This window comes from Streptococcus parasanguinis (assembly GCF_000963275.1).
Lineage (GTDB): Bacteria > Bacillota > Bacilli > Lactobacillales > Streptococcaceae > Streptococcus > Streptococcus parasanguinis_B.
Genome location: NZ_JYOW01000001.1, coordinates 1,094,925 through 1,152,595, shown reverse-complemented (window position 1 = coordinate 1,152,595; position 57,671 = coordinate 1,094,925). Strand labels below are relative to the sequence as shown.

At 41.5% G+C, this 57,671-nt stretch carries 51 protein-coding genes; 37 read left to right on the top strand and 14 right to left on the bottom strand.

Going from position 1 to position 57,671, the window contains the following annotated elements:
* The first annotated feature begins 105 nt into the window (after positions 1 to 105).
* The 8 genes from TZ97_RS05670 (at position 106) to TZ97_RS05630 (ending at position 6,191) form a co-directional block, all read left to right on the top strand.
* On the top strand, positions 106 to 2,262 hold the full coding sequence (locus tag TZ97_RS05670) for a Tex family protein (protein WP_398578134.1): 2,157 nt from the start codon (positions 106 to 108) through the stop codon (positions 2,260 to 2,262).
* A complete protein-coding gene (locus tag TZ97_RS05665) occupies positions 2,249 to 2,704 on the top strand; it encodes a SprT family protein (RefSeq protein ID WP_024054621.1) in 456 nt (151 codons plus the stop codon). The genes TZ97_RS05670 and TZ97_RS05665 overlap by 14 nt, the downstream gene beginning before the upstream one ends.
* 74 nt (positions 2,705 to 2,778) lie before the next feature.
* On the top strand, positions 2,779 to 3,060 hold the full coding sequence (locus TZ97_RS05660) for a PspC domain-containing protein (RefSeq protein WP_003005023.1): 282 nt from the start codon (positions 2,779 to 2,781) through the stop codon (positions 3,058 to 3,060).
* Positions 3,061 to 3,072: 12 nt separating this feature from the next.
* A complete protein-coding gene (locus TZ97_RS05655) occupies positions 3,073 to 3,447 on the top strand; it encodes a hypothetical protein (protein WP_024054620.1) in 375 nt (124 codons plus the stop codon).
* Positions 3,448 to 3,619: 172 nt separating this feature from the next.
* Entirely contained in the window at positions 3,620 to 4,552 is a 933-nt protein-coding gene (hprK, locus tag TZ97_RS05645) for an HPr(Ser) kinase/phosphatase (RefSeq protein WP_003008114.1), read from the top strand.
* The gene (lgt, locus tag TZ97_RS05640; RefSeq protein WP_045759687.1) at positions 4,549 to 5,331 is read left to right on the top strand and encodes a prolipoprotein diacylglyceryl transferase; all 783 of its coding nucleotides are present in this window, start codon (positions 4,549 to 4,551) and stop codon (positions 5,329 to 5,331) included. Before hprK ends, lgt begins: the two co-directional genes overlap by 4 nt.
* 3 nt (positions 5,332 to 5,334) lie before the next feature.
* Positions 5,335 to 5,718 (top strand): DUF948 domain-containing protein, encoded by a 384-nt coding sequence (locus TZ97_RS05635; protein WP_031573975.1) that lies wholly within the window; start codon positions 5,335 to 5,337, stop codon positions 5,716 to 5,718.
* 14 nt (positions 5,719 to 5,732) lie between these two features.
* Positions 5,733 to 6,191 (top strand): YtxH domain-containing protein, encoded by a 459-nt coding sequence (locus TZ97_RS05630; protein ID WP_023918695.1) that lies wholly within the window; start codon positions 5,733 to 5,735, stop codon positions 6,189 to 6,191.
* Positions 6,192 to 6,679: 488 nt separating this feature from the next.
* Here TZ97_RS05630 and TZ97_RS05625 read toward each other — a convergent pair whose 3' ends face one another.
* Positions 6,680 to 6,973 carry a DUF3270 family protein gene (locus TZ97_RS05625; protein WP_045759686.1) on the bottom strand — a complete coding sequence of 98 codons (294 nt, stop codon included), beginning with the start codon at positions 6,971 to 6,973 and terminating at the stop codon, positions 6,680 to 6,682.
* Positions 6,974 to 7,102: 129 nt separating this feature from the next.
* On the opposite strand from TZ97_RS05625, the gene TZ97_RS05620 reads away from it, so the two are divergent.
* The 3 genes from TZ97_RS05620 to TZ97_RS10235 all read left to right on the top strand — a co-directional run bounded on the left by TZ97_RS05620 (position 7,103) and on the right by TZ97_RS10235 (position 10,838).
* Positions 7,103 to 8,032 carry a peptidase U32 family protein gene (locus TZ97_RS05620; RefSeq protein ID WP_045759685.1) on the top strand — a complete coding sequence of 310 codons (930 nt, stop codon included), beginning with the start codon at positions 7,103 to 7,105 and terminating at the stop codon, positions 8,030 to 8,032.
* 95 nt (positions 8,033 to 8,127) lie between these two features.
* Complete coding sequence (locus TZ97_RS05615) at positions 8,128 to 9,414, top strand: peptidase U32 family protein (RefSeq protein ID WP_003002878.1); 1,287 nt, start codon at positions 8,128 to 8,130, stop codon at positions 9,412 to 9,414.
* A gap of 75 nt (positions 9,415 to 9,489) precedes the next feature.
* Positions 9,490 to 10,838 (top strand): IS3 family transposase gene (locus TZ97_RS10235; protein WP_152620230.1). Its coding sequence is split into 2 segments (ribosomal slippage): positions 9,490 to 9,922 and positions 9,922 to 10,838, totalling 1,350 coding nucleotides; the frame shifts between segments, so codons are not numbered across the junction.
* 23 nt (positions 10,839 to 10,861) lie between these two features.
* Here TZ97_RS10235 and TZ97_RS05600 read toward each other — a convergent pair.
* On the bottom strand, positions 10,862 to 11,200 hold the full coding sequence (locus TZ97_RS05600; RefSeq protein WP_045759683.1) for a hypothetical protein: 339 nt from the start codon (positions 11,198 to 11,200) through the stop codon (positions 10,862 to 10,864).
* A gap of 90 nt (positions 11,201 to 11,290) precedes the next feature.
* Here TZ97_RS05600 and TZ97_RS05595 point away from each other — a divergent pair, with 90 nt between their 5' ends.
* The 3 genes from TZ97_RS05595 (at position 11,291) to TZ97_RS05585 (ending at position 13,552) form a co-directional block, all read left to right on the top strand.
* Positions 11,291 to 11,503 (top strand): YdbC family protein, encoded by a 213-nt coding sequence (locus TZ97_RS05595; RefSeq protein WP_003002541.1) that lies wholly within the window; start codon positions 11,291 to 11,293, stop codon positions 11,501 to 11,503.
* A 162-nt stretch (positions 11,504 to 11,665) separates the two neighbouring features.
* Complete coding sequence (locus tag TZ97_RS05590) at positions 11,666 to 12,808, top strand: 5-methyltetrahydropteroyltriglutamate--homocysteine S-methyltransferase (RefSeq protein ID WP_045759682.1); 1,143 nt, start codon at positions 11,666 to 11,668, stop codon at positions 12,806 to 12,808.
* Positions 12,809 to 12,820: 12 nt separating this feature from the next.
* The gene (locus tag TZ97_RS05585) at positions 12,821 to 13,552 is read left to right on the top strand and encodes a cyclase family protein (protein ID WP_003015569.1); all 732 of its coding nucleotides are present in this window, start codon (positions 12,821 to 12,823) and stop codon (positions 13,550 to 13,552) included.
* A 480-nt stretch (positions 13,553 to 14,032) separates the two neighbouring features.
* Here TZ97_RS05585 and TZ97_RS10915 read toward each other — a convergent pair whose 3' ends face one another.
* Positions 14,033 to 15,763 (bottom strand): LPXTG cell wall anchor domain-containing protein, encoded by a 1,731-nt coding sequence (locus tag TZ97_RS10915; RefSeq protein ID WP_045759681.1) that lies wholly within the window; start codon positions 15,761 to 15,763, stop codon positions 14,033 to 14,035.
* Between the two features lie 306 nt (positions 15,764 to 16,069).
* The gene (gene gorA, locus TZ97_RS05575; protein ID WP_045759680.1) at positions 16,070 to 17,419 is read right to left on the bottom strand and encodes a glutathione-disulfide reductase; all 1,350 of its coding nucleotides are present in this window, start codon (positions 17,417 to 17,419) and stop codon (positions 16,070 to 16,072) included.
* 179 nt (positions 17,420 to 17,598) lie between these two features.
* On the opposite strand from gorA, the gene TZ97_RS05570 reads away from it, so the two are divergent.
* The 4 genes from TZ97_RS05570 to lysS all read left to right on the top strand — a co-directional run bounded on the left by TZ97_RS05570 (position 17,599) and on the right by lysS (position 22,534).
* Positions 17,599 to 18,756, top strand: a complete 1,158-nt coding sequence (locus TZ97_RS05570) for an efflux RND transporter periplasmic adaptor subunit (protein ID WP_045759679.1) — start codon at positions 17,599 to 17,601, stop codon at positions 18,754 to 18,756.
* Positions 18,740 to 19,435, top strand: a complete 696-nt coding sequence (locus TZ97_RS05565) for an ABC transporter ATP-binding protein (protein ID WP_003002759.1) — start codon at positions 18,740 to 18,742, stop codon at positions 19,433 to 19,435. Before TZ97_RS05570 ends, TZ97_RS05565 begins: the two co-directional genes overlap by 17 nt.
* Positions 19,435 to 20,772: an ABC transporter permease gene (locus TZ97_RS05560; protein ID WP_045759678.1), complete on the top strand. Its 1,338-nt coding sequence runs from the start codon at positions 19,435 to 19,437 to the stop codon at positions 20,770 to 20,772. Before TZ97_RS05565 ends, TZ97_RS05560 begins: the two co-directional genes overlap by 1 nt.
* Positions 20,773 to 21,043: 271 nt before the next feature.
* Complete coding sequence (gene lysS, locus TZ97_RS05555; RefSeq protein WP_045759677.1) at positions 21,044 to 22,534, top strand: lysine--tRNA ligase; 1,491 nt, start codon at positions 21,044 to 21,046, stop codon at positions 22,532 to 22,534.
* Between the two features lie 36 nt (positions 22,535 to 22,570).
* On the opposite strand, the gene TZ97_RS05550 is transcribed toward lysS, so the two are convergent.
* The 3 genes from TZ97_RS05550 to TZ97_RS05540 form a co-directional block, all read right to left on the bottom strand.
* Positions 22,571 to 23,194: a histidine phosphatase family protein gene (locus TZ97_RS05550; RefSeq protein WP_045759676.1), complete on the bottom strand. Its 624-nt coding sequence runs from the start codon at positions 23,192 to 23,194 to the stop codon at positions 22,571 to 22,573.
* 22 nt (positions 23,195 to 23,216) lie between these two features.
* Complete coding sequence (locus tag TZ97_RS05545; RefSeq protein ID WP_024055351.1) at positions 23,217 to 23,690, bottom strand: aminoacyl-tRNA deacylase; 474 nt, start codon at positions 23,688 to 23,690, stop codon at positions 23,217 to 23,219.
* 140 nt (positions 23,691 to 23,830) lie between these two features.
* The gene (locus TZ97_RS05540; RefSeq protein WP_045759675.1) at positions 23,831 to 24,706 is read right to left on the bottom strand and encodes a GH25 family lysozyme; all 876 of its coding nucleotides are present in this window, start codon (positions 24,704 to 24,706) and stop codon (positions 23,831 to 23,833) included.
* A 248-nt stretch (positions 24,707 to 24,954) separates the two neighbouring features.
* Here TZ97_RS05540 and ftsW point away from each other — a divergent pair, with 248 nt between their 5' ends.
* The 4 genes from ftsW to tpiA all read left to right on the top strand — a co-directional run bounded on the left by ftsW (position 24,955) and on the right by tpiA (position 31,459).
* Positions 24,955 to 26,196, top strand: a complete 1,242-nt coding sequence (ftsW, locus tag TZ97_RS05535) for a cell division peptidoglycan polymerase FtsW (protein WP_045759674.1) — start codon at positions 24,955 to 24,957, stop codon at positions 26,194 to 26,196.
* A gap of 38 nt (positions 26,197 to 26,234) precedes the next feature.
* Entirely contained in the window at positions 26,235 to 29,060 is a 2,826-nt protein-coding gene (gene ppc, locus TZ97_RS05530) for a phosphoenolpyruvate carboxylase (RefSeq protein ID WP_045760203.1), read from the top strand.
* 280 nt (positions 29,061 to 29,340) lie between these two features.
* Positions 29,341 to 30,537, top strand: a complete 1,197-nt coding sequence (gene tuf, locus TZ97_RS05525) for an elongation factor Tu (protein ID WP_003008055.1) — start codon at positions 29,341 to 29,343, stop codon at positions 30,535 to 30,537.
* 163 nt (positions 30,538 to 30,700) lie between these two features.
* Complete coding sequence (gene tpiA / locus TZ97_RS05520) at positions 30,701 to 31,459, top strand: triose-phosphate isomerase (protein ID WP_003008052.1); 759 nt, start codon at positions 30,701 to 30,703, stop codon at positions 31,457 to 31,459.
* Between the two features lie 298 nt (positions 31,460 to 31,757).
* Here tpiA and TZ97_RS05515 read toward each other — a convergent pair whose 3' ends face one another.
* Genes TZ97_RS05515 through TZ97_RS05500 form a run of 4 tightly spaced genes read right to left on the bottom strand, consistent with a single transcriptional unit; the run spans position 31,758 to position 36,320 of the window.
* Entirely contained in the window at positions 31,758 to 32,993 is a 1,236-nt protein-coding gene (locus tag TZ97_RS05515; protein WP_045759673.1) for an aminoacyltransferase, read from the bottom strand.
* A gap of 5 nt (positions 32,994 to 32,998) precedes the next feature.
* Positions 32,999 to 34,210 carry an aminoacyltransferase gene (locus TZ97_RS05510; protein ID WP_031574026.1) on the bottom strand — a complete coding sequence of 404 codons (1,212 nt, stop codon included), beginning with the start codon at positions 34,208 to 34,210 and terminating at the stop codon, positions 32,999 to 33,001.
* 3 nt (positions 34,211 to 34,213) lie between these two features.
* Entirely contained in the window at positions 34,214 to 35,020 is an 807-nt protein-coding gene (gene yidA, locus TZ97_RS05505; RefSeq protein WP_045759672.1) for a sugar-phosphatase, read from the bottom strand.
* Positions 35,010 to 36,320: an HD domain-containing protein gene (locus TZ97_RS05500; protein WP_013903868.1), complete on the bottom strand. Its 1,311-nt coding sequence runs from the start codon at positions 36,318 to 36,320 to the stop codon at positions 35,010 to 35,012. Before TZ97_RS05500 ends, yidA begins: the two co-directional genes overlap by 11 nt.
* Before the next feature lie 115 nt (positions 36,321 to 36,435).
* On the opposite strand from TZ97_RS05500, the gene TZ97_RS05495 reads away from it, so the two are divergent.
* From TZ97_RS05495 to TZ97_RS05485, 3 genes are all read left to right on the top strand, one after another.
* Complete coding sequence (locus TZ97_RS05495) at positions 36,436 to 36,819, top strand: YwiB family protein (RefSeq protein ID WP_003008038.1); 384 nt, start codon at positions 36,436 to 36,438, stop codon at positions 36,817 to 36,819.
* A 212-nt stretch (positions 36,820 to 37,031) separates the two neighbouring features.
* The gene (locus TZ97_RS05490; RefSeq protein WP_045759671.1) at positions 37,032 to 39,716 is read left to right on the top strand and encodes a cation-translocating P-type ATPase; all 2,685 of its coding nucleotides are present in this window, start codon (positions 37,032 to 37,034) and stop codon (positions 39,714 to 39,716) included.
* A gap of 121 nt (positions 39,717 to 39,837) precedes the next feature.
* Positions 39,838 to 40,506, top strand: a complete 669-nt coding sequence (locus tag TZ97_RS05485; protein ID WP_045759670.1) for an MIP/aquaporin family protein — start codon at positions 39,838 to 39,840, stop codon at positions 40,504 to 40,506.
* 306 nt (positions 40,507 to 40,812) lie between these two features.
* Here TZ97_RS05485 and TZ97_RS05480 read toward each other — a convergent pair whose 3' ends face one another.
* A complete protein-coding gene (locus TZ97_RS05480; protein WP_045759669.1) occupies positions 40,813 to 41,670 on the bottom strand; it encodes a metallophosphoesterase in 858 nt (285 codons plus the stop codon).
* Positions 41,671 to 41,845: 175 nt separating this feature from the next.
* Between TZ97_RS05480 and prfB the strand changes: the two genes are divergently transcribed.
* The 3 genes from prfB to ftsX all read left to right on the top strand — a co-directional run bounded on the left by prfB (position 41,846) and on the right by ftsX (position 44,597).
* Positions 41,846 to 42,941 (top strand): peptide chain release factor 2 gene (gene prfB, locus TZ97_RS05475; RefSeq protein WP_152620215.1). Its coding sequence is split into 2 segments (ribosomal slippage): positions 41,846 to 41,917 and positions 41,919 to 42,941, totalling 1,095 coding nucleotides; the frame shifts between segments, so codons are not numbered across the junction.
* A gap of 44 nt (positions 42,942 to 42,985) precedes the next feature.
* Positions 42,986 to 43,678, top strand: a complete 693-nt coding sequence (gene ftsE / locus TZ97_RS05470) for a cell division ATP-binding protein FtsE (RefSeq protein WP_003008021.1) — start codon at positions 42,986 to 42,988, stop codon at positions 43,676 to 43,678.
* The gene (ftsX, locus tag TZ97_RS05465) at positions 43,671 to 44,597 is read left to right on the top strand and encodes a permease-like cell division protein FtsX (RefSeq protein WP_042759907.1); all 927 of its coding nucleotides are present in this window, start codon (positions 43,671 to 43,673) and stop codon (positions 44,595 to 44,597) included. The genes ftsE and ftsX overlap by 8 nt, the downstream gene beginning before the upstream one ends.
* Before the next feature lie 69 nt (positions 44,598 to 44,666).
* Here the strand turns inward: ftsX and TZ97_RS05460 are convergent, their stop codons facing one another.
* Positions 44,667 to 45,308 carry an MBL fold metallo-hydrolase gene (locus TZ97_RS05460; RefSeq protein ID WP_045759668.1) on the bottom strand — a complete coding sequence of 214 codons (642 nt, stop codon included), beginning with the start codon at positions 45,306 to 45,308 and terminating at the stop codon, positions 44,667 to 44,669.
* 118 nt (positions 45,309 to 45,426) lie between these two features.
* Here TZ97_RS05460 and TZ97_RS05455 point away from each other — a divergent pair, with 118 nt between their 5' ends.
* The 9 genes from TZ97_RS05455 (at position 45,427) to TZ97_RS05415 (ending at position 57,081) form a co-directional block, all read left to right on the top strand.
* Positions 45,427 to 47,880, top strand: a complete 2,454-nt coding sequence (locus TZ97_RS05455; RefSeq protein ID WP_045760201.1) for a bifunctional DnaQ family exonuclease/ATP-dependent helicase — start codon at positions 45,427 to 45,429, stop codon at positions 47,878 to 47,880.
* Between the two features lie 4 nt (positions 47,881 to 47,884).
* Positions 47,885 to 48,865, top strand: coding sequence for a YeiH family protein (locus TZ97_RS05450; protein WP_045759667.1), 981 nt, complete (start codon positions 47,885 to 47,887; stop codon positions 48,863 to 48,865).
* Between the two features lie 33 nt (positions 48,866 to 48,898).
* On the top strand, positions 48,899 to 50,128 hold the full coding sequence (locus tag TZ97_RS05445; protein WP_045759666.1) for an FtsW/RodA/SpoVE family cell cycle protein: 1,230 nt from the start codon (positions 48,899 to 48,901) through the stop codon (positions 50,126 to 50,128).
* A 19-nt stretch (positions 50,129 to 50,147) separates the two neighbouring features.
* Positions 50,148 to 50,699 (top strand): DJ-1 family glyoxalase III, encoded by a 552-nt coding sequence (locus TZ97_RS05440; RefSeq protein ID WP_045759665.1) that lies wholly within the window; start codon positions 50,148 to 50,150, stop codon positions 50,697 to 50,699.
* Positions 50,700 to 50,864: 165 nt separating this feature from the next.
* Positions 50,865 to 51,428, top strand: a complete 564-nt coding sequence (locus TZ97_RS05435; protein ID WP_045759664.1) for an HAD-IA family hydrolase — start codon at positions 50,865 to 50,867, stop codon at positions 51,426 to 51,428.
* Positions 51,429 to 51,440: 12 nt separating this feature from the next.
* The gene (gyrB, locus tag TZ97_RS05430; protein WP_045759663.1) at positions 51,441 to 53,390 is read left to right on the top strand and encodes a DNA topoisomerase (ATP-hydrolyzing) subunit B; all 1,950 of its coding nucleotides are present in this window, start codon (positions 51,441 to 51,443) and stop codon (positions 53,388 to 53,390) included.
* Positions 53,391 to 53,476: 86 nt separating this feature from the next.
* Complete coding sequence (gene ezrA / locus TZ97_RS05425; protein ID WP_045759662.1) at positions 53,477 to 55,201, top strand: septation ring formation regulator EzrA; 1,725 nt, start codon at positions 53,477 to 53,479, stop codon at positions 55,199 to 55,201.
* Positions 55,202 to 55,312: 111 nt separating this feature from the next.
* Entirely contained in the window at positions 55,313 to 55,981 is a 669-nt protein-coding gene (gene serB, locus TZ97_RS05420; protein WP_045759661.1) for a phosphoserine phosphatase SerB, read from the top strand.
* A complete protein-coding gene (locus TZ97_RS05415; RefSeq protein ID WP_045759660.1) occupies positions 55,966 to 57,081 on the top strand; it encodes a glycerate kinase in 1,116 nt (371 codons plus the stop codon). The genes serB and TZ97_RS05415 overlap by 16 nt, the downstream gene beginning before the upstream one ends.
* Positions 57,082 to 57,124: 43 nt before the next feature.
* On the opposite strand, the gene TZ97_RS05410 is transcribed toward TZ97_RS05415, so the two are convergent.
* Entirely contained in the window at positions 57,125 to 57,577 is a 453-nt protein-coding gene (locus TZ97_RS05410; RefSeq protein WP_045759659.1) for a DUF1694 domain-containing protein, read from the bottom strand.
* Positions 57,578 to 57,671 lie beyond the last annotated feature (94 nt).

Genomic DNA, 57,671 nt, shown 5'->3' with positions numbered 1-57,671 from the left:
AAGAGCAAGGGGGAAATGGAGCATAAAAGGAAGGATCCATAGGGTCAAAATTATTCTATGAAAAATCCCTGAAACAGAGACCAGAACAGGCGATCTCACCCCTTGATGGCAGCAAAATATGCTATAATGGAAGTTATGGATAAATATGAAAAAATAGCCCAAGAATTGGGTGTTAGCTTAAAACAAATCGATACCGTATTGAGTCTGACAGCAGAAGGCTCAACCATTCCCTTTATTGCTCGCTATCGAAAAGATCTAACGGGAAATTTAGATGAAGTAGCGATCAAGGCCATTATTGACCGGGACAAATCGTTAACGGCTCTGGCTGAACGAAAAGAAACCGTCCTTGCTAAGATTGAGGAACAAGGCAAACTGACAGAGGCGCTCAAGCAGGCTATTGAAGCTGCTGAAAAATTAGCGGATGTCGAAGAACTCTATCTCCCTTATAAGGAAAAACGGCGGACCAAGGCGACGATTGCTCGAGAAGCAGGACTTTTTCCCTTGGCGCGTCTCATTTTGCAAAATAGTCCAGACTTGGAAGCAGAGGCTCAGAAATTTACCTGTGAGGCCTTCCCAACTGAAACCGCAGCTTTAGCTGGTGCAGTGGATATTTTGGTAGAAGCTATTTCAGAGGATGCCCAATTACGGGCCCTCACCTATCAAGAAATTCATGGGCATTCCCTCATGACGTCAACCTTGAAGGATGAAAGCTTAGATCCTAAGAGAACATTTGAAATCTACTATGATTTTTCTGAGAAGATCAAGAATATGCAAGGCTACCGGACTCTAGCTCTCAATCGTGGGGAAAAATTGGGCGTTCTCAAAGTCGGATTCGAGCACCATTTGGATCGGATCATTCGTATTTTTGAGGCTCGTTTTAAAACCAAAAATGCCTATGTGGATGAGGTTATTCAACAAGCGGTTAAGAAAAAAATCGTACCTGCGATTGAACGTCGGATTCGGACAGAGTTGACGGAGGTGGCAGAAGACGGGGCCATTCAATTGTTCTCTGAGAATCTACGGAATCTATTGCTCATTCCTCCATTAAAAGGGCGCGTGGTCCTTGGATTTGACCCAGCCTTTCGGACCGGTGCTAAACTAGCTGTTGTCGATGAGACAGGAAAGATGCTCGCTACCCAGGTCATCTATCCAGTTGCACCTGCAAAACCAGCTCAGATCGAGCAGGCTAAAAAGGATCTGTCCTCCTTGATCAAGGAGTTTGGCGTAGAGATTATTGCAATTGGAAATGGAACAGCTAGCCGTGAAAGTGAGGCCTTTGTCGCAGAGTTGCTTCATGACCATCCAGGAGTTCGCTATGTTATTGTCAATGAAAGCGGAGCCTCTGTCTACTCAGCTAGTGAATTGGCCCGTCATGAGTTCCCAGAGCTAACCGTTGAAAAACGATCGGCCATCTCCATTGCCCGTCGCTTGCAAGATCCGCTAGCAGAATTGGTGAAAATCGATGCCAAATCCATCGGTGTCGGTCAATACCAACACGATGTCAATCAGAAAAAACTGACAGAAAGCTTGGATTTCGTGGTAGATACTGTCGTCAACCAAGTTGGGGTCAATATCAATACGGCTAGTCCCTCTCTCTTAGCCCATGTAGCAGGACTCAATAAAACCATCTCTGAAAATATTGTGAAATACCGGGAAGAAGAAGGAATGATTCTTTCACGAGCACAGATTAAAAAAGTCCCTCGTCTCGGCGCCAAGGCTTTCGAGCAAGCTGCTGGATTCTTACGCATTCCTGAAAGTAAAAATATCTTGGACAATACCGGGGTTCACCCTGAAAGTTACAAGGAAGTTGAAAAACTTTTTCAACTTCTTGAAATTACCGAACTCGATGCATCCGCTCAGGAAAAATTAAAAGCTGTGAACATAAAGGAGATGTCTACTCAGCTGGATCTGGGACCAGAAACCCTGAAAGATATCATTGCCGATCTCCTAAAACCAGGTCGCGATTTGCGGGATTCCTTTGATGCACCCGTACTCCGTCAGGATGTCTTGGATATTAAAGACCTCCATATAGGCCAAAAATTAGAAGGGGTTGTGCGCAATGTGGTTGACTTTGGAGCCTTTGTCGATATTGGTATTCACGAAGATGGCTTGATTCATATATCCCATATGAGCAAACAGTTTATCAAGCATCCAAGCCAGGTCGTCTCAGTAGGTGATTTGGTAACCGTCTGGGTGAAGAAGATTGATGTGGAACGCGAAAAAGTTAATCTCAGTTTGGTAGCTCCGAATGAATCTGACTGAGTATGTGCGCCAAGTATCCCTAGAAGATTTTGGGAGAGAATTCCGTCATCGAGCAGAGTGGAATTCACGTCTTCAAACCACTGGGGGTCGTTTCTTTCCCAAGGATCGACACCTTGATTTCAACCCGAAAATATACCAAGCTTTTGGGTTAGAGGTCTTTCGCAAAATTGTCCGCCACGAGCTCTGCCATTACCATCTTTACGATCAAGGTAAAGGCTTTCGCCACAAAGATCTAGCCTTTAAGCAACTCCTCCAGCAAGTGGACGGTCTTCGTTTCACACCACCTCTACCAGATAGAACTGGGCGAGTCAAGAGGATCTATCTCTATCAATGTCCCCATTGTGGCCAAGAGTATAGACGAAAGCGAAAAATCGATCTGAAGAAATATGCCTGCGGTCGTTGTCGCAGCCGCCTGCAATTTCTTGAAATGAGACAAGAGTAAGAATCGGTCTTTAGGCGGATCTCTTTCCAGTTCGACTCTGCTAAAATAGGTCTAACTAGAAAGAGGAAAATCAAATGACATCATCATTTTACAAATTAAAACGACATCGCCTGGTTTCAGGTGTGCTAGCTGGCTTAGCTGATAAATTTGGTCTTAGTGTAACTCTCCTACGCTTCTTGTTTATTCTTTTCACGGTTTCTCATGCCTTTATCGGTGTGATTATCTATTTACTGTTAGATACGACCTTGCCTTATAAGGACGAGGAGGAGCAGGAAATGTTTGACTATGGCCCTCGACCTCGTCGAAGAAAAGAGGCTGAACCCATCCATGATCAGAATGATAGCCCATTTTTCTAAAAGGAGATCCGGGTGAAGCAGAAGTTTTATTCCCTTGCTTTTATTCTATATCTCTTCTTCAGTTTTATAGGACAGTTTTTCATTTTAAATCGTGTTTTTGGTGAAGGAGTTGGAACAGTTTTGATCGGAATGCTCCTTTTTCCACTGGGCATTTGGAATAGTCTTTTCTACCTCTTGTTTCTTCCAACAGAAATGGCTAGAAAGCCACAAATTTATCGGTTTTCGATTTTATTTCTTCCGATTTTGTATCTGGTTTTGTCCTTAATGGGGGGAGGACCTTACGCTTTTATGCTTGGCTTGATCGCATTTCCTTCAAATGCGGTGGTCTATGTGGTCTCTACCGGAATCAAATCTATGATTAAAGATTTTTTGCAAGGCCAAGGCTAGAGCATTCTTCATATGTTCCCATCATTTCCTAGAGGTTGGAGACCTTTGTCTTGGCCTCTTTTTACTTGCCTTAAAAAGGAGTTGAAAATGGACCTTTCAAATGACACTTCAGTCTCTCGTCTGAAGAGAAAATCTGCTATAATAGAGAGAGAATTTGAAAAGGGAGAATGATATGGCAGTTACTGTTCGCGATATACAGGAAAAGCTTCGTCTATCGGTTGTTTATGGGGATGATAGCCTCTTAAGCAAGGAAATTACGACTGCGGACATTTCACGTCCAGGTCTTGAAATGACGGGCTATTTCGACTATTACACACCTGAGCGGATTCAGCTTGTAGGAATGAAAGAATGGTCCTACCTGGTGAAGATGAGCTCTCACAACCGTCATCAGGTCTTGCGCAAGATGTTCCAGCCAGAGACACCTGTCATCATTGTCGCGCGGAATTTAGAAATTCCAGAAGAAATGTTGCGAGCTGCTGAAGAGAAGCAACTAGCCATTTTGAAGAGCAATGTTGCAACGAGTCGTTTATCTGGAGAGCTTTCTAGCTATTTGGATAGTCGGCTAGCAGAACGTACGAGTGTACACGGTGTCTTGATGGATATTTATGGGATGGGTGTCTTGATCCAAGGAGATAGCGGAATCGGAAAAAGCGAGACAGGTTTGGAACTTGTCAAGCGGGGTCACCGCCTTGTAGCAGATGACCGGGTCGATATCTATGCGAGAGATGAGATGACCCTTTGGGGAGAGCCAGCTGAAATACTACGCCACTTACTAGAGATCCGTGGTGTCGGGATTATCGATGTCATGAGTCTCTACGGTGCGAGTGCTGTGAAGGATTCTTCACAAGTCCAAATCGCCGTTTACTTGGAAAATTATGCTAAGGATCAGGTTTATGATCGTCTTGGTAATAATGCAGAAGAGTTGGAAATCGGTGGCGTGACCATTCCTCGGATTCGCATCCCTGTGAAGACTGGTCGGAACATTTCGGTCGTGATCGAAGCAGCGGCGATGAATGTTCGTGCCAAAGAAATGGGCTATGATGCCACTAAAACCTTTGAAGAACGTCTGTCCCAGTTGATTAGTCAAAATGAGGTGAAGGAATGAATCCAGTAGCCCTTCAATTAGGTCCGATCAGTATTCGTTGGTACGCAATTTGTATTGTCTCTGGCTTGATTCTAGCCGTTTATCTTTCTATGAAAGAAGCACCTCGTAAGAAAATTGATCCAGATGATATCATTGATTTCATTTTGATTGCCTTTCCTCTTGCGATTGTGGGGGCCAGACTCTATTACGTTATTTTCGAATGGGGTTACTATAGCCAGCATCTTAGTGAGATTTTTGCGATCTGGAACGGAGGAATCGCGATTTATGGTGGCCTCTTGACAGGTGCCCTTGTCCTCTATCTATTCTCTCGTAGACGCTTGATTGAGCCAATTGATTTCTTAGATATTGCGGCCCCAAGCGTCATGATTGCACAGAGTATTGGTCGCTGGGGAAACTTCTTTAACCAGGAAGCTTATGGAGCTACTGTTAAAAGTCTCAACTACCTGCCCTCTTTTATTCGAGATCAAATGTATATAGATGGTAGTTACCGTCAGCCAACGTTCTTATATGAATCCAGTTGGAATCTGCTAGGTTTTCTCTTGATCTTGATTCTTCGGAGGAAGCCCCAATTTTTGAGGCAAGGTGAGATCACGGCCTTTTACCTTATCTGGTATGGTTTTGGTCGGATGATCATCGAAGGAATGAGGACGGATAGCCTGATGTTTGCGGGCTTACGTGTTTCCCAGTGGTTGTCGATGATCCTGATTCTAGTTGGACTCGCCATCATCATCTACCAACGTCGCAAAAAAGCCCCTTATTATGTAGAAGCAAAGGAGTAATATATGTTTATTGAAATTGCATACGGCCTCTTAGGCCTTGCCTTAGTAGCGCTTGTCATTTATATGATTTTTTTCCTCTCAAAGATTGGAAAAGTTGTAGATGAGACGCAAAAAACCATCCAAGTTTTGACATCAGATGTCAATGTCACCTTGCATCAGACCAATGATCTATTGGCAAAAGTCAATGTTTTAACGGATGATTTGAATCAAAAAGTTGCAACGATTGACCCACTCTTTACAGCCGTAGCGGATCTTTCAGAGTCTGTTTCAGATTTGAATGATCAAGCCCGTCAATTAGGTTCCAAAGCAGTGTCAGCTGGTGGAAAAACAGTGAAAGCCTCTATCGGATTAAAAGCGATTAAGATGGCTTCAAAATTATTTAAATAGAATCGAGGAAGAATATGGGACGTTTATCTAGTTTATTAATTGGTGTGATTTCAGGTGCTTCAGCAGCCTACTATTTATCAACAGAGCAAGGAAAGAAAGTCACTAAAAAAGTGGTGCGCTTCGTAAAAGATTATCAAGAAGATCCTCAAGAAGTACATGAATCGGTGAAACAAACTGCTAAGGATGTTTCAAAACAAGCAGCAGAAGTGATCCAACAAACCAAAGAAAAAGTTGGTTCTGGAGAAATTACGACAGGAACTGTTTTGGAGTCTGTCAAAGAAAAGACGCAAGATGTGGTTGAAAAATCTCAAGAAGTCTATCACTCATTTAAGGATAAACTTCAAAAAGAAAATCTAAGTGGCAATGACTTGGTTCAATCCATTCGCAAACAAACAGAATCAGAAGACATCGTTTTAGAATTGGATGAAAAAGATTCTGAAGAAGCAGCTGAAGAAGAAACAAAAGAAGTATAAAAAATGAGGCTCACAGAGCCTCATTTCAGATTGAAGACAAAATCATCTTAGAAACTTTCCTTAAGTGAGTACGGACGTCAGCGAACTTCAAAGAAGTTCCATGACTTAGTTTTGAACCTAAAGTTTCAAAACTCCCGAGTGCCTGAAACAAATATGTTTCGGGCACTTTTCTCACGGCGAAAAGTTTCGATAGATGATTGAATAACTTTAACTCATAAAAAGTATTTATTCTTATAGAATTCCTAGGAAGTCTTTGAATTATCAAACACCATACCAAGTTTTTCTGAGTTACATGAAAAGTCTAACTTAATTTGACAACTTAGGGATTTATAATTGAAGAACTGTTTGTCTACGTTCTCAAACCCGGATCAGTGGGCCTTGTTTTTTTTTGGAAGGTAAGATGGCAATTGGCAGTTAAGTTTTGTCTTCCAATTGTTATTCCAATTAAAAAAATTCGAGTAAATAAAAAAATCAGGCGAACCTAATTTTTATTTTTTTCGTTTATTGTAGTAAATTCGGAACCCTTGAATACTAGCAAAGCTAGAACCAATCGCTAAAGCAAACGCAAAGAAAGTATTCATTTTTGTTGCTAAAAAGACAAAACTAAATACAACCGTCAACACACAGAAAATAGCGATATTTAAAAAATATAGCAATTCACTTAATTGAGGTGCGGGTTCAACTTCAGGAGCATAGTCCTGAATAGGGGTTTCTTGGGTTTGTTTGGTTAATTCGATATAATCGAATTCTTCATTATAGTGTCTTAAATTTCTTACGGGCATTTTCTCTCTCCTAACAGTACTCTATTATTCTATCATGAATTCAGGTATATAAATGTTACAAAAATGTTACAAATTTTACAAAATGAATAAATTTTTCTAGAATATCGGAATTTTTGTTATAATGGTTCTATGAAAAATATTATTATTACAGCAACAGCAGAGAGTGTTGAGCAAGCGCAAGCCCTGATTGATGCAGGGGTTGACCGAATCTATGTCGGTGAAAAAGACTACGGATTACGATTGCCTCAAACTTTAAGCTATGACGAAATAAATCGAATTGCCCAACTGGTCCATGCTGCTGGCAAAGAATTGACAGTAGCTGTAAATGCACTGATGCACCAATCGATGATGGATTCAATCAAGCCTTTCCTAGATTTTCTAAAGGAAATTCAGGCTGATTATATTACTGTCGGAGATGCGGGCGTTTTTTATGTCTTGAAACGAGATGGCTATCCATTCAAAACCATCTACGATGCTTCTACCATGGTCACTTCTAGCCGCCAGATCAATTTCTGGGGAAAACAAGCCGGGGCTTCTGAGGCTGTTTTGGCTCGTGAGATTCCATCTGCCGAATTATTCGTAATGGCTGAAAATCTTCAGATTCCTGCAGAAGTCTTGGTCTATGGCGCTAGCATTATTCACCATTCGAAACGACCGCTTCTTCAGAATTATTACAACTTTATCAAGACAGAAGAGTCTGTGACCAAAGATCGGGATCTGTTCTTGGCCGAGCCAGGAGATCCCAATTCTCATTATTCGGTCTACGAAGACAAACATGGAACCCATATCTTCTCAAATAATGACTTGAATATGATGACCAAATTGTCTGAGTTGGTTGAACATGGCTTTGATCATTGGAAACTCGATGGTGTCTACTGTCCGGGTGAAAACTTTGTCAAGATTACAGAGTACTTTGTCAAGGCCCGTGATTTGATTCAAAAAGGAACATTTACACAGGATCAAGCCTATCTGTTTGATGAAGAAATCCGCAAATTGCATCCAGCTAATCGTGGTTTGGATACTGGTTTCTATGATTATGAACCAGATCGTGTAAAATAATAAAAAAACTAGGGCTTCTTCGTTTGTGAGTTTTCCTTTTTCAGGGAACGAAGAGGCTATTCATCATATCGACAATCTTGTAAATTGGAGAAAACATGACAAATACAAAAAAACGTCCAGAGGTTTTGGTACCTGCTGGAACATTAGAAAAATTAAAAGTTGCCGTTAATTATGGGGCAGATGCAGTGTTCGTTGGTGGACAAGCCTATGGTTTGCGTAGCCGTGCCGGAAACTTCACCATGGATGAGCTTCGTGAAGGTATTGAGTATGCTCATGCCCGTGGAGTGGATGTGCACGTTGCTTCAAACATGGTAACCCATGAGGGAAATGAACAAGGGGCTGGCGAGTGGTTCCGTGAATTACGAGATATGGGACTTGACGCCGTGATCGTCTCAGACCCGGCCTTGATTGAAATCTGTGCGACCTATGCACCTGGCCTCAATATCCACTTGTCTACACAAGCTTCTGCAACCAATGTGGAGACCTTCCATTTCTGGAAAGAATATGGCTTGACCCGTGTCGTCTTGGCCCGCGAGGTATCCATGGAAGAGTTGGCAGAGATCCGTAAGCGTACTGATCTTGAGATCGAGGCCTTCGTTCATGGAGCGATGTGTATTTCCTATTCCGGACGTTGTACCCTTTCTAACCACATGTCTGACCGGGATGCCAACCGTGGTGGCTGTTCTCAATCTTGCCGTTGGAAATACGATCTCTACGACATGCCATTTGGCCAAGAACGCAAGAGTATCAAAGGGCAAGTACCAGAAGAATACTCTATGTCAGCCGTGGACATGTGTATGATCGAAAATATTCCAGACATGATTGATAATGGAGTTGATAGCTTGAAGATTGAAGGCCGGATGAAATCTGTCCATTATGTTTCAACAGTGGCCAACTGTTACAAGGCTGCTTGTGATGCCTATATGGAAAGTCCAGAAGCCTTTTATGCCATCAAGGATGATTTGATCAATGAATTGTGGAAGGTTGCTCAACGTGAATTGGCAACTGGATTCTACTACCAAACACCGACTGAAAATGAACAATTGTTTGGGGCACGTCGTAAGATTCCTCAATACAAATTTGTAGGGGAAGTAGTGGACTTTGATCCATCTACCATGACTGCAACAATTCGCCAACGGAATGTCATCAATGAAGGCGACCAAGTGGAATTCTACGGACCAGGCTTCCGTCATTTTGAATGTCAGATCCAAGACTTGCATGATAAGGATGGAGTGAAGATTGATCGCGCACCAAATCCGATGGAACTTCTCACGATCACTGTCCCACAAGAAGTCAAGCCAGGAGATATGATTCGTTCTTGCCAGGAAGGTTTAATCAATCTCTACTCAAAAGATGGGGCAAGTAAAACTGTTCGAGTATAAAAAAAAAGAGAGGGTTAAATGAACCGCACCCCAAAAGTTAGACAGAAAAAATCTAACTTTTGGGGTGTTTTTATTATGAAATTAACTTATAAAGATAAAGTTCAGGTCTATGAACTTAGAAAACAAGGGCGAAGCTTCAAAGAGCTTTCAAATATATTTGGGATAAACATTTCTAATCTTCAGTACATGATTAAATTGATTGATCGTTACGGTATAGAGTTTGTTAAAAAGGGGAGGAATCGTTATTATTCTCCTAAATTAAAACGAGAAATCATTGATAAAGTTCTGATTGAAGGTCGTTCACAAATAAGGGTGTCTCTAGATTATGCTCTTCCAAGTGTTGGAATGTTGCCTAATTGGATAGCACAATATAAGAAAAACGGGTATACTATTGTTGAGAAAACAAGAGGGAGACCGCCTAAAATGGGACGTAAACCAAAGAAAAAACCTGAAGAGATGACAGAGTTAGAACGTCTTCAAGCAGAAAATGAGTACCTGAGAGCGGAGAATGCTATTCTAAAAAAGTTGAGAGAACTCCGATTGAGGGACGAAAAGGAGCAAGAAGAAAAACAGAAATTGTTCAAGGATTGGTAACAGAGTTTCCTTTAGATATCCTTCTAAACATTATCAAACTTGCTCGTTCAACCTATTATTACCACTTAAAGCAATTGAATCAAGTAGATAAAGATCAAGCTATCAAAGTGGAAATACAAGCCATTTATGATGAACATAAGGGAAATTACGGCTATCGTAGAGTTACTCTTGAATTAAGAAATCGTAGTCGTGCGGTCAATCACAAAAGGGTGCAACGTCTGATGAAAATTCTTGGTTTAACAGCTCGTATTCGTCGTAAACGCAAGTATTCTTCATACCAAGGAGAAGTTGGCAAGAAAGCAGATAATCTTATTCAACGCCAGTTTGAAGCATCCAAACCAATGGAAAAGTGCTACACAGATGTGACAGAGTTTGCCATTCCAGCGAGCAGTCAAAAGCTCTACTTATCACCAGTTTTAGATGGCTTTAATAGCGAAATTATCGCCTATAATCTCTCAACTTCACCAAACTTAGAACAAGTGAAAGCTATGTTAGACCAGGCCTTCACAGAGGAGCATTACGAAAATACAATTCTCCATAGTGACCAAGGTTGGCAATACCAACATCAGTATTATCATCAATTTTTAGAGGATAAAGGGATCCAACCGTCCATGTCACGTAAGGGAAATAGTCCAGACAATGGTATGATGGAGTCCTTCTTTGGCATTCTTAAGTCTGAGATGTTTTATGGTTATGAGAAGACGTTTCACTCACTTGAGCAATTGGAACAAGCTATTGTAGACTATATTGATTACTACAACAACAAACGCATTAAGGTAAAACTAAAAGGATTTAGTCCTGTGCAATACAGAACTAAATCCTTTGGATAAATTAATTGTCTAACTTTTTGGGGTCAGTACAAAATCTCTCCTTTTTGTTGGGCGATGCGAATGTTATTGGGGACCAAACTGATTTTCTGGATCTCAGAAATCCGAATAATCGTAGACATACTCTTTTTGAAATTTTTCACGATCAGTTGTCGGCGTTCCTGGTCATACTTGACAATATCGCCTGTAAAACTCTTATTTGAAAAAATAACATGTACCCCTTGTTTTTTTCGCAATGCTTGTTGAATGATTTCAATAATTCTCTCATCTTCTAATGGGGCAGGGGTACTGACTTTTCCATTGAAAAATTCATTTGCTCGGTCTTTAACGATCTCGAGAAATTTTTTCATAGCTAAATTCTCCATAACTTGATACAATATATTATAGATAATTTCAACGATTTTGTAAATGATTTACGAATATTAGAGATGAGAAGGCGAGAAAGGAGTCGTGAAATGGCAGAATTTTCATTCCAAATTGAAGAACATTTATTGGTCTTGTCAGAAAATGACAAGGGTTGGACCAAAGAATTGAACCGTGTGAGTTTTAATGGTGCTCCTGCTAAGTATGATATCCGGACCTGGAGTCCCGACCATACAAAGATGGGAAAAGGCATTACACTCACGAACGAAGAGTTCCAAGTCATGCTCGATGCATTTAAAAATTAAGAAAAGGGGTCCTTCAAGGACTTCTTTTTTTTGTTATAGTCTAAGACTATATAGATATCAAGGATATTAGATTATCCCAAACCCTTGTTTATCAAGTATTGGACTGCTATAATGGTTGCATTGATGAATTAATGTAAAACTTATAGGAAAGAGGGAATCATATTGACACATACACATGCACCTTATCGCGTAGACCATGTTGGTTCATTTCTTCGTCCAGCTGCTTTGGTTCAAGCTCGTGAAGATTTCGCAGCTGGAAAAATCAGTCAGGCTGACTTAACAAAAGTAGAGGATCAGGCAATTCGTGACCTTGTTGAAAAAGAAATTGCTGCTGGTCTGAAGTCAGTAACAGATGGAGAATTCCGCCGTGCTTATTGGCATTTGGATTTCTTCTGGGGCTTTGGTGGCATTGATCATGTCCAAGCTGCTCAAGGTTATCAATTCCATGATGAAACAACCAAGGCGGACTCAGCACTTGTCGTTGGAAAAATCACAGGAGTCAATCATCCATTTGTAGAGCATCACAAGTTCTTGAGGGATCTTGTGGCAGATGTAGATGGTGTAGAGGCTAAATATACCATCCCAGCACCTGCGCAATTCTATTTTGAATTGATCCGTGATGCCGAACATGTAGAACAATTGAATACGATCTATCCTGATTTTGCGGCCGTTCGTGAAGATATCAAGCAAGCCTATCTTCAAGTGATTCAAGATTTGTATGATGCAGGACTTCGGACCCTTCAAGTAGATGACTGTACGTGGGGTGTCTTGGTAGACGATAATTTCTTGACGGCTTGGGGAGCAACTCAAGGCAAGTCAAAAGATGAGGTTCGTCGAGAACTCGCTGATCTCTTCTTGACCTTTAACAACGATGTCTACCAACATGTTCCAGCTGGTTTGACCGTCAATACGCACGTTTGTCGTGGGAACTTCCATTCCACTTGGGCTTCATCAGGTGGTTATGCTCCGATTGCCAAAGAACTTCTTGGAGAAGAAGCCGTCAATGCTTACTTCCTAGAGTTTGATACTGATCGGGCTGGTGGTTTTGAACCACTTGCAGAAGTAACCCCTGGAAAAGGAGTGGTGTTAGGGCTCTTGACATCTAAGAGTGGTCAATTGGAGAACAAGGACGAAGTGATTGCTCGTATTAAAGAAGCGAGTCAGTATGTACCGTTGGAAAATCTTTACCTGTCTACTCAGTGTGGCTTTGCTTCGACAGAAGAAGGAAACATTTTGACAGAAGAAGACCAATGGAAAAAAATAGGTTTGATTAAAGAAATTGTCGCTGAAGTTTGGGGCGAATAAGGAGGAAGAAACATGTCAGATTTACTAAGTATTTATAAAGAATTGCAAGCTAAAAAATGGGTGGACTTGAGTCACCAAATCAATGCGGAAAGTCCACACTTCCCAGCCCTTCCTGCCTTGCAACAAGAAGATCTTTTCACATTAAAAGATGGTTTCCATGTTCAAAAATTTACAGTGGTTGGTCAATACGGAACGCATATCGATGCACCGATTCACTTTGTAGAAGGGGGGCGTTGGTTGGATGAGATTGACCTCAAAGATCTCCTCTTGCCACTTTATGTTATCGACAAGTCTAAAGAAGTTGCTGCCAATCCAAACTTTATCTTGAGTAAACAAGATATCTTAGACTTTGAGGCAGAGCATGGACAAATTGCTGAGGGTGCTTTTGTTGCCTTCCGTAGTGATTGGTCAAAACGTTGGCCAGATCAAGATGCTATGCGCAATCTTGATGAAAATGGTGTTCAACAAAGTCCTGGATGGAGCCGTGAAGCCTTGGAATTCTTGATTCATGAACGCCATGTCAAGGCTGTGGGTCATGAGACCTTTGATACCGATGCAGGTATTCCAGCAGCAGAGCATGGCTTGGTCAATGAATACTACCTCTTGGAACAAAATATCTACCAAGTTGAAGTCTTGAACCAATTGGACCAAGTTCCAGCTGTAGGTGCTTTGATTTCGATTGCTTTCCCTCACTGGGACAAGGCAACTGGTTCACCTGTCCGTGCCATTGCCATCTTACCATAAACAAAAAAAAAGCTTGAAGACAGACGTCACATTTGACGTTTGTCTTTTTGTATTTTAGAAACTATTTCTGATATTCCATCCAAAAACCTGATTTAAAGAGAATAAAAAGGGTATTCGTTAATTATTTCGCCAATGTTTTAAGATGTAGACGAACCGGTGAAAGCCAAATTTTTATAGGGCTTACACAAAGAAAAGAGGCTGGGACAAAAGTCCTAGCCTCTTAATTATCTTTGGATTGTCGAGCAAGACGCAGTGGTTGAGTGGGCTCTACTACGCTGATTTCATCAGCTTTTACAGCCCTACTCAACTGTGCGGAGGTGGGACGACGAAATCGAATTCTAATGAATTACCGATTTCTGTCCCACTCTCTTTTTATCAATCAGAGAGAGCTAAAAGGTTCTCTCTTTGTTAGTTGAACTATTTGTTAAGATACATTGAAAATCTATTTCGTTAGAAAATTGACTATTTTTAATGAATAAATTATTGACGAGTCAATTTCCGTTTGATTCCAACAGCACCTGCTAAGACAAGAATTCCAGAGAAGACGAGTCCAGATGCAACAACTTCACCTGTATTTGGAAGAAGTGGTTTGCGACCTCTCCCATTGTTTCCACCATTTGAACCTGGCGCACTTGGTGTCGTTGTGGTACCAGAATGACTAGGTTTATTTGGATTTTCTGTAGTAGATGAAGAAGTCTTAGGTTCTACAGTTGTAGTAGTTGTTGTTGTATCTTCTTCACTACTATTGTGGTTTTCTGGCTCTTCTGGTGTTGTAGTTGTAGTTGAAGTAGTTGTAGGCTCATCGGTAGTTGTTACCGTAGTCTTAGGCTCTTGAGTCGTGGTTGTTGTAGTAGTCGGCTCTTGAGTTGTAGTAGTTGTGGTAGCCGGCTCTTGAGTTGTAGTAGTTGTGGTAGCCGGCTCTTGAGTCGTGGTTGTTGTAGTAGTCGGCTCTTGAGTCGTAGTTGAAGTAGTTGTAGGCTCTTGAGTCGTAGTGGTTGTGGTAGTCGGCTCTTGAGTCGTAGTGGTTGTGGTAGTCGGCTCTTGAGTCGTAGTAGTTGTAGTTGTAGGCTCTTGAGTCGTAGTTGTAGTAGTTGTAGGCTCTTGAGTCGTAGTTGTGGTAGTCGGCTCTTGAGTCGTAGTTGTAGTAGTTGTAGGCTCTTGAGTCGTAGTTGTGGTAGTCGGCTCTTGAGTCGTAGTGGTTATGGTAGTGGTTGATGTCACATCGCCATCCACTCCACCGTTTGCATTAATATTTGCAACAGATGCATTGACTTCCTTGGCAACAACGGCTTGCTCACCTTTAACGTGATACCATACCTTAGTATTGTTTAAGAAATTCTTTTGATTCTCATTCTCTACTTTAGTTTGGTAGAAGATGAGAACTCCAGTTTTATCGATTTGGCTTTGAGGAATCGTAACTGTAATTTTTCCTGCAGCATCAACTGTGAATGTTGATCCAGGAAAGGCTGCTAAGAAATCATCGATAGCAGTTGAGCCACCGTAATATCCTGATTTGTTACCTGTAGTAGTAATACTAAAACTATCTTTTACAAGTGAATGACCACCTTGGATGTCATCTTCAACACGAACATCACCATCTACATCTAAGTTCATTGCATTAATGGTTAGTGTCCAAAGAATATGTTCAGGATCATTCGCGTGCATATCACCCGCTTTGAGATAGAATGGAGCGCTGTTAACACCAGTAGCCATTTTCTTAACGTTTAATTCTACTTTTCTAGCTCCACTAATAATAGTGAATTTTCCAACATGCTCCTTATCGGTTGCTGTATCATTATGACCCTCAATCTCAAACTCACCCCAACCGCGAATGTTTTGAAGGTTTTTGATAGCTTCATTGAAAGTAACTGTCGCAGATCCATCTGTAATGACCATGTCTCCAACGTAAGTTCCGTCAATACTTAGTGGAATAGTCTTTTTAAATCCTACCCCAAAGACTGTTCCAGAACTAGTCCAATTCACTTTTAATGTATCCCCCGGTTGAATCTTTTGTGCATGCTCATCAAATGTAAACTTAACAGTTGTTTGTCCACCATCTATGATTTCTTCTGATGAAACAATAAGTGAGCTAATATTGTTGCTGACATCGCCAGCTTTTACCATATCAGATTGCGACAATACGATGAATAGTAATGGTAAAAATACAATAAAGAAGACTTTGGAAAGTCTACTTAGATTCATTTTTTTCATTTTCTTCTCCCATTTTTCTCCAATATTTACATCAATTTGTATGTTGTTGCCAAAAACTTACAAAATTGAGAAATTTTTATAGGTGTCTTTTAAGACGACATTAATAAAAGTGCACCCCCCACTCGTCTATTTTCAAAAAAGACATCTACAAAGTGAATTATATCACAAATTAGTAAGATTTTAACAATAAAAATATTTTATCTATGAAATTTTAAGGATTTTATAAAAATCAGATAAATGAAAAAGGACTATTGTTTGTTAAAATAGTCCTTTTAGCTTAAAGTGGAACAACTTCAAGCTTATGTTTTATCTCATTGTCACAAATTCTTCGGATCCGGTTGGGTGAATGGCGACGGTTGCGTCGAAATCGGCTTTTGTCGCTCCCATCTTGATAGCAACTGCAAATCCTTGGATCATTTCATCGACTCCGTAGCCAAGACCATGAAGGCCAACGACCCTTTCTTCGGGACCAGCAGTGATGAGTTTGAATTTTGCTTGCTGGCGGTGTTGGGTTACAGCAGTGTACATGGAAGCAAATTGAGAAGTATAGACTTTGATATTCTCTTTTCCATAAGTTTGATGGGCTTCTTCCTCCGTTAGGCCAACGGTTCCGATAGCGGGGTGAGAAAAGACAACGGTCGGGATGTTTGTATAATCCATTTTGGCATTCACTTTTCCATTGAATAGTCGTTCAGAAAGAGTGCGTCCAGCTTTAATAGCGACAGGAGTTAATTCTTTTTCTCCTGTGACATCCCCAAGAGCATAGATTCCTGGAATAACTGTATTCTGGTATTCATCCACTGCAATGAATCCTTTTTCATTTAAGGTGACGCCTGCAGCTTCTAGATTGAGATCCTGGACATTTGGTTTTCGTCCTGTTGCCCAGATAACATGATCTGCCACATGGCTGGTCATATCCTCAAAATAAATCTTCACACGACCGTCTTCTAATTTTTCAAGCTTCATGGGAACCTTGTGTTTGTGAAGCGGAAGGTTTTGTTTTTCCATTTCTTCCATTAAGCCATCAACAATGTAGGAATCAAAACTACGTAAAACCCGATCTTTACGGATAAAGAGGTCTGTTTGGACTCCTAAATGATGGAGCACACCGGCTAGTTCCACTGCGATGTAGCCAGCTCCAATAATGGCAACAGATGTAGGAAGTTCTTCCCAAGCAAAGACATCATCAGAAGTTTCGCCAAATTCAGCTCCAGGAACAGAAGGAATAAAGGGATGGGCACCGGTCGCAATTACGATATGCTTGGCCTTAATGGTTTCTCCATTTACCTCAACCGTATGAGCATCCACAAAACGGGCACGTCCTTCAATTCGTTCAACCCCATTGCGTTTGAAACTGCCATCATAGGAATTACGGGAACGGTCAATATAGGCTTCGCGATTTTTTCTTAAGGTTTCAAAATCAAATTTTGTCTGTTCAGAAGTAAATCCATAGTCTGGTCCATAATCGCGAATTGCTTCTGCAATTTGTGCACCATACCACATAATCTTTTTAGGCACACATCCTCTGTTGACACAGGTGCCACCCAATTGTTTTTCTTCAATGACAGCAACGCGCGCTCCGTACTCTCCAGCCCGGTTCATCGTAGCGATTCCTCCACTACCTCCACCGATTGAAATAATATCAAATTCTTTCATGTTTTCCTCCTAAATTGGACTTCAGTTTGATTGTAATATCAACTGTTACAAAAGTCAAGGGTTTAGCATGTTACCAAGCATTTAAATTTCATGTTGCCGTGTCAATTTTAGATAGAAAAGTAAGGAAATATGGTATACTATGGTATAGAATAAAACGCTTTCTTTGATGGAGAAAAACGATGAAGAAATTGAAAAAATGGCAACTATTTGCAGCTGCAGGTGCAGCTATTGCGGTGATTGGAACAGGAAGTGTGATGGTGTTTTCGCACCCAAGTACTCCTGATCAAGCAATCACGAAAGAAACTCCAATGGTGCAAACGGTCAAGGATGGATCGATCGCTTCTTCGGTCTTGTTAACTGGGAAAGTCACTGCCAACCAGGAACAGTATGTCTATTTTGATGGAACCAAAGGGGATTTGCAGTCGATTTTGGTCAATGTAGGAGATCAAGTAACAGCCGGTCAGCCGATTGTTCAATATAGCAGTACGGAGGCCCAAACAGCTTACGATGCAGCCGTTCGTGCTGTCAATAAGGCAGATCGTCAGTTAAATGATTTACTGACAAATGGTGTGACCATTGATACGACAGGAGATGAAGAAGCAGATGCCAAGTCAGCTTCACAGACCCAACGCACTGTTGATTCTCAAGCTAGCGATTTACGAGATGCCAAGTCTGATGCGGTTGATAATATGAACAAGGCTAAGGCACTTCTGGATGCGACGACAGTCAAGAGTAATACAGATGGCACTGTCGTTGAAGTCAATAAAGATGTTTCAAAATCGACTACAGGGACCAATCAAATTCTGGTACATATTGTGAGCAACGGTCACTTACAAGTCAAAGGAGAATTGTCTGAATACAATTTGGCCAATATCTCTGAAGGTCAGGAAGTGGTTCTCACTTCCAAAGTTTATCCGGATAAAACCTGGACAGGAAAGATTTCTTATGTAGCCAACTATCCGACTGACGCGGGTCAAGCAGGTGCCAACGCAGCAGGTGGAACACAAGGAAGTGGGGGAGCCAAGTACCCATTCACAGTAGATATTACCAGTGACATTGGGGAACTCAAACAAGGCTTTTCTGTCAATATTGAAGTCAAAAGTTCTACTCAACATCCACTTGTTCCCGTGACCAGTGTCATGGCTGATGGAGATACGAGTTATGTATGGACAGTCGAAAATGGTAAGGCTAAGAAAGTAAAAGTGACGCTTGGTAACGCCGATGCAGAAAACCAGGAAATCTTGTCAGGGTTGAAGAAAGATGCCCAAGTTATTGTGAATCCTAATGAGAAACTGGAAGATGGAAAAGAGATCGGAAAATATGACAAAATTGATTGAACTAAAAGGAATCAATAAAACCTATAAAAATGGAGACCAGGAACTTCGTGTCTTAAAAGATATCGATTTAGAAGTCGAAGAGGGCGAGTTTGTGGCCATTATGGGCCCATCTGGCTCAGGAAAATCAACCTTGATGAACGTCATTGGCTTGTTGGACAGGCCGACCAGTGGAGAATATTTCCTAGAAGGCCAGGAAGTCGGAAATCTCAGTGAGAAAAAATTAGCGCGTGTTCGAAATGAACAGATTGGTTTTGTCTTTCAACAATTCTTTCTTCTCTCCAAACTCAATGCCTTTCAAAATGTAGAACTCCCTCTCATTTATGCAGGGGTTCATCCTGCTAAAAGAAAGGAATTAGCTGAGCAATATCTTGAAAAGGTAGAGCTTCATTCTCGCATGCACCATTTGCCTTCGGAACTCTCTGGAGGTCAAAAACAGCGGGTTGCGATCGCTCGAGCTCTCGTCAATCAGCCAGCCATCGTCTTAGCAGATGAGCCGACTGGTGCCCTAGATACCAAGACGGGAGAGCAAATAATGGACTTGTTAACCAAGCTGAACCAAGAAGGAAAGACCATTATCATGGTTACACACGAACCAGAAATTGCAGCTTTTGCTCATCGTCGCATTGTCATTCGTGATGGAGTGATCTCCTCAGATAGCAAGCTGGAAAGGGGGACCTAATGCAAAATTGGAAATTTGCGATCAGCTCGATTATGAGCCATAAATTACGGTCTTTCTTGACCATGGTAGGGATCATTATTGGGGTTGCTTCTGTCGTTGTCATCATGGCTCTGGGAGATGGTATGAAAGCTGGTGTCACCAAGACTTTTACCAAGGACCAAGAGTATGTACAAATCTCTTATTCTCCCAATAAGAGTGGCTATGTGACAGGAATCAATATTGGTCCCTCTGAGGATACAGGTGAGGGTGGAGGCGAAGGTGGCCCTGCAGCTGAAGATCGAGGGATGGCTGCTCCATCGGATATCGAGGGAGAAAATGCTGAAGATATTGATGGTCAAGTCAAAGAAGCACCACCAGTTGTGCAAGAATCTTGGGTCAAGGAATTAACCAAAATCCAAGGCATCGATGGCTATTATGTTGGCAATACCTCCAATGCAACCATTGCTTTTCAAAAGAAAAAAGCAGACGGAGTGAACATCCAAGGGGTAAATGAGACCTATTTTTCTGTTAAAAAGGTTGAGCTCTTATCTGGACGAAAATTAACTCCTTCAGACTATAGTAATTTCTCCCGGGTGGTGCTCCTTGATGAAGGATTGGCTCAACAATTATTTGGAACGGAGAATCCACTGAATCAGGTGGTCTCTGTTGGGGACAACAATTATCGCGTCGTTGGAATTTTCAAGGATCCAAATGCAGGGACTGCCCTCTATGGAGCTTCTTCAGGTGGAAGTGCCTTGATGGCCAATACTCAGCTGGCTTCTGAATTCGGAACGGATGAAATTCAAAATATTGTCGTCCATGTACCGAATGTGAAACAAATCAAATCCGTCGGGATCGAAGCTGCTCAAAAGCTAACAGAACTTTCAGGTGTTCGCCAAGGAGAATTCCAAATCTTTAATTTGGATAGCATCCTTGAGGAAACCAACAAAGTAGTAGGAATTATGACATCAGTCATCGGAGCTATTGCAGGGATATCCCTCTTAGTTGGTGGCATTGGAGTCATGAATATCATGTTGGTTTCTGTTACCGAGCGGACGAGAGAAATTGGTCTTCGCAAGGCCTTGGGAGCAACGAGAAGTAAGATTTTGGTTCAATTTTTGATTGAATCGATGGTCTTGACCATCATTGGTGGGCTATTTGGACTTATCCTTGCTTATGGTGTGAATAGCTTGATTACTTCCCTTGCTGCAGCCTCCTTAGAAGGACCACCGATTATTTCCTTAAATGTCGCAATCGGTAGCATTATTTTCTCTGCTTTTGTAGGCATTCTCTTTGGGATTTTACCAGCAAATAAGGCTTCTAAGTTAAATCCGATCGAGGCCTTGCGTTATGAATAAAAAAATGGGAGCGAGTTAGGATGAATTGTTCGAGATTCTCCACGCTCCTTTTTTATGTTTTTGTTGAATAGTATATCGAAATCTTTTTAATTATCTTATCTTAGATAGTTCATGCTGTTTGGGGAGTCAACGACGGTGTTCTGATGTTTTTGAGTATTCAGTCAAGAAGCTGCATTTTTTCTTCCATCTTATTTTTGTTTAATTGGTAAATATTAGTGAATTTCTAGTCTAAATATGATAGAATAGGGGAGAATAACTTAGGAGGTTCCAAATGACTACTGAACATATGGAAGAATTGAATGACCAGCAGATTGTCCGTCGTGAGAAAATGGCGGCCCTTCGTGAACAAGGAATCGATCCATTTGGAAAACGATTCGAACGTACTGCAAATTCAGGTCAATTAAAAGAAAAATATTCAGAATTAGATAAAGAACAACTCCACGACTTGAACGAAACAGCTATTATTGCGGGTCGTCTCGTAACCAAACGTGGAAAAGGAAAGGTTGGCTTTGCCCATCTTCAAGACCGTGAAGGTCAAATCCAAATTTACGTTCGTAAGGATGCTGTTGGAGAAGAAAACTACGAAATCTTCAAAAAGGCTGACCTTGGAGATTTCCTTGGGGTAGAAGGAGAAGTGATGCGGACAGACATGGGCGAGCTTTCAATCAAAGCTACTCATATCACACACTTGTCTAAAGCTCTTCGTCCCTTGCCTGAAAAATTCCACGGACTTTCAGATGTCGAGACCATCTATCGCAAACGTTATTTGGATTTGATTTCAAACCGTGAAAGCTTCGAACGTTTTGTAACCCGTTCAAAAATTATCTCTGAAATCCGTCGTTATTTAGATGGTCAAGGATTCCTTGAAGTGGAAACACCAGTACTTCACAATGAAGCTGGGGGTGCTGCTGCCAAACCATTTATCACTCACCACAATGCGCAAAACATTGACATGGTCCTTCGTATCGCGACTGAGCTTCACTTGAAACGTTTGATTGTTGGTGGGATGGAACGCGTTTACGAAATCGGACGGATCTTCCGTAACGAAGGAATGGATGCCACTCACAACCCTGAATTCACTTCGATCGAAGTCTACCAAGCTTACGCTGACTTCCACGATATCATGGATTTAACAGAAGGTATTATCCAACATGCTGCTAAAGCGGTCCATGGAGATGGTCCAATTGACTATCAAGGAACAGAAATCAAAATCAACGAACCTTTCAAACGAGTTCACATGGTTGATGCGATCAAAGAAATCACAGGTATTGACTTCTGGCAAGACATGACCTTTGAAGAAGCTGTAGCACTTGCAAACGAAAAACATGTACCAGTTGAAAAACACTACACAGAAGTGGGACAAATTATCAATGCCTTCTTTGAAGAATTTGTTGAAGAAACCTTGACGCAACCAACTTTTGTTTATGGTCACCCAGTAGCAGTGTCACCTTTGGCTAAGAAAAATCCAGAAGACCCACGCTTCACTGACCGTTTCGAACTCTTCATCATGACCAAAGAGTATGCCAATGCCTTCACGGAATTGAATGATCCGATCGATCAATTGCAACGTTTTGAAGCACAAGCGCGTGCCAAAGAATTGGGAGATGACGAAGCTACAGGCATTGACTATGACTATGTTGAAGCCCTTGAATATGGTATGCCACCAACAGGTGGACTTGGAATTGGTATTGACCGTCTCGTTATGTTGTTGACAAATGTAACAACAATTCGTGACGTCCTTCTCTTCCCAACTATGAAATAAGCTAAAAGAAAACACTGATCGCAAGATCAGTGTTTTTTAGTCTTCCATATAAGAGGTGTCGTTCCAAGTGTCTAAGTGATAGTGCTCAAAATCATCTGTTGTCAGAATCGTCACGCTGGCATTATCTAGTCCGCCATTTTTGCGAAGTTCTCCTGTGTCATAACCAAGCAAGGTTCGAATAGAAGCTGTCAAATTAGCCCCATGTCCAACGATGAGAACGGTATCGAGCTCTTTTCCTTTCAGGCTTTTTACAAAATCACAGGTACGTTTGGTCGTTTCATAGACAGATTCTGCATCAAAGATTTCATTTTGAAAGCGGGCTAGGTTATGGCGAAAGGCATCCATTTGTTGGGGATAGATAGCGGAAATAGTAGAAATTTTAGCTCCTTCCAATTTTCCCAAATTCCATTCACGAAGAGCAGGCGTTGCTTGCAATTCTAGAGGTGTTTCCAATTGATCGAGGAGGATCTGTGCGGTATGGACTGTTCGTGGTAGATCACTTGCAAAGGCTGCATCAAAAGGAACACTAGCCAGGTGCTTTCCTAATTTTTCAAGCTGATGAATAGAGGCTGGTAACAGCGGAGAATCGCCATTTGATCCCTGAAAACGTCCTTCTTCATTCCATTCTGTCCGTCCGTGTCGAATAAAATATAGTTTCACAATCTTGTCTCCTTCTCTGTCATTATTCTAAAATATCTGCAAAAGTCGCTTGTACGAAGTCTGCTAGAAGTTGTGGTTTGATTTGAATACTATGGCCGATTTCCCCAGCAGATACGATCATGGTTTCTAACTGAAGGGCTGATTCATCGATAAAGATTGGGAAAGAATGCTTTTGACGAATGCCCACCGGATTATTGGCCCCATGAATATAACCAGTTGTTTTTTCGAGATCCTTTTGAGGAATCATAGCCACTTTCTTATTGCCCGATAATTTGGCCAATTTTTTCTCTGAAAGATGCTCCGTGATAGGAATGATCCCAATCACAGGCCCTGTTTTATCTCCTTTGAGAGCTAGGGTTTTGAAAATAGTAGAGCGATCAATCCCTTCTGGTAAGATCCCTTCTAAAGCGTTGATTTGTAAGCCTACGTGCTCAATTTTTGCTTTAGTCAAGATCTGCTCGACTAAGGTTTTTTTCACTTTATTTTTTTTTGCCATGGCTTTCTCCTTTTCTCTTTTTCTCTACAAAATCAGATTTCATTAGACCATTATAACATATAATAGCGACGATATTGTCTTCTCCTTAAAAATAGAAAACAGCAGAAAAAGTGAAAACCACTTGATCTGCTGTTTTAAGGCTATGAGGAAGAGCCATCTTTTTGTACCTTGAAAAGTTTCCGATAAATCGCTTCTTGGTCTTGCGTCGGAGCAATTTGGTTGAGATCCAAGTAGTGTGAGAATCCATTTAATTGCCCTTGAGAGGTATATTGATGCAAGTCGTATTCCGTGTTGGTATCTGGCGCGGCATTATAGTAGCCATCATCAAATCCATAAGTAGGAATCCAAAGAGCCGTAAATTTATCAGTGGAGATACTATGTTCTTCCATGAAGTAGGTTCCGATATAGAGTCCAATATTTTTTGCACCCAAAGCTTGTAGTTTTGCTCGGAAAGCTTCAACACCTGCGTTCATATCCTTCATGGTTTTTTCCTCAACGTCTAACCAATAGTAGGTCGGTTTGTAAGGAGAAGCAGCCTTGTAAAATTCCTCTGCTTCTTTTTCCATTTCTTTTTTATCCTTAGCAGCGACATAAGCATAGACTGCGACAGGGATATTTCGTTTTTGGAATTCTTGGATATGGGTTTTAAAAGATTTATCCAGACCATTTAAGTAGGTTGCTGCATTTTCCTTTTTAGCTTGAGCCCCACTATGGACACGAACGATCACACCTCCCACATTTTGGGAGAGGACATCGTAATCAATTTCACTAGGCAATTGCCAGCCTGAGATATCAATGATCGGGCGGCCAACCAGTTCTGGATTGATGTCTTCTTCTTTTTTAGAAGAAGAGCTTGCAGTAGTTGTTTTTCGAGGTGTATTGGAGTTCGGAATGGTTTTAGTTGTTTCTTGTTGCTCTCTGGCTTGAAGATCGGCAATCGTTCGTGAAAGAACGAGAAAAGAAATGATACCGATAAAAAAGACTAAGAGAACAACGGGTTTTATCCTTTTTCTCATACAGAAACATTTTACCGTAAAAAAAACGAAAAGGCAAAACTTAATGCTTAAAAGATGCTGATTTCAGCCATTATTTTCAAAAAAAAGGAATCTTTTCATCGAAAAAGGATAAAAATATATGAAAATAAGAAGAATGATCAGAATATTTCTTGAAAATAGGGAAGAAGCCGAATCTTTTCTGGCCTTTCCTTGGTTTTGCTTCTTAAAAATGATATAATGAAGGTTGAACATTAGGAATATGGTGAATTATGAAAATTGAAAAAAGACATCTTTTAAATTATTCCATTCTCATTCCCTATTTGATTTTATCCATCATTGGCTTGATTGTTGTCTATTCGACAACAAGTGCCTTGGCAATTCAAAGTGGAGTGAGTTCGATTCGGATGGTCCGGACACAGGGGCTCTTTTTCATCCTAAGTCTCCTAACCATCGCCTTGATTTATAAATTTAGCTTAGATTTCCTTCGAAATAAAAAAGTACTGGCTGTTGTCATTTTTGCTGAAGTGATTTTGTTGATTTTGTCTAGGTTTATCACAGATACCGTCAATGGAGCTCACGGTTGGTTGACGATTCCTGGAGGCTTTAGTATCCAGCCGGCTGAATACCTCAAGGTGATCTTAGTCTGGTATCTAGCCTTGATCTTTTCTAAACGACAAGACGAGATACGCGATTATGATTATCAAGCCTTGACCCACAATGAATGGATTCCAAGGAATTTAAACGATTGGCGTTGGCTGACCTTGATTCTGATTGGAATCGTTGTGATTATGCCGGACTTGGGAAATGCGACGATCTTGGCCTTAACGGTCTTGATCATGATTACGGCTAGTGGAGTGGGCTACCGTTGGTTTACCTCTTTACTTGGTTTGGTTGTTGGGGCATCCACCATTGTCCTTGGTTCAATATGGATCATCGGTGTGGACCGTGTCGCTAAAATTCCAGTCTTTGGTTATGTAGCCAAACGCTTTAGTGCCTTCTTTAACCCCTTTAATGATTTGTCTGGCGCAGGTCACCAATTAGCTAATTCCTACTATGCCATGAGTAACGGTGGTTGGTTTGGCTTGGGGCTAGGAAATTCCATTGAAAAACAAGGTTACTTACCAGAAGCGCACACAGACTTTGTGTTTGCGATTGTGATTGAAGAATTAGGTTTTGTTGGAGCTAGTTTGATCCTTGCTCTCTTATTCTTCTTAATTCTTCGGATCATTTTAGTCGGTATTCGAGCAAAGAATCCTTTTAATTCGATGATGGCCATTGGGATCGGTGGGATGATCTTAGTGCAAACCTTCATTAACATCGGAGGAATTTCTGGTTTGATTCCGTCTACAGGAGTGACCTTCCCCTTCTTATCCCAAGGGGGAAATAGCTTATGGGTCTTATCCGTAGCGATTGCTTTCGTTTTGAATATCGACGCTAGTGAAAAACGGGCCAAGATGGAACAAGAAGGCATGGTTTTTGAAGAAAAAGGTAAAATCAAACCTTATTATTAAAAGGGAATTGTTGAATGGCTATTCAAAAAGGAGAAAAAATGGTCTTACAAAAATTAGAGAATTTCACAAATAAAGATATTATCAAAGTAGAAGCCGAAATCTTAACCAATTTATTAGATGATATTACGAAAAATTTGGTTCGTCCGGAAACCTTTGATAAAATTACGCAGTTGAAGGATCTATCAAAAACACAGAACTATCGTGAGTTAAATCAAATAGTGGAACAATTGACAAATGAAGAAATGACAGTGATTTCACGTTATTTTGCCATTTTACCACTCTTGATTAACATCTCAGAAGATGTCGATTTAGCCTATGAAATCAATCATTTGAATAATGTGGATGGTGAATACCTCGGAAAACTTTCTTCAACCATTAAAGAAGTTGCGAAAAATGAAGATGCACAAGAAATTCTTGAAAATCTCAATATTGTACCTGTTTTAACAGCCCATCCAACTCAAGTGCAACGAAAAACCATGCTGGATCTAACCAATCATATTCATGCTCTTCTTCGTCAGCACCGGGATGTTAAAGCTGGTTTAATGAATGAGAATAAGTGGTATAACAACCTTCGTTGTAATATCGAAATCATGATGCAAACGGATATGATTCGTGACAAAAAATTGAAGGTTACCAATGAGATCACCAACGTCATGGAATATTACAATAGTTCTTTCTTACAAGCTGTTCCAAACCTGATGTTGGAATACAAACGCTTGGCAAAAGAGCATGGATTAGAGCTTGAACAACCACGTCCGATCACAATGGGCATGTGGATTGGGGGAGACCGGGACGGGAATCCGTTTGTAACAGCTGAGACCTTGAAGCGTTCAGCAACTATTCAAAGCGAAGTCATTTTGAACTATTACATCGAAAAGATTTCTAAGTTATACCGTCATTTCTCCCTTTCAACGAGTCTTTCTAAAACAAGTGAAGCAGTAGCTGAAATGGCAGCCCTATCAAGTGATACATCCGTCTTTCGTGAAAAAGAACCTTACCGTCGGGCTTTCCACTATATCCAATCAAAATTGATCCAAACTTTGGTCAATTTAAAAGAATGGACGATGGTGGGAGAAACTAGAGAAGATCGTTATGCTGTCGAGAGGTTATTAGGAGCAAATGCTCATCAACAAGGGCCAGTTTCTGATTATATCGGCAATCGTATCTCTGGAGCTCTAAAGAAAATTTCTGAGAAAGAAGCTCCAGCTTATGCCTCTGCTCAAGAATTTAAAGAAGACCTTGAAAAGATCAAAGATTCCTTGTTAGAAAACAAATCAGAGTATTTGATTTCTGGTGAATTTGCAGAACTTCTAGAAGCCATCGATGTTTTTGGATTCTATCTGGCCTCTATTGATATGCGTCAGGATTCGAGTGTGCATGAAGCCTGTGTGGCAGAATTGCTGAAATCAGCTGGAATTAATGACCATTATTCTGATTTATCAGAGGATGAAAAGTGTCAAGTTCTCTTGAAAGAACTTTTAGAAGACCCACGTATTTTATCAGCAACCCATGCTGAAAAATCTGAACTGCTTGAAAAAGAATTAGCGATTTTCCAAACGGCCCGTGAATTGAAGGATCGTTTAGGAGAAGAAGTCATTCGTCAAAACATCATTTCTCATGCAACAAGTGTGTCAGATATGTTGGAATTGGCTGTGATGTTGAAAGAAGTGGGCTTAGTCGATACGGAAAAAGCTCGCGTTCAAATCGTACCTTTGTTTGAAACGATCGAAGATTTGGATCATTCAGAAGAAACCATGAGAAGTTACTTGTCTCTTCCGATTGCCAAACGTTGGATTGCTTCTAAGAACAACTACCAAGAGATTATGTTAGGATACTCTGATTCCAACAAAGATGGTGGATACTTGTCTTCTTGTTGGACCCTCTTTAAAGCCCAACAACAATTGACCGCTATCGGAGATGAGTTTGGAGTGAAGATTACCTTCTTCCATGGTCGTGGTGGTACTGTTGGCCGTGGTGGAGGTCCTACTTATGAAGCCATCACGTCTCAACCGTTGAAATCCATTAATGACCGTATCCGCTTAACTGAGCAAGGGGAAGTGATCGGCAATAAATATGGAAATAAAGATGCTGCCTACTACAACCTTGAGATGCTCGTCTCTGCAACCATTAACCGAATGATTGCCGAACAAAAGAGTCCATTCTCTATGTTTGATCGTTTCGGGGAAGTCATGGATAAAGTCGTGAATCGCAGTTACGATATCTATCGTGATTTGGTCTTTGGAAATGAGCACTTCTATGACTACTTCTTTGAATCAAGTCCGATCAAAGCAATTTCAAGCTTTAATATTGGTTCACGTCCAGCTGCTCGTAAGACCATTACAGAAATCGGTGGTTTGCGTGCTATCCCATGGGTCTTCTCATGGTCACAAAGTCGGGTGATGTTCCCTGGTTGGTACGGAGTAGGTTCTAGCTTTAAGGAATTTATCGATGAGGATCCTGAGAATATCGAAACCCTTCGATACATGTATAAAAACTGGCCTTTCTTCCAATCTCTCTTGTCAAATGTGGACATGGTCTTATCCAAAGCCAACATGGATATTGCCTTTGAGTACGCTCAATTGTGTGAAGAAGAAGAAGTTCGCAATATCTATCAGATTATCTTACATGAATGGCAATTGACCAAGGACATCATCTTGATGATTGAGGAACAAGACGAGTTGCTCGCGGAGAACCCTTATTTGAAAGAAAGTTTGGACTATCGGATGCCGTACTTTAACGTCTTGAACTATATTCAGTTAGAACTGATTCGACGTCAACGGACCGGCCAATTACCAGCCGATCAAGACAAGCTAATCCATATTACGATCAATGGAGTGGCTACAGGATTACGTAATTCAGGTTAAAAAAATCGGAACGACTGTTCCGATTTTTTTATTCCCTGAACCCAAAGGCGCAAAAGGTACGTATTGGGCTTGAATAGAAGATTTTAAATGAGAATTTTCAAAGTTAGAACAGGATCTTTCAGCAAGCTGATAAAATAAAAGAAAAGAAGAGGAATAATTAAGAAAATATAGGTAAAAGGCTTGCAATTTTATCTAAAATTCGATAGAATAGTAAGGAAAGTTAGACTGTATTGCCTACTGTCTATCTATAAAATATATTTTATTGGAGGCTTTTACTCAAATGGCAAAAGAAAAATACGATCGTAGTAAACCGCACGTTAACATCGGTACAATCGGACACGTTGACCACGGTAAAACTACCCTAACTGCAGCAATCACAACTGTTTTGGCACGTCGCTTGCCTTCATCAGTTAACCAACCTAAAGACTATGCGTCTATCGATGCTGCTCCAGAAGAACGCGAACGCGGTATTACCATCAACACTGCACACGTTGAGTACGAAACTGCTAAACGTCACTACGCTCACATCGACGCTCCAGGACACGCGGACTACGTTAAAAACATGATCACTGGTGCCGCTCAAATGGACGGAGCTATCCTTGTAGTAGCTTCAACTGACGGACCAATGCCACAAACACGTGAACACATCCTTCTTTCACGTCAGGTTGGTGTTAAACACTTGATCGTCTTCATGAACAAAGTTGACTTGGTTGACGATGAAGAATTGCTTGAATTGGTTGAAATGGAAATCCGTGACCTTCTTTCAGAATACGATTTCCCAGGTGATGACCTTCCAGTTATCCAAGGTTCAGCTCTTAAAGCTCTTGAAGGTGACTCTAAATATGAAGACATCATCATGGAATTGATGGATACTGTTGATGAGTACATCCCAGAACCAGAACGCGATACTGACAAACCATTGCTTCTTCCAGTCGAAGACGTATTCTCAATCACTGGACGTGGTACAGTTGCTTCAGGACGTATCGACCGTGGTGTTGTTCGTGTCAACGACGAAATCGAAATCGTTGGTATCAAAGACGAAATCCAAAAAGCAGTTGTTACTGGTGTTGAAATGTTCCGTAAACAACTTGACGAAGGTCTTGCAGGGGATAACGTTGGTGTGCTTCTTCGTGGTATCCAACGTGATGAAATCGAACGTGGACAAGTTATCGCTAAACCAGGTTCAATCAACCCACACACTAAATTCAAAGGTGAAGTTTACATCCTTACTAAAGAAGAAGGTGGACGTCATACTCCATTCTTCAACAACTACCGTCCACAGTTCTACTTCCGTACAACTGACGTAACTGGATCTATCGAACTTCCAGCTGGAACTGAAATGGTAATGCCTGGTGATAACGTGACTATCGACGTTGAGTTGATCCACCCAATCGCCGTTGAACAAGGTACTACATTCTCAATCCGTGAAGGTGGACGTACTGTTGGTTCAGGTATGGTTACTGAAATCGAAGCTTAATTCGATCTAGTTCCCAGATTAACAATTATATAGACAGACAGAAAACCCCGTGAAGACGGGGTTTTTATTTTGGTAAAAAGTAAAATGAGCTTGTGCAACCTTTCATTATGACGAAAATTATGGTAAAATAGTAGTATAAAATTAGAAAAAAGAGGTATGTGAAATGTCACGTAAACCATTTATCGCTGGTAACTGGAAAATGAACAAAAATCCAGAAGAAGCAAAAGCATTCGTTGAAGCTGTAGCATCAAAACTTCCTTCAGCTGACCTTGTTGAAGCTGGTATCGCAGCTCCTGCAGTTGACTTGACAGCTGTACTTGCTGCTGCTAAAGGTTCAAATCTTAAAGTTGCTGCCCAAAACACTTACTTTGAAAATGCTGGTGCCTTCACTGGTGAAACTAGCCCACAAGTTTTGAAAGAAATCGGTACTGACTACGTTGTTATCGGTCACTCAGAACGTCGTGACTACTTCCATGAAACTGATGAAGATATCAACAAAAAAGCAAAAGCAATCTTTGCGAACGGTATGCTTCCAATCATCTGTTGTGGTGAAAGCCTTGAAACTTACGAAGCTGGTAAAGCAGCAGAATTCGTAGGGGCTCAAGTTTCAGCTGCTCTTGCAGGATTGACTGCAGAGCAAGTCGCTTCAACAGTTATCGCATACGAACCAATCTGGGCGATCGGTACTGGTAAATCAGCTTCACAAGACGACGCACAAAAAATGTGTAAAGTTGTTCGTGACGTTGTAGCTGCTGACTTTGGTCAAGAAGTGGCTGACAAAGTACGTGTTCAATACGGTGGTTCAGTGAAACCTGAAAACGTTGCTGAATACATGGCTTGTCCAGACGTTGATGGAGCTCTTGTGGGTGGTGCATCACTTGATCCAGAAAGCTTCTTGGCATTGCTTGACTTTGTTAAATAATGACATCTAAAAGGCGAGAGGTTTCTCGCCTTTTTTATAGTAGAAAAAGGCTGGGCAAAAACTGTCCAGCCTTTGATGTTTGATAGGAGTAAGTGTAAGACGCAGTGGTTGATTGGCATCTTTGTTCGCCTTTTAAGCTCCAAAGATGACCTAATGAGGGAAACAAAGTTTCCTTTATCCACAACCTTCAACAGTCTCCCAGACTGTTGAAGCTATGCGGGGGTGGGAAGATTGAAAATGTTTGGGGAACCTTTTCAACTTTTTTTATTTTACGGAGTTCTTTCCCACTCCCTTTGAGTTAGGAACGTCCTAATAGTTTCTTAATGAGAGAAATCAGTTTGTATTTCAGAGGACTTGGGTAATAACGGAAGGTCCCCATCTTACGGACGATGTAGCCGTTGAAGTTTTGTTTGAAACGAAGCACACCGTCTGACCCGTCGAAGATTCCTTGAATACCAAGGAAGTTATATCTTGGGATACCACGTTTGATGGTTTCAAGCATCATATATTCTTGGAGAACAGCAGGAGCATAGAACTTATTAAATTCTGTATAAGAGCCACTGAATAAATAGGTGGATTCTTGTGGCAGATAGACGAAGAGGCTACCTGCAAGAATGACGTCTTGATCTCCATATTTTTCAATATATTCTTTTGCGTCCTTCTTTCTCACCTCAAAGGTATCAAACTGGCTAGAGAATTCACGAAGTTGATTTTGTTTTTTCTCTGAATTGGGGTTGACTTCAAGATCCTTCTGTAATTTCTCAATCTTCTGAGCTAGTTTTCCTTGGTCTTTTTCAAGATTCGTGTAGTAATGGTGGAAGTTCAGTGTTGCGATCATGAAATCTGCTTTGTCGCCAAAACTGTCATAGAAAGTTTGGTAATAATCCAAGGTCTTATCCTGATAGTCGCGACGGTCACTGGTAGAGGAAGTAATATCCTTAAAGAGTTGTAGTTCATCCCGGTTTAATCGTTTCAGTTCAATACCGAAAGATTTAGCTTTCTTGACAAGTGGCTTTCCTTTTTTACTGAAGCTCTTGAGAAGATTTTTTTCGGTGATGCCCTCCATATCTTTCACATAGTGCCAATCACCTTCTCCACCTGGATAACCTGTTGTTAAACCATCATGCTGATAGCCCAGTTTTTTTAGGGTATCCATAAAATGAGTTTGCTCTTCACTGGTTGGATTGCCGTCACTGTCAAAGGTTTGATAGGTATCATAGGGCTTGATAACTAGTTCAATAGCCCCATTTTCTTTCGCATAGTCTTTTAAAGCTGCATAGAAAGGTTCTAGCATAGCTTCCTCTTGGTAAAGGGGGCCAGAATTGATTTCCATATGGAGACCACCTGTCATAGGAAGACTGTACAAGATCGCTGCCACTTGGACTTGATCTTCTTGCTTCCAAGCGATAAATTGGACGGTATTTCCTCGCTTTTCAAGCAGATCTGCCATTTCAGCAGACTGGATAAAAGAGCGATGGGTGACAGTATTTGCAAATGAGGTAAATTCTTCTTTTGAAATTGTCGTAAGAGTCATGTAACTTATTTACTCCTTAATTTTTTCCGGATCTTGTAGACTTTGTTTACAAGTGGATAGAGTGGACTGGTTGGGAGGTTGAATTCCCCAACAAATTCTTCAATGACAGGATTAAATTTTGATTTGAAATGATAGAGACCACCATCGAGTGAATTTTCAATGCCCCCCATATTTTGCCAAGAAGCACCACGGTCGAAAGCGTGTTGAGCAGTTTCATACCAGGTGAGGATAGCAGGTTGGTAACGGCGAAATTCTTCATCCATCCCTGCATAAACATTTTCAGACGTCCCACCGAATTCAAGGGTTAAGGTCCCAGATAAAGGAACGATCTGTCTACCTGCTTGGAGATGCTGTTCAAGAAATTGCAGTTCTTCCTCTATCCGCTCTTTTTCTTTTTGGTTATTCTCAACCTTGCCAGGCTTTGTTTTTTCTGTGAATTTTTCAGCCTCTGCCTTGTTTTTTTCAAGATCTTTTGTAAGGGAGGTTTTCCGTTTCTCGAGATCTAGCGTAGACAAGGTAATGTAGGATTGTCCTTGGTAGGTTGTGAGCAGTTTTTCGTAGTAGTCTTTTCCACGTAAATGAATGCTTTTACGAGCCTCAGTCTTTTTCATGAGAGAAGCAAAGTCCTCTAACAATTCGGTTCCGCCAAATTGGACTTGGATTCCTTTGTTTCGAGCAGTTCGGATGGCTTGTCGAGTAGATTTTGAAAGATCTTGCTCGGTGAAAAACTCTTTGTGGATATTTGCTTGAAAGCGTGGTTGGATATTTTCTGCCATATCACTGGTTCGGCCAGTCCATTCAACCCCTTCTTTAGTTAAGGTGTCGATCATCGCTTGCACAGTAGGAGCTTCCGTCTTTTCTTGTCCAATCAAGTGTTTACTCAAGAAAAGACTTGGATCAAATTTCACAAACAAGGCCTTGTATTGTTTGGCTATCTTTTTAAGGGACTGGATCACAAATGAAACCAGCTCTTTGTTTTGGTAATCCATGATTGGACCTCGAGGAATGTAGAGCATGGAAAAGCCAAGTGGCAGGGGTTGAATCAAGATGCTAGCAACAGCGACTAATTGGTCTTCTTGATAAAAACCAACCCGTTCATTTCCCCAATTATCTTTGATTTTTGCCCATGAGCTGCTTTGTAAGAGATTAGTTTGGTCACTCTGAATAACAAAGTCATCATGCTCACTAGCAGAAATTCCTAGCTGGTAATGGTACATTTCTTATAATACCCACTTTCTAATGGCGTATGCAACGCCAGATTCATCATTTGATTTGGTAATAGTTGTAGCAATTTTTTTAAGAGCTGGATTGCCATTCTCCATAACGACGGCATGTCCCACGACTTCTAGCATGGAACGGTCATTTTCCTCATCTCCGATGGCCATGGTTTCTTCTTGCTGAATTCCAAGTCGTTCAGCTAGATGAAGAACAGCTGATCCCTTATTGGTTGTTTTCCCTAGAATTTCTAAATAAAAAGGGGCTGATTTGACCATAGTGAAGCGATCCTTGAATTCTTTAGGGATTTTTGCAATCGCAGCATCTAGAATATCTGGTTCATCGATATACATGGCCTTGACAAATTCTTTCTCACGAACTTCTTCAGGCGTCCGGTAATAAAGGGGCATATTGACCAGTTGAGATTCATGAATGGTGTAGCGTCCGATATCGCGATTGCTGGTATAGATGCCGTCTTTAGTAATAGCATGAGAGTGGATTTGGAGTTTGTTAGCAAGAGACTCGATATCGAGATAGTCCTCATAATGTAAAAGGTCTTTGATGAGTTCTTTTCCAGTAGCAGTTTCTTGCACCAGACCGCCATTAAAGGTAATGACATAGTCTCCAGGTTCCATCAAATGGAGTTCTTTTAAAAGTTTTGAGACCCCTGCGATAGGACGACCGGTTGTGATCACGATTTTAACGCCTGCGGCTTTAGCATCTTGAATGGCTTCAAATACGGAAGGTGTGATCTCTTTTTTTGAATTGAGGAGTGTACCATCGATATCGATCGCAACTAATTTAATGGACATCCGTCTCTCCTGTAAAATAATCATTGGTAATGTAAGAAGTGAATTCTTCTACTTGCTTACTGAAAAGTCCATTAACCTCCAGCATTTCTTTTGGGAAATAGAAGCGGTTGTCCCCATAGCGAGTTCCTGCTAAAGCAGCGACGAGTGGAGACAACTGAGATAATTCAGCGAGACTCCCATCTTTTCGGATCATCTCGATCTGGGTCCGTGGTTTTTCAAGCTCTGGTCGATAAATATCGTAGGGCAGATCGAAATTTTGATGAATAGCGGTGTAGTAGGTTGGATTAAAGCCAACCTCTTTAATCAGTTTTTCAAGGATTGCTAAGTCTTTTCGTTTATCTTCTGTAAATAGAATCGATTTAAAGACTTTCCGATTAATATATCGCTGAGCAAGATCAGACAAGATGGTATCCGGACTATCCATCCAGACTTGGAAATAGGTATTCATCACACCGTCATCTAGATTTAGGTAGTCTTGAATGGTGACCTCTTCTTCAAAAAATGGAATCAAGCGAGGTGAAGTCAGTTGAAAATACTCTTTCTGATCTGGATAAATGGTTCTAGCTCGTTTGAGAAGATTTTGAAGGAGGACTTCCATGGCACGAGTAGCCGGGTGGAAGTAGACCTGCATATACATTTGGTAACGGCTGACCACGTAATCCTCGACAGCGTGCATGCCATTTTGTTGGAAGGCAATGCCATTTTCAATCGGTCGAATGACGCGCAAAATACGGGTCAAGTCAAATTTTCCATAGGAAGCACCCGTAAAATAGGCATCCCGCAGTAAATAATCCATCCGGTCCACATCAATCTGACTAGAAATTAATTGCACCACTTGTTTATTGGGATAGGTATGATCAATGACGCTGGCTACACGATTTGGGAAATCAGGAGCCACTTGTAAGAGGATTTGATTGACCTCCGTCTCTGGACTGGTGATGATCAGCTGGGTCATCTTTTCATGATCGGTCCCAAACAGTCCTTCGAAGGTATGAGAATAGGCACCATGTCCAATGTCATGAAGAAGAGCGGCTGTCATGGTCAGTAAGTTTTCATCAGAATTCCATTGCTCTGCATACTTTTCCTCAAAAATGGACAGAATGCGTCTTGAAATTTCATAGGCGCCAAGACAGTGAGAAAAACGACTATGCTCCCCACCGTGGAAGGTAAAACCAGATGTCCCCAGTTGTTTGATGCGCCGTAGTCGTTGAAATTCTTTACTATTAATTAATTGATAAATGATGGGATGATCCACATGAACGTAATCATGTACGGGATCGCGAAAGACTTTTTCATTCATGGGTCTATTATAGCAAAAAAAAGCCTATTTTGCGATCTAGAGGCTAATAGGGGCAGTCAAAATGCGTAAAATTTGATAGAATAGTAAGGCAAGAAAAGAAGAGAAGGAGACAAAGATGCAGATTCGCATTCAAAATACCATTCGATTTGGAGAAGAAATGGAAATCGTTGATCAGTACTATCAAGGTGAATGGAAGGAAAAAGCAGGTTTTCAATATCTCTTGTATACCAATGAAGAAGATGAAAAGGTTGCTTTGAAATTTTCCAACGATGAATTGGTCATGACACGATTCTCAAGTCCTAAATCCATCATGCGTTTCTACAAAAATGAAGATGGTGGGGCAATCATCCCAACTCCGATGGGCATTCAGCAGTTTTTGATTACAACAGACCTCTTTCAATTAGAAGCAGGTCATTTGCAAGTCTCTTATCGCTTGTTAACTCTCGATGGAGAACAGGAATTTGCCAATTATCAATTACTGGTGGAATGGGAAGAATAATCCTCATTAAATTATTCGAGATCCCGCTTGCTTTATTCTATAAAAATGGTATAATAAAACCACTCAAGGGAGTAGCTGGCGGTTTTCCGCGATAGTGTCGTCATTACGAAATTATTTCCGGCACTATATTAAACGGCGAGACTTGTTTTTTCAAACAGGTCTCTTTTTTGTGCAAAAGAGACCTAGTAGAAAGCTATAAGGAGGAAATTATTTTGTCAAAAGAACAAAATAAAGCTTTGTTTTATACACAGAGTAAAGAAGAAGTTCTAAAGGAATTGGACTCTTCAATTGAAGGCTTGTCAACTGCTCAAGCTCAAGAACGTTTAGCGACTTATGGTCATAATGAACTGGACGAAGGTGAAAAACGTAGCCTCTTGTCTAAGTTTATCGATCAGTTTAAAGATTTGATGATTATCATCTTGCTGATCGCCGCAGCTCTCTCTGTGATCACAGAAGGAATGGACGGCCTTACAGATGCCATGATCATCTTAGCCGTTGTTGTTTTGAATGCAGCCTTTGGTGTCTACCAAGAAGGACAAGCCGAAGCAGCTATCGAAGCACTGAAAAACATGTCTAGTCCATTAGCGCGTGTCCGCCGTGATGGTCACGTGATTGAAATTGATTCCAAAGAATTGGTCCCTGGGGACATCGTTCTTCTGGAAGCTGGAGATGTGGTTCCAGCCGATATGCGCTTGTTAGAGGCAGCTTCTCTTAAGATCGAAGAAGCAGCTCTTACAGGGGAATCGGTTCCAGTTGAAAAAGATGTAACTGGTCTTGTTGAGGCAGATGCTGGTATTGGGGACCGCGTTAATATGGGTTACCAAAACTCGAACGTAACTTATGGTCGTGGTATTGGTGTCGTAACAAACACTGGTATGTATACAGAAGTTGGTAAGATTGCAGATATGTTGGCTAATGCCGATGAGACTGAAACACCATTGAAGCAAAGCTTGGAACAACTCTCTAAAGCCTTGACTTACTTAATTGTTGTGATTGCGGTCATTACTTTCTTAGTTGGTGTCTTCGTTCGTGGAGAGCATCCATTGGAAGGCTTGATGGTTGCGGTAGCCCTTGCGGTTGCGGCCATTCCAGAAGGACTTCCTGCCATTGTAACCATCGTTCTTTCTTTGGGAACAACAACCCTTGCCAAACGCAATTCGATTGTTCGTAAATTGCCAGCCGTTGAAACACTTGGTTCAACAGAAATCATCGCATCTGATAAAACAGGTACTTTGACCATGAACCAAATGACGGTTGAAAAAGTCTATACCAACGGTCAATTACAAAGTGCAGCAACCGAAATTGGAGCAAGCAACAATACGCTTCGCATCATGAACTTTGCCAATGATACCAAGGTGGATCCATCTGGCAAGTTGATTGGGGACCCAACAGAGACTGCTTTGGTACAGTTTGGTTTGGACCACAACTTTGACGTTCGTGAAGTCTTGAAGGATGAGCCTCGTGTGGCTGAATTGCCATTTGACTCTGATCGTAAACTCATGTCTACCATCCACAAGGAAGCAGATGGTTCATACTTTATCGCTGTCAAGGGTGCGCCTGACCAATTGCTCAAACGTGTGACGCGTATTGAAGTTAATGGGGAAGTTCGTTCTATCACGGATGAAGATAAGAAAGCTATCCTTGCTACCAACAAAGACTTGGCTAAACAAGCCCTTCGTGTCTTGATGATGGCTTATAAGACAAGCAAGGAAATCCCAACTTTGGAATCTGAAATTGTTGAGTCTGACCTCATCTTCGCTGGTTTGGTCGGTATGATTGACCCTGAGCGTCCAGAAGCAGCAGAAGCGGTTCGTGTCGCTAAGGAAGCGGGTATCCGCCCTATCATGATCACGGGTGACCACCAAGATACAGCAGAAGCGATTGCCAAACGTCTTGGAATCATCGATCCAAATGATACAGAAGACCATGTCTTCACAGGGGCTGAGTTGAATGAACTCACTGATGAAGAATTCCAAAAAGTCTTCAAGCAATACTCTGTCTATGCGCGTGTATCACCTGAACACAAGGTTCGGATCGTGAAAGCTTGGCAAAATGAAGGAAAAGTTGTTGCCATGACTGGTGATGGGGTCAACGATGCACCATCACTTAAGACAGCTGATATCGGTATCGGTATGGGGATTACAGGTACAGAAGTTTCTAAGGGAGCTTCAGACATGGTCCTTGCAGATGATAACTTTGCAACCATTATCGTAGCGGTAGAAGAAGGACGTAAGGTCTTCTCCAATATCCAAAAATCTATCCAATACCTCTTGTCTGCCAATATGGCTGAAGTCTTCACCATCTTCTTTGCAACCCTCTTTGGATGGGATGTTCTTCAACCAGTGCATCTTCTCTGGATCAACTTGGTAACCGATACGCTTCCAGCCATCGCTCTTGGTGTGGAACCTGCTGAGCCAGGTGTTATGACCCACAAACCTCGTGGACGTAAATCTAACTTCTTTGACGGTGGGGTCTTTGGAGCTATTCTTTATCAAGGAATCTTCCAAACCATGCTAGTTCTTGGTGTTTATGGCTGGGCCTTGCTCTCTCCAGAACATGCGACTCGTGCCGAAATCCATGCAGATGCTTTGACCATGGCCTTTGCAACTCTTGGTTTGATCCAATTGCTCCATGCCTTTAACGTTAAATCGGTTTACCAATCCATCTTTAAAGTGGGACTCTTCAAGAACAAGACCTTTAACTGGTCGATTCCAGTTGCCTTTGTTCTCTTGATGGCGACCATCATTGTCCCTGGATTTAACAAACTCTTCCATGTCTCTCATTTAAGCTTGACACAATGGTTAGCTGTTATGATTGGTTCGCTCTTGATTGTTGTTCTTGTTGAGATTGTTAAAGCCGTTCAACGTGCACTTGGAAAAGATAAAAACGCCATTTAAACATAAAAAAAGTCATCTCCGGATGGCTTTTTTTGCAGGCAAAATAGACTGGGCATATTTCTTGAGGTAGGTGTGGATTTTTGATAAACTAGTCAACAGTTTGAAGAAAGGAAACTTATTTATGAAAAAGTTTTTTGCTGAAGTAATCGGCACATTTATGCTTGTCTTTATCGGGACTGGCGCAGTTGTTTTTGGAAATGGAACAGAAGGTCTGGGACATTTAGGAATTGCCTTGGCATTCGGTTTATCCATTGTTGCAGCAGCTTACTCAATTGGGACTGTTTCGGGTGCCCACTTGAACCCGGCTGTTTCGATTGCCATGTTTGTGAACAAACGCTTGTCTTCAAAGGACTTGGTTAATTATATTGCAGCGCAAGTAGTGGGTGCGGTTCTCGCATCTGCAACAGTTCTCTTCCTCTTGTCAAATTCAGGTATGTCAACAGCTAGTCTTGGTGAAAATGCCCTAGCGAAGGGTGTGACTCCATTTGGCGGATTCTTGTTTGAAGTAATTGCGTCCTTTATCTTTATCTTAGTCATCATGACAGTGACATCAGCTACCAAAGGTAATGGCAAGATCGCTGGTCTTGTGATCGGTTTGAGCTTGACTTTGATTATTCTTGTTGGTTTGAACATTACAGGACTTTCTGTTAACCCAGCTCGTAGCTTGGCACCTGCCCTCTTTGTTGGTGGTGCAGCCCTTCAACAAATTTGGATCTTTATTTTGGCTCCAATTGTCGGTGGTGTTCTGGCTGCAATCGTTGCAAAAAATCTCTTGGATACAGAAGAGTAAAAAAATGATTTCGGAGGAACAATTTTGAGAGCGTAGATAAAACGTTCTTCTTTGCAAATCTAATAAATTCTATAAAGACAAAAAAATTATCTGTTAGAGTTATTCAATCATCTACTGAAACTTTCCGCCGTGAGAAAAGTGCTAGAAACAAGATTGTTTCTAGCACTCGGAAGTTTTGGAACCTTGGGCCCAAAACTAAGTCATGGAACTTCGTAGAAGTTCGCTGACGTCCGTACTCACCTAAGGAAAGTTTTTAGATGACTTTGTCTTCAATCTGAAATTGGTCCCAGAGGGACCAATTTTTTATTATAGTTCAAGGATGGTCATGGCTTGAGAGAAATCATGAGCCAGTTGTTTTTTCTTATATGCTTTAAATTCAGGAAGGTCTTTGATTCTGCGATAGCGTTTGTAGGGATCGTATCGTTTTGGAAAATCATATTCAGGAAAAGCTTCGAAAAATTGTTTGCAAAGATCCCATTCTCGGACATAGCCTAAAGGTCTGGCATGATAGGTGATCGTGTCAATCGTTGTTGCTGGCATTCGGTGGTGGCTATGACCAAAAATCACATCTCTGACAGGATATTGTCTAAAGAGTTCATGAAAGGCTTGGCTCCCTAGAAAAGCATTAAAGCGTTCAAAATAAGGGTGGCGCAGGAGAAACTGACTATGAGGCACAAAGTGCATAGCGATGATCAAGGGTTGATCCACTTGCATGAGCTCTTGTTCCAGCTCTTGCAACAGACGTTGGGTAATGGCTGGATCAGATCCCATTCGTTGGAGGCGTCTGTCAAACCAAAATAGATTTTTGGTTTGGAGATGTTTTTGGGGAGAGATGGCAGGAACAAAGCTGTAGTCATACCAGCCCGAAAAGGCAAGAAGCGTATGATTGGAGAAGGGGATTTTTTGAAATTCAAAAGGTCTCATGGCTTCTTCTGATAGGCCCAGCATATCATGATTTCCTAGGCTAAAGGTCACTGGAAGGTGACATCGGAGTTGGTCTAAAAATTCCTGTGACGTCTTTTCAAAGCCGTTGGCAATATCTCCTGCAATATGGAGATGTTGAATTTTTTTGTCCTTGAAAAGAGTGATCAGGGTCTCTAATTCTTCTTTGCCGAAGTTGTTTGAATCAATATGTAAATCGGACATAAAAGCTACTGTTGTCATGCTACCAGTCTAGCATAAGAGGATCTTTTTTTCTAACAATTAGGTTACAAATGAATAGAAAAAATGCTGAAAATCAGCTGGCTTGGCAGTGGTCAACCAGTAGATCCAATATTGGAAGGTGGGAAAATAGTGAAGGTTATGATATAATAGACTAGATACATAGAAAGAGGTACTTATGGACATTTCAGAAATTCGTCAAAAAATTGACGCAAATCGTGAAAAATTAGCTTCTTTCAGGGGGTCTCTTTGACTTAGAGGCGTTGGAAGAAGAAATTGCCATTTTAGAAAATAAAATGACAGAACCTGATTTTTGGGATGATAACATTGCTGCGCAAAAAACATCTCAAGAATTAAATGAACTCAAGCAGACTTATGAAAATTTCCATCAAATGGTGGATCTCTTTGATGAGTCAGAAATCTTACTGGACTTTTTGGCAGAAGACGATTCGGCCAAGGAAGAATTGATCGAGAAGTTGGAGGAGCTGGATAAACGTATGACCAGCTATGAGATGACCTTGCTATTGTCTGAACCCTATGACAATAATAATGCCATCCTAGAAATCCACCCAGGTTCAGGAGGAACAGAAGCTCAGGACTGGGGCGACATGCTTCTTCGGATGTATACTCGTTTTGGGAATGCTCATGGCTTCAAGGTTGAAGTCTTGGACTATCAGGCTGGAGATGAGGCTGGAATCAAGTCTGTAACTCTATCCTTTGAAGGGCCACATGCATACGGTCTTCTGAAATCTGAAATGGGGGTTCACCGTTTGGTTCGGATCTCTCCATTTGATTCCGCTAAACGTCGTCATACCTCCTTTACGTCTGTTGAGGTCATGCCCGAATTAGACGATACTATCGAAGTCGAAGTTCGTGATGATGATATCAAGATGGACACCTTCCGCTCTGGTGGAGCTGGTGGACAAAACGTTAACAAGGTTTCTACAGGGGTGCGCTTGACCCACATTCCGACAGGGATTGTAGTGGCGTCCACCGTGGATCGGACTCAATACGGGAACCGTGATCGTGCGATGAAGATGTTGCAAGCTAAACTCTACCAATTAGAGCAAGAGAAAAAAGCAGCAGAAGTGGATTCTCTAAAAGGGGATAAAAAAGAAATCACCTGGGGAAGTCAAATCCGCTCCTATGTTTTTACCCCTTACACCATGGTGAAGGATCACCGGACCAACTACGAAGTAGCGCAGGTGGACAAGGTGATGGATGGAGATATCGATGGCTTTATCGATGCCTACCTTAAATGGCGTCTCCAATAACCTAGAGGGAATCAACCAGAAAAGAATGAAAGGAATTTCATTACATGTCAATGATTGAAATGAAAGATGTTGTCAAAAAGTATGACAACGGGACGACGGCCCTTCGCGGGGTCTCTGTCCAAATTGAACCAGGAGAATTTGCCTACATCGTAGGACCTTCTGGTGCAGGGAAGTCGACCTTTATTCGACTTTTATACCGTGAAGTCAAACACGATAAAGGAAGTTTGAAAGTAGCTGATTTTGATTTGGATAAAATCAAAAAACGCGATATTCCTATGTTGCGACGCAATGTGGGAGTGGTCTTCCAAGATTATAAATTGCTTCCAAAGAAAACCGTTTATGAAAATATTGCCTACGCTATGCAAGTTATCGGTGAGCGCCGTCGCAATATTAAAAAGCGTGTGATGGAAGTTTTGGATCTTGTCGGATTGAAACACAAGGTCCGCTCATTCCCGAATGAATTGTCCGGTGGGGAGCAACAACGGATTGCGATTGCTCGTGCGATCGTCAACAATCCGAAAGTCTTGATTGCAGATGAGCCAACGGGGAACTTGGACCCAGATAATTCATGGGAAATCATGAATCTTTTGGAGCGGATTAATCTGCAAGGGACTACAGTATTGATGGCGACCCACAATAGCCAGATTGTAAATACTTTACGTCACCGTGTCATCGCGATTGAAAATGGTCGTGTAGTGCGTGATGAAGCGGAAGGAGAGTACGGATACGATGATTAGAAGATTTTTCCGACACTTAATCGAATCGCTTAAAAGCTTGAAACGAAATGGTTGGATGACGATTGCAGCGGTCAGCTCGGTTATGATTACCCTTAGCTTGGTTGCTATTTTCGCCTCAGTTATTGCCAATACCATCAAGCTTTCAGATGATATTCAAAACAGTGTGCGGGTTGTAGTATACATGCGCAAGGATATTCAAGATCAGAGCGAGCAGATTGAAAAAGACGGTCAAACCGTGACCAATGAAAACTACCATAAGGTCTACGATGCTCTGACAGCCATGAAGCATGTTGATAAGGTTGATTTTTCTAGCAAGGAAGAACAGTATGATAAACTGATCAAAACGGCTGGGAACAACTGGAAGATTTTTGATGGAGATGCCAATCCTCTCTATGATGCTTATTATGTAGAGACGACTGCTCCAAAATATGTGAAGCAAGTCTCAGCAGATGCTAAAAAAATTGAAGGAGTTTCTGAGGTTAAAGATGGTGGGGTCGATACCCAACGCTTGTTTGCTCTTGGAACCTTCATCCGAAACTGGGGCTTGATTGGTGTAGCTTTATTGATCTTCATCGCAGTCTTCTTGATTTCGAATACCATTCGGATTACCATCATTTCACGTAGTCGTGAGATTAAGATTATGCGACTGGTAGGAGCAAAAAATGGCTATATTCGTGCACCATTCCTTTTAGAAGGTGCTTGGATCGGTCTCTTGGGAGCCTTGGTTCCTTCCGCTTTGGTCTTCTATGTTTATAATGTTGTCTATACGTCAATGAACAATAACTTGGCAGACCAAAACTTGTATCTCTATAGTCCTCATCTCTTGGTACCGATCATGGTTGGTGGCCTCTTTGGATTAGGAATTTTGATTGGAGCGATTGGTTCTTCAATCTCCATGAGACGTTTTCTTAAGATATAATAAAAAAGCAAGTTCATACTTGCTTTTTTGTATCCTTTTATTAGGACAGGAAGGAGGATACATGATTTTTTAAGATTGTCTAAAGAAGGGATTGAACATCTTCTCGTGACCAATAGAAGTTTCAGGGCCATGACCGGGATAGACGGTATAGGAAGATGGAAGGGAAAAGAGTTCTTCTCTTATACTGATAAGCAACTGTGTCGCGTTCCCTGTTGGAAGATCGGTCCGTCCAATGGTTTCGCGAAAAAGGGCGTCACCGGATAGAACCAGGTGATCCTCAGGAAAGACGATGGAGACTCCTCCTGCAGAGTGGCCTGGTGTCTCCAGAACATAAAAGTGGAAATCAGCTATCTGGTAATCGGAGCGAATGTCATAAAGGAAGTCGGCCTCCTTGCATACCACATCTTCTAAATCCGCATGACGATCCAAACCAGATAAATTATCGACAGGAGAAGACAACCAACTGGCTTCTGCTGAATGGACATAAACAGGTGGGAAATGATAGGTCTGACGAACCTTTTCAAGACTCATAATGTGATCATAATGCGTATGGGTTAAAAGAATCGCTACAATTGGTTTTCCGATGCGATCTATTTGTTTTTGAATAGTCGCCCAGTCGCTACCTGGATCGACAAGAATGAGGGAGTGGTCATTTTCAAGGTAGTAGGTGTTTTCATAAGCTACAGGATTAACAGTGCGATAGATTTTCATAAGGACTCCTTTCTAGAATAGTGTATCAAATTGCGAGGAAAATAACAGGATTGAAGTCAGCATGAAAGGAGAAAAAAATCTGCAGAGCTTGCTCAAACGTGATATAATTTTAAGTATTATGACAAGACAGAAACGGAAATATGCCATTGTGGACCTGGAAGCGACCAGTGCTGGAAGCAATGCTAAGATCATTCAGGTTGGGATTGTCATCGTCGAAGATGGGAGGATTACGCAATCCTATGAGACGGATGTGAATCCCCATGAACGATTGGATGAGCATATCAAACAATTGACTGGCCTGACAGATGCTCGCTTGAAAAAAGCTCCAGAGTTTGCACAAGTGGCAAAAGAAATTTTTGAATTAATAGAAGATGCCGTCTTTGTGGCCCATAATGTCAAATTTGATGCGAATTTATTGGCAGAAGCCCTCTTTTGGGAAGGATTTGAGCTAACGACTCCTCGGATTGATACGGTTGAATTGTCTCAAATTTTCTATCCGACTTTAGAACGCTACAATTTAGGAGCGCTTGCGGCTGAACTGGAAATTGAGTTGTACCATGCTCACTCCGCTCTAGCGGATGCCATGGCGACAGCCCAGCTGCTGTTGAAATTGAGAGAGAAAATTGCGAGCTTACCAAGAGGATTGATCGAAAAACTTCTTTCGATGGCAGATTGTTTGATTTATGAATCGCGACTCTTAATAGAAGATGCGCTTGAAGACAGTAGTCTTTTTTTACCAGCTCATTTAGTAGAAGTTCATGGACTCTACCTGCGAAAGCCACAGCAGTTCTTAGAAAGTCACTATTTGTCTGAACAGTTTGAACTCAATATGCAGTTGTTGGGAATGGAAGCTTATCCGGAGCAGAGAGAATTTGTTGCCTATATCGAGGACAGTTTGCAACGGCCACTTCCGAGTTTTATTGAAGCGCCAACGGGTATCGGGAAGACCTATGCCTATCTATTAACGCTTTTGGCGAAGACCTCCAAGCGCATTCTTGTCAGTGTTCCAACTAAAATTCTTCAGGATCAAATTATGAAGAAGGAAGGAAAGACCATCCAAGATCTTTTCCAAATTCCCTTTCATAGCCTGAAAAGTCCCAAGGATTACATCCAACTCGATAAATTTTATCAGGCCTTACAGAGTGAGTCAGATAATGGGATGATTCGACGCTTTAAAATGCAACTGTTGGTTTGGCTAACGATGACGGAAACGGGAGAGTTCAGTGAAATTGGTCAACTCTATCGTCATCTTCATTTTGTATCTGAAATATGCCACGATGGCCAATTGTCGAAACGTTCACTTTTTTATCAGGAAGATTTTTGGCGTCTCGGCCAGGAAAAAGTGAAAACCAGCCGGGTAATTCTGACCAATCATGCCTATCTGTTAACTCGTCTAGAAGATGATAAGAGTCTACTTCAAGAATCTGTTCTGGTAGTGGATGAAGCGCAAAAACTCTTCTTTGCTTTAGAGCAGTTTTCACAGAGAGAAGAAAACTTGCAATCTCTTCTTCTAGGCTTGCAACACGCCATCGAAGAGGAAAAAGATCTTTTGCAAAGGCGTTTGCTGGAGAGTATTCAATTTGAGTTAAATGCCTGCTCTAAGGAAGTTGTACAAGGAAAAACAGCGATCTTATCTGATCAAACGGTAGCAAAAATTCGGCAGGATGTATCGGAATTGAAAACCGAATCCCTAGAGAATCTAAAGGAATTGTTTGATGAGCGCTACCAAACCTTTTGGATAGACAAAGAAGTGGTTGAAAGCCACCAGATTCTTCGTCTTCATGGAGGAGTGGAGGACTTGCTATCCTTTAAGGAATTTGTACCTGAAGAAGTGACCGTGCTCTTTGTATCAGCGACGATCGCTATCAGTAAAAAGGTGCATTTACCTGCTCTTTTAGGATACCAAAAGCAGCAAATCTACTGGGTGCCAATAACAGTCAAACAACACCAGGAATTGTTGGTGCCGATAGATTTCCCAGATGTTGTTTCTTTATCTTCAGTGGAGTACGCAGGGGAGATTTGTCAGCTCGTCGGTGAACTCCTTCCTTTACGAAAGCCAATTTTTCTTTTGTTTACTTCAAAAGAATTGTTACTGGAGACGTCAAACGCATTGAAGTTTCCCCACTTGGCCCAGTATCGAAATGGTGATGCAGCTAATATTAAGCGACGATTTGACAGAGGAGAAAGCTCTATTTTATTGGGGACGGGAAGCTTCTGGGAGGGAGTCGATTTCTCCCAACAAAAAGAAGTGATTCAAATCATCACGCGCCTTCCTTTTGACAATCCTAAAGATTATATGGTTCAAAAGCTGAATACAAAACTCAGAGAACAGGGGAAAAATCCCTTTTATGACTATAGTCTTCCAGTCGCGATTTTAAGACTTAAACAGGCTATTGGGAGAACCAGCCGTTTTCAAGATCAGGAATCTTTGGTGCTTTTATTAGATCAGCGGGTGGTAACCAAGCGATATGGAAAACAAATTTTGGATGGTTTGCAACAAGTGTTGCCCCTTCACACGACATTGAGAGAGCGGCTTGTTGAGCAAGCAGCTGACTTTTTTGAAAGGAATTGAGAAAATGAAAAATAAAGGATTTGGACTTGCAATTGCATTTGTACTGGCACTTTGTGCTATGTTGTTGGGAACTTTCTTTCCCATTATTGGCTCCAGTGTTTTTGCCTTAATTTTAGGAATTGTCCTTAATGAATTTGTGGATTTGCCGGAGAATTCACGACCAGGCTTGAACTGGTCCGGTAAGAAATTGTTGCAGTATTCGATTATCTTCATGGGATTTAGCTTGCCGATTGCGACGGTTGCCTCTACAGGCTTGTCTTCTTTGAAGATTAGTCTGCCAACGATAACAGTTGCCTTTCTTGCAGCGATGATCTTTGGGAAAGTCTTCCATCTGAAATCTCACCTACGGACCTTAATTGGGTTTGGAACAGCTATTTGTGGTGGATCTGCTATCGCAGCAGCAGCGCCGATCATTGAAGCTGATGAAGAGGAAATTGCCTTATCTATGTCAACCATCTTCTTCTTCAACATTTTGGCTGTCTTTATCTTTCCAGTATTAGGGCATGTATGGCATATGTCTAATTTTCAATTTGGCCTCTGGTCAGGAACAGCTATTAACGATACGTCATCAGTTGTAGCAGCAGCATTTTCCTACAGTAAGGCTGCGGGTGAAATGGCTACAATTGTTAAGTTGACACGCGCCCTGATGATTGTACCAGTTTGTTTGGGCTTGATCGGTTTAAAATGGTATCGGAGCAAGCAACAAGGAAGAAACAAAGGAATGTTAAAGAAAATTATTCCTTGGTTCATCATTTGGTTTATTGTGGCTTCTATTCTTTCATCTATCGGCTTGGTACCCAAAGTGGTTCTTCCTTACCTAAAGGACCTTTCTCACCTCTTTATGGCCATGGCCTTGGTCGGAATCGGAAGCAAGGTTTCTTGGAAACAGTTCCGTGCAGCAGGAGCAGCCCCCCTTCTAGTAGGGTTGATTGCTTGGTTTTGTGTAGCAGGATCTAGCTTGATTCTACAAATGTTGTTCTATTAATTGATTTGATGATTCTCACAGAAAGGAACGTGAATGAAGAAACATCATTTTTGGACGATTCACCTGGATTATTCGATCATTGGGATTGTCTTCGCCCTTCTCATGATTGGGATTTTATCTGTTTATGTAGCAGTTTCTCATGACTATCCCCAAATGGTGTGGCCTTTTTTAGGGCAGCAATTGGCCTGGATTGGTGTGGGATGCGTCATTTGCCTGATTGTGACGATTTTTAGCACGAAATTTCTTTGGAAAATCACTCCCTTTCTTTACCTGCTTGGCCTGGCCTTGATGGTTCTTCCCCTTGTTTTTTATAATCCCAACTTGGTAGCTTCAACAGGAGCTAAAAACTGGGTGGCTTATGGGAACATCACCTTGTTTCAGCCCTCAGAATTTATGAAGATCCCCTTCATCCTGATGCTGTCACGCTCTATTGTCCGATTTTTGCAAAGAAATAAGGGGCGTGAGCGATTATTACGACAAGATTGGTTTTTGATTCTAGAGTTGACCATCTATACGATTCCGGTCTTTGCCTTATTGGCTCTCCAGCAGGACTTGGGAACGGCCTTAGTATTCTTGGCCATCTTTGCGGGCTTAGTGCTCGTTTCAGGAGTTTCCTGGAAAATTATTTTGCCGGTCATCTTGCTTCTAGCAGGTGGGTTAGCAGGCTTTCTCTTCCTCTTTCTTTCAGAAGGGGGACGGGCTTTTCTGCACCAGCAAGTCGGGATGCCAACCTATCAGATGAACCGTATTTTAGCCTGGTTAAATCCTTTTGACTATGCACAAACCACCACCTACCAGCAGGCACAAGGACAGCTAGCTATTGCTAGTGGTGGTCTCTTTGGGCAAGGCTTTAATGTCTCCAATTTATTGGTTCCCGTACGGGAAAGCGATATGATTTTTACGGTCGTCGCAGAAGACTTTGGCTTTGTTGGAGCTCTGGTGCTGTTGATTTTATATGTGACCCTGATTTACCGCATTTTAAAAATTACCCTCCAGTCCAATAACCAATTTTATACCTATATTTCCATCGGATTTATCATGATGCTGGTCTTTCATATTTTTGAAAATGTCGGAGCGGTAACGGGCCTTCTCCCCTTGACGGGGATTCCTCTCCCCTTTATCTCACAAGGAGGTTCCTCTATTATTAGTAATCTGATTGGTATTGGTCTAGTACTCTCAATATATAATCATAGTAGTAAAAAGAAAGGACCAGAAGAAGAGGTTCCAATCCGTAAAAAAGTAGTCCTTAAAAAGGCGCAATAGTTAGAAAGAAGGAATGAAAATGAAAAAAGTAGCAACGATTTTAGCAAACGGTTTTGAAGAAATTGAAGCCTTGACCATTGTCGATGTTTTGAGACGTGCTGGGATTGACTGCGACCTCATTGGCATGGAAGAAACAGTCACAGGTTCTCACCAAATTACAGTGGAAGTAGATCGCCTTTGGAATGGAGATCTTTCAGATTATGATGGAATCTTCTTACCAGGTGGGATGCCAGGAGCAGCGAATTTGAGGGATAATGCAGAATTGATCACAGCTCTTCAGGAAGAAAGTGGCAAAGGAAAAACCATCTCTGCAATTTGTGCCGCTCCCATTGTTTTGGCGCGTGCAGGTCTCTTAAAAGATAAACACTATACGTGTTACGATGGCTTTGAAGAAGAGATTCAAGATGGCCATTATCAGAAAGAAACAGTGGTGAAAGACGGTAATCTTCTCACCAGTCGTGGTCCTTCAACAGCCCTAGCCTTAGCTTATGCCTTGGTGGATCATTTTGGAGGAGATGCCCAAAGCCTTCGGCAAGGAATGCTCTATCAGGATGTCTTTGGAGGTGCATAAAAGGGCTCTTTTGGACACAACGGTTTCTGGTGATAGATCACTTTTTATAGTGTGAAATGAGTTTTATTTGATTTAAGATGAAATGACCGTAAAAAATGGCTAAAATCCCCCCTAAATGAGGGTTTTAGCTTATTTTTTTTGTCCATTTGTGGTATAATATTGACTATGAATTATCATGATTTTATATGGGATCTTGGTGGGACGCTATTGGATAATTACGAAACGTCCACAAATGCCTTTGTAGCGACATTGAAGGACTTTCATATCCAAGCCGATCATGATTCTGTTTATGCAGCGTTAAAAATCTCAACACAGGATGCAATCCATACCTTTGCGCCTCATATTCCTAATTTTCGTACGGAATACAAGAAAAAAGAAGCCTTAGGTTTGCAAGATCCGGTTTTATTTGATGGAGCAAAAGAGTTACTAGAAGAGATTCAAGCACATGGAGGACGTCATTTTTTGGTATCTCATCGAGATCGCCAAGTTTTGACCCTTATTGATCAGACGGGCATTGCTCCCTTCTTTACTGAGATTGTAACAGCAGACGAGGGCTTTCCTCGCAAGCCAGATCCAACCTCGATGCTCTATTTGAAAGAAAAATATAGCATTCAAGATGGTCTGGTCATTGGAGATCGTCCGATCGATATAGAAGCTGGGAAGACGGCAGGGCTGACAACATATTTATTTGATACCATGCCCCACTTACACCAGTTTATATTTGAATAGAAAAGGGAAATTATGACAGAGGATAAACAGCAAGAAATTCAGGCGCAAGAATATGATGCCAGTCAGATTCAGGTCTTGGAAGGACTAGAAGCCGTTCGGATGCGTCCGGGGATGTATATTGGTTCTACCTCAAAAGAAGGTCTTCATCATCTGGTCTGGGAAATCGTAGATAACTCGATTGACGAAGCCTTAGCTGGTTTTGCTAGCCATATTGAAGTTTTCATTGAAGCAGATAATTCGATCACGGTTGTCGATGATGGTCGTGGGATCCCAGTGGATATCCAAGAAAAGACAGGTCGACCTGCCGTTGAAACTGTCTTTACCGTGCTTCACGCCGGAGGAAAATTCGGCGGAGGTGGCTACAAGGTTTCTGGTGGTCTTCACGGGGTAGGATCTTCCGTAGTAAATGCCCTCTCCACATCCCTCGATGTTCGTGTCTATAAAAATGGCAGTATCCATTACCAAGAATATCGACGCGGACATGTTGTAGATGATTTAAAGATCATTGGAGAAACAGACCGCACAGGAACAACCGTCCACTTTATTCCAGACCCAGAAATCTTCACGGAAACCACCGAGTATGATTTTGAAAAATTAAATAAACGGATTCAAGAATTAGCCTTTTTGAATCGTGGCTTGCGTATTTCTTTGACGGATAAGCGAGAAGGCCTGGAGCAAGAAAAGCATTACCACTACGAAGGTGGGATCTCTAGTTACGTCGAATACATCAATGAAAACAAAGATGTCATCTTTGAAAAACCAATCTACACAGATGGTGAAATGGATGATATTACCGTTGAAGTAGCTATGCAATATACCACAGGCTACCATGAGACGGTCATGAGTTTTGCGAATAACATTCATACCCATGAAGGTGGAACGCATGAACAGGGCTTCCGTACAGCTCTCACTCGTGTGATCAATGATTATGCTAAGAAAAATAAACTCTTAAAAGAAAACGAAGACAATCTAACTGGGGAAGATGTTCGAGAAGGCTTAACAGCAGTGATCTCGGTTAAACATCCAAATCCACAGTTTGAAGGACAAACCAAGACTAAACTTGGAAATTCAGAAGTTGTTAAGATTACCAATCGACTCTTTAGTGATGCCTTTTCTGATTTCCTTTTGGAAAATCCGCAAATTGCTAAGAAAATCGTCGAAAAAGGGATTTTAGCTGCGAAAGCTCGCGTAGCTGCTAAGCGAGCGCGTGAGGTGACCCGTAAGAAATCAGGGCTTGAGATTTCCAACCTACCTGGTAAATTGGCAGATTGCTCTTCAAATAATCCACAAGAAACAGAACTCTTTATCGTCGAAGGGGATTCAGCCGGTGGATCTGCAAAATCTGGTCGAAATCGGGAATTCCAAGCGATTTTACCAATCCGTGGTAAGATCTTGAACGTTGAAAAAGCAAGTATGGACAAAATTCTAGCCAATGAAGAGATTCGTAGTTTATTTACTGCTATGGGAACTGGATTTGGTGCCGAATTTGATGTTACAAAAGCGCGTTATCAAAAATTAGTCATCATGACCGATGCCGATGTCGATGGCGCTCATATCCGAACCCTTCTATTGACTTTGATCTATCGCTATATGAAACCAGTCTTGGAAGCGGGATATGTTTATATTGCGCAACCACCAATCTATGGGGTCAAAGTCGGTAGTGAAATCAAAGAATATATCCAACCTGGTGCCAACCAAGAAGCCGAATTAGCTGCAGCTTTGGAACGTTATTCAGAAGGTCGCTCAAAACCAACCATCCAACGCTATAAAGGTCTTGGAGAAATGGATGATCACCAATTATGGGAAACAACCATGAATCCAGAACATCGCTTGATGGCACGAGTATCAGTAGACGATGCTGCGGAAGCAGATAAGATCTTTGATATGTTGATGGGGGACCGCGTGGAACCACGTCGTGAATTTATCGAAGAAAACGCTGAATATAGTACACTCGATGTATAAAATTCACCGAACGCTTCCCATTAATGGATATTTTATGGTATAATTACTAGGATTACGTTCAAGTAATACGATGAAGGAGTTTTTATATGTCTAGTGGACTAATTGTTCTCATCTTTATTGTCGCCCTTATCTTGATTGTAGGATATGTGGTTGCAGTCATTTTGAGAAAACGAAATGAAGCCTTACTGGCAGCACTGGAAGAACGAAAAGAAAAGTTATACAACCTTCCGGTCAACGATGAAGTAGAGGCCGTAAAAAACATGCATTTGATTGGTCAAAGTCAAGTTGCATTTCGTGAATGGAATCAAAAATGGGTAGATTTATCCTTAAATTCATTTGCTGATATTGAAAACAATCTGTTTGAAGCGGAAGGCTATAACAATTCTTTCCGTTTCATGAAAGCTAAACAAGCCATTGATAATATCGAAAGTCAGATCCAATTGATCGACGAAGATATCAAGGCGATTCGCAAAGCCCTTTCTGATCTGGAAGAGCAGGAACAAAAGAATAGCGGACGTGTGGTTCATGCCTTGGATATGTTTGAGAAACTTCAAAAAGAAGTCACTTCAGACCCAGATCGTTATGGCAGTGCACTTCCTGAAATTGAAAAACAAATTGGAAATATTCAATCTGAGTTTTCACAATTTGTAACCTTGAATTCTTCAGGTGACCCTGTTGAAGCGGCTGAAATCCTTGATACAGCTGAAAATCATATTGTAGCCTTAAAACAAATTGTTGAGGGAGTGCCAGAAATTGTCACTGCTCTTCAAACAAGACTTCCTGATCAATTAGAGGATTTGGAAAGTGGCTACCGCAAGCTTTTGGAATCTGGATACCACTTCACTGAAACAGATATTGAATCTCGTTTCCAACAGTTGCATGCTTCTTTGAAGAACAATATGGCAAATGTATCTGCCCTTGAATTGGACAATGCCATTTACGAAAATGAACAAATTCAAGAAGAAATCGATGCATTGTATCACATCTTTACTCGTGAAATTGAATCACAAAAAGTTGTGAAGAAGTTAGTGAAACAACTGCCTGGCTATTTGAAACATGCTAAAGATAACAATAGCAAGCTTGCGGCAGAAGTGGAACGTCTCGGTAAAACATTTGTCTTGAATGAAAGCTTCAGCCAACAGTTAAAAGAGTTGGAAGCTGAGCTATCTTCACAAGAAAATGTGGTAGAAGATGCCTTGAAAGATTCATCTGAAACACAAAAGGCCTATTCTATCGTAGAAGAAGAGTTAGAAGCTATTGAAGCTCGCTTGAAAGAAATTGAAGATGAGCAAATTGGCTTAAGTGATTCCCTTTCAAAAATTGAAAAAGACGATGCCAATGCTCGCCAAAAAGTCAACATCTATGCCAACCGTTTGCATGCCATTAAACGCTATATGGACAAACGGAACTTGCCAGGAATTCCTCAAGAATTCTTAGAAATTTTCTTCACTGCAAGTAACAATACAGAAGCTTTGATGGATGAGTTGGAAGGGGATAAAATCAACATCGAATCAACCAATCGTTTGTTGGAAATCTTGACCAATGATATGAATGAATTGGAAGAAGCGGCGTATCGAATTGTTCAAAATGCGACATTGACAGAACAATTGTTGCAATACTCGAACCGTTACCGTTCATTTGATGATCATGTACAGGCAGCCTTTGATGAGTCCCTTTATATTTTCGAAAGAGAATATGACTATGCGGCTTCTTTCAAAGTCATCTCAGATGCTTTGGAAATGGTAGAAGCTGGTGTAACTGATCGCTTTGTTACTTCCTATGAAAAAACCCGGGAGCAAATTCGCTTCTAATAACAAAAAATGACCTTTTAGGAGGTCATTTTTTTATCTTCAAATCATCATTGAAACTTGAAATTTAAACCCTATTTTTGTATAGTAAGGGAGAAATAAGAAAGGAAAGCGATGAAAGAAGTAACAGGTCTTCTCGTTATGGATGTAGATGGAACCTTGATCCGACAGGAAGGAATTGATCTACTAGCTCAAGAAGCTGGCGTGGGAGAAAAAGTGGCAGAGATTACAGCACAAGCAATGAATGGGGAGCTGGATTTTGCAGCATCTTTAGAGGCGCGTGTTGCTTTATTGAAGGGATTAGAGACCTCTATCTTTCCGAAAATTTTGGAACATATGGAAGTTACGTCGGGTGCTGAAAGCTTAATCACGGAACTGCATCAAAGAGGTTACAAGGTTGGTCTTGTTTCGGGGGGATTTCATGAAGTCATCGACCCCATCGCGAGGTCTTTAGGAATTGATCTGGTCCGAGCCAACCGTTTAGAGGTTTCTGATGGCCGTTTGACAGGAGAAGTCCTCGGTGAGATTGTGACTCCTGAAATGAAAAAAGAGTCCCTCCTGACATGGGCGAAAGAAAATCATGTCCCACAAAGTCAGACGATTGCGATGGGAGATGGTGCCAATGATCTTCCCATGATTGAAACAGCTGGTGTCGGGATTGCCTTTATGGGCAAGCCAATCGTCGCTGAGCGAGCCCCATATCGTATCGAGAAGAGGGATCTAAGCCTTGTTCTTGAAATTCTAGACCAGCACAGAAAGGAAACAGTATGCATATCCTACTAGCACCGGATTCGTTTAAAGAATCCTTATCCGCCAAACAAGTAGCAGAAGCCTTGAAAAATGGATTTCAAGAGGCTCTACCAGATGCAACTTTTGACCTCCTTCCTATTGGGGATGGAGGCGAAGGCACCATGGAAACCCTAGCTGGAGTTCTGGATGTAACGGAGTACCAAACTCAAGTAACCGGACCATTTGGACAGCCTGTTTCAATGTCCTACTACCAAAAAGATAAGATGGCTTTTTTTGAAATGGCCTCACTTGTCGGTTTAGGCTCCATTCCAGCTGAAAAACGAAATCCTCTTGAACTGGAAACACGAGGAATTGGTGAACTTATTTTGCAATTGGTTGACCAAGGGGTTAAAACGATCTGTGTGGGAATTGGCGGTTCTGCAACAAATGATGGTGGGATTGGGATGGCAGCCGGATTAGGGGTAGCCTTCTATGATGATCAAGGCCATCTGCTTCGTCCTGTCGGGGCTTCGCTCGGTCGTGTGGCTAGAATAGATACCAGTGCGGTTCCAAAAGCTTTAGAAGACATCCAGCTCCAAGTCTTAACGGATGTAACCAATCCTCTCTGTGGCAGTCAAGGAGCAACCTATATCTTTGGCGGGCAAAAGGGATTGAATCCCCTTCTGTTTCCAGCAGTTGATCAAGCTATGGAGGATTTTTATCAGCTAGTCGATCCACGAATCTTGTCTATGGCTGGCGCCGGAGCTGGAGGTGGCATGGCAGCAGGCTTGGTCGCTTTTGCGGGAGGTCAGATTTCCTCAGGAATTGAGAAAAGTTTGGATCTAATCGACTTCGATCGTAAGGTTCAAAAAGCGGATCTGGTCGTCGTGGGAGAAGGTAGGATGGACCTCCAATCTTTGTCTGGAAAAGCTCCTGTCGGGGTAGCCAAACGAACACCAGAGAAGATCCCAGTGCTTGCTATTTGTGGGGCCTTAGCAGAGGATTTGCCAACTTTCCCAAGTCATCATATTGAGGCTGCTTTCTCTATTGTACCAGGTCCTTGTGAGGTGGCAGATGCACTCACTCATGCTGAAAAAAATCTGATTTCCTGTGCTCGAAATATTGGTAACCTCTTAAAAATGAAAGCAAACTAAAAAACCAATTGAAAAGGAAATTCCTTTTCAATTGGTTCTTTCTTTAGCCAAAGAGGCGTTTCCAAAATGATTTTTTTTCAGGTGCTGTGCTCTCTTCTTTCTTTTCAAACAAATTTGGATACTGGAGGCTGATATCGGTTGGAGAAATTCCAGATGGATGATCAGTATGGATGATGAGACCAAAGGGAGAGTGGCGACAGTCATCTGATACAATGCTTGCCACAAGACCAAGATCCTTTGTCTTTTTCAAATATTGAAGTTGGCTGCTTTCATCCAAGGCAGGCGAAATCTTGACCAATACAGGTTCAAAGCGTTCTGAAATGTTCGTAAGAATTGAAGAATAGTGCTCCAAATAGAGATTGTCCCTTGCCTCCTCCAAGGTACATGATGCAATCACACGCTCCTCATAAGTCTCCAAAAATCGACGCTGTTCATCAGGATTGAACCGAGTAGGACCAGCAGCTTTTTCTAAAATCGTTTTATTAATATCTGTCATAAGTTTAGTATAGCATAAAGCGTAGTAGAAGAGTAGAAGAATGTTAAAAAATTAAAAAAGGAGGGGAAATGGAAGAAAATAAGACAGTGGAACC

Bases quoted from the DNA above. Each gene is read 5' to 3' on its own strand.
- TZ97_RS05670 (WP_398578134.1), top strand. From the start codon at position 106: ATGGCAGCAAAATATGCTATAATGGAAGTTATGGATAAATATGAAAAA.
- TZ97_RS05665 (WP_024054621.1), top strand. From the start codon at position 2,249: ATGAATCTGACTGAGTATGTGCGCCAAGTATCCCTAGAAGATTTTGGG.
- TZ97_RS05660 (WP_003005023.1), top strand. From the start codon at position 2,779: ATGACATCATCATTTTACAAATTAAAACGACATCGCCTGGTTTCAGGT.
- hprK (WP_003008114.1), top strand. From the start codon at position 3,620: ATGGCAGTTACTGTTCGCGATATACAGGAAAAGCTTCGTCTATCGGTT.
- lgt (WP_045759687.1), top strand. From the start codon at position 4,549: ATGAATCCAGTAGCCCTTCAATTAGGTCCGATCAGTATTCGTTGGTAC.
- TZ97_RS05635 (WP_031573975.1), top strand. From the start codon at position 5,335: ATGTTTATTGAAATTGCATACGGCCTCTTAGGCCTTGCCTTAGTAGCG.
- TZ97_RS05630 (WP_023918695.1), top strand. From the start codon at position 5,733: ATGGGACGTTTATCTAGTTTATTAATTGGTGTGATTTCAGGTGCTTCA.
- TZ97_RS05625 (WP_045759686.1), bottom strand. From the start codon at position 6,973: ATGCCCGTAAGAAATTTAAGACACTATAATGAAGAATTCGATTATATC.
- TZ97_RS05620 (WP_045759685.1), top strand. From the start codon at position 7,103: ATGAAAAATATTATTATTACAGCAACAGCAGAGAGTGTTGAGCAAGCG.
- TZ97_RS05615 (WP_003002878.1), top strand. From the start codon at position 8,128: ATGACAAATACAAAAAAACGTCCAGAGGTTTTGGTACCTGCTGGAACA.
- TZ97_RS05600 (WP_045759683.1), bottom strand. From the start codon at position 11,200: ATGGAGAATTTAGCTATGAAAAAATTTCTCGAGATCGTTAAAGACCGA.
- TZ97_RS05595 (WP_003002541.1), top strand. From the start codon at position 11,291: ATGGCAGAATTTTCATTCCAAATTGAAGAACATTTATTGGTCTTGTCA.
- TZ97_RS05585 (WP_003015569.1), top strand. From the start codon at position 12,821: ATGTCAGATTTACTAAGTATTTATAAAGAATTGCAAGCTAAAAAATGG.
- TZ97_RS10915 (WP_045759681.1), bottom strand. From the start codon at position 15,763: ATGAAAAAAATGAATCTAAGTAGACTTTCCAAAGTCTTCTTTATTGTA.
- gorA (WP_045759680.1), bottom strand. From the start codon at position 17,419: ATGAAAGAATTTGATATTATTTCAATCGGTGGAGGTAGTGGAGGAATC.
- TZ97_RS05570 (WP_045759679.1), top strand. From the start codon at position 17,599: ATGAAGAAATTGAAAAAATGGCAACTATTTGCAGCTGCAGGTGCAGCT.
- TZ97_RS05565 (WP_003002759.1), top strand. From the start codon at position 18,740: ATGACAAAATTGATTGAACTAAAAGGAATCAATAAAACCTATAAAAAT.
- TZ97_RS05560 (WP_045759678.1), top strand. From the start codon at position 19,435: ATGCAAAATTGGAAATTTGCGATCAGCTCGATTATGAGCCATAAATTA.
- lysS (WP_045759677.1), top strand. From the start codon at position 21,044: ATGACTACTGAACATATGGAAGAATTGAATGACCAGCAGATTGTCCGT.
- TZ97_RS05545 (WP_024055351.1), bottom strand. From the start codon at position 23,690: ATGGCAAAAAAAAATAAAGTGAAAAAAACCTTAGTCGAGCAGATCTTG.
- TZ97_RS05540 (WP_045759675.1), bottom strand. From the start codon at position 24,706: ATGAGAAAAAGGATAAAACCCGTTGTTCTCTTAGTCTTTTTTATCGGT.
- ftsW (WP_045759674.1), top strand. From the start codon at position 24,955: ATGAAAATTGAAAAAAGACATCTTTTAAATTATTCCATTCTCATTCCC.
- ppc (WP_045760203.1), top strand. From the start codon at position 26,235: ATGGTCTTACAAAAATTAGAGAATTTCACAAATAAAGATATTATCAAA.
- tuf (WP_003008055.1), top strand. From the start codon at position 29,341: ATGGCAAAAGAAAAATACGATCGTAGTAAACCGCACGTTAACATCGGT.
- tpiA (WP_003008052.1), top strand. From the start codon at position 30,701: ATGTCACGTAAACCATTTATCGCTGGTAACTGGAAAATGAACAAAAAT.
- TZ97_RS05515 (WP_045759673.1), bottom strand. From the start codon at position 32,993: ATGACTCTTACGACAATTTCAAAAGAAGAATTTACCTCATTTGCAAAT.
- TZ97_RS05510 (WP_031574026.1), bottom strand. From the start codon at position 34,210: ATGTACCATTACCAGCTAGGAATTTCTGCTAGTGAGCATGATGACTTT.
- yidA (WP_045759672.1), bottom strand. From the start codon at position 35,020: ATGTCCATTAAATTAGTTGCGATCGATATCGATGGTACACTCCTCAAT.
- TZ97_RS05500 (WP_013903868.1), bottom strand. From the start codon at position 36,320: ATGAATGAAAAAGTCTTTCGCGATCCCGTACATGATTACGTTCATGTG.
- TZ97_RS05495 (WP_003008038.1), top strand. From the start codon at position 36,436: ATGCAGATTCGCATTCAAAATACCATTCGATTTGGAGAAGAAATGGAA.
- TZ97_RS05485 (WP_045759670.1), top strand. From the start codon at position 39,838: ATGAAAAAGTTTTTTGCTGAAGTAATCGGCACATTTATGCTTGTCTTT.
- TZ97_RS05480 (WP_045759669.1), bottom strand. From the start codon at position 41,670: ATGACAACAGTAGCTTTTATGTCCGATTTACATATTGATTCAAACAAC.
- ftsE (WP_003008021.1), top strand. From the start codon at position 42,986: ATGTCAATGATTGAAATGAAAGATGTTGTCAAAAAGTATGACAACGGG.
- ftsX (WP_042759907.1), top strand. From the start codon at position 43,671: ATGATTAGAAGATTTTTCCGACACTTAATCGAATCGCTTAAAAGCTTG.
- TZ97_RS05460 (WP_045759668.1), bottom strand. From the start codon at position 45,308: ATGAAAATCTATCGCACTGTTAATCCTGTAGCTTATGAAAACACCTAC.
- TZ97_RS05455 (WP_045760201.1), top strand. From the start codon at position 45,427: ATGACAAGACAGAAACGGAAATATGCCATTGTGGACCTGGAAGCGACC.
- TZ97_RS05450 (WP_045759667.1), top strand. From the start codon at position 47,885: ATGAAAAATAAAGGATTTGGACTTGCAATTGCATTTGTACTGGCACTT.
- TZ97_RS05445 (WP_045759666.1), top strand. From the start codon at position 48,899: ATGAAGAAACATCATTTTTGGACGATTCACCTGGATTATTCGATCATT.
- TZ97_RS05440 (WP_045759665.1), top strand. From the start codon at position 50,148: ATGAAAAAAGTAGCAACGATTTTAGCAAACGGTTTTGAAGAAATTGAA.
- TZ97_RS05435 (WP_045759664.1), top strand. From the start codon at position 50,865: ATGAATTATCATGATTTTATATGGGATCTTGGTGGGACGCTATTGGAT.
- gyrB (WP_045759663.1), top strand. From the start codon at position 51,441: ATGACAGAGGATAAACAGCAAGAAATTCAGGCGCAAGAATATGATGCC.
- ezrA (WP_045759662.1), top strand. From the start codon at position 53,477: ATGTCTAGTGGACTAATTGTTCTCATCTTTATTGTCGCCCTTATCTTG.
- serB (WP_045759661.1), top strand. From the start codon at position 55,313: ATGAAAGAAGTAACAGGTCTTCTCGTTATGGATGTAGATGGAACCTTG.
- TZ97_RS05415 (WP_045759660.1), top strand. From the start codon at position 55,966: ATGCATATCCTACTAGCACCGGATTCGTTTAAAGAATCCTTATCCGCC.
- TZ97_RS05410 (WP_045759659.1), bottom strand. From the start codon at position 57,577: ATGACAGATATTAATAAAACGATTTTAGAAAAAGCTGCTGGTCCTACT.